The 57209-nt window shown below is 42.6% G+C and carries 62 protein-coding genes (2 of these 62 cut by a window edge); 44 read left to right on the top strand and 18 right to left on the bottom strand.

The window, feature by feature from the left end:
* Window positions 1-128 carry the 3' portion of a response regulator gene (locus tag MKX97_RS16165; protein ID WP_009498948.1) on the top strand. It extends 238 nt beyond the left edge of the window, so only the last 128 of its 366 coding nucleotides appear in the window; its start codon lies off the left edge, out of view; its stop codon occupies window positions 126-128.
* 201 nt (window positions 129-329) lie between these two features.
* On the opposite strand, the gene MKX97_RS16160 is transcribed toward MKX97_RS16165, so the two are convergent.
* The 3 genes from MKX97_RS16160 to MKX97_RS16150 form a co-directional block, all read right to left on the bottom strand.
* Window positions 330-3149: an ATP-binding protein gene (locus MKX97_RS16160; protein ID WP_342536490.1), complete on the bottom strand. Its 2820-nt coding sequence runs from the start codon at window positions 3147-3149 to the stop codon at window positions 330-332.
* A gap of 94 nt (window positions 3150-3243) precedes the next feature.
* A complete protein-coding gene (gene pstB / locus MKX97_RS16155) occupies window positions 3244-4017 on the bottom strand; it encodes a phosphate ABC transporter ATP-binding protein PstB (RefSeq protein WP_246602653.1) in 774 nt (257 codons plus the stop codon).
* Window positions 4018-4229: 212 nt separating this feature from the next.
* Window positions 4230-4670 carry a YtoQ family protein gene (locus MKX97_RS16150; protein ID WP_078818297.1) on the bottom strand — a complete coding sequence of 147 codons (441 nt, stop codon included), beginning with the start codon at window positions 4668-4670 and terminating at the stop codon, window positions 4230-4232.
* A 191-nt stretch (window positions 4671-4861) separates the two neighbouring features.
* Between MKX97_RS16150 and MKX97_RS16145 the strand changes: the two genes are divergently transcribed.
* A complete protein-coding gene (locus tag MKX97_RS16145) occupies window positions 4862-5056 on the top strand; it encodes a YwbE family protein (RefSeq protein ID WP_009498944.1) in 195 nt (64 codons plus the stop codon).
* A gap of 16 nt (window positions 5057-5072) precedes the next feature.
* On the top strand, window positions 5073-5501 hold the full coding sequence (locus MKX97_RS16140) for a DUF1801 domain-containing protein (RefSeq protein WP_342536489.1): 429 nt from the start codon (window positions 5073-5075) through the stop codon (window positions 5499-5501).
* A 38-nt stretch (window positions 5502-5539) separates the two neighbouring features.
* Here the strand turns inward: MKX97_RS16140 and MKX97_RS16135 are convergent, their stop codons facing one another.
* Window positions 5540-6502 (bottom strand): alpha/beta hydrolase, encoded by a 963-nt coding sequence (locus MKX97_RS16135; RefSeq protein WP_342536488.1) that lies wholly within the window; start codon window positions 6500-6502, stop codon window positions 5540-5542.
* 46 nt (window positions 6503-6548) lie between these two features.
* A complete protein-coding gene (locus MKX97_RS16130) occupies window positions 6549-6872 on the bottom strand; it encodes a YbjQ family protein (RefSeq protein WP_009498940.1) in 324 nt (107 codons plus the stop codon).
* 255 nt (window positions 6873-7127) lie between these two features.
* On the opposite strand from MKX97_RS16130, the gene putP reads away from it, so the two are divergent.
* Window positions 7128-8609: a sodium/proline symporter PutP gene (gene putP, locus MKX97_RS16125; protein WP_009498939.1), complete on the top strand. Its 1482-nt coding sequence runs from the start codon at window positions 7128-7130 to the stop codon at window positions 8607-8609.
* Between the two features lie 57 nt (window positions 8610-8666).
* Here the strand turns inward: putP and MKX97_RS16120 are convergent, their stop codons facing one another.
* Complete coding sequence (locus MKX97_RS16120) at window positions 8667-9662, bottom strand: acryloyl-CoA reductase (RefSeq protein ID WP_221836280.1); 996 nt, start codon at window positions 9660-9662, stop codon at window positions 8667-8669.
* Window positions 9663-9832: 170 nt separating this feature from the next.
* Between MKX97_RS16120 and MKX97_RS16115 the strand changes: the two genes are divergently transcribed.
* From MKX97_RS16115 to pstA, 5 genes are all read left to right on the top strand, one after another.
* Window positions 9833-10549: a MerR family transcriptional regulator gene (locus tag MKX97_RS16115; RefSeq protein WP_342536487.1), complete on the top strand. Its 717-nt coding sequence runs from the start codon at window positions 9833-9835 to the stop codon at window positions 10547-10549.
* A gap of 173 nt (window positions 10550-10722) precedes the next feature.
* Window positions 10723-11904: a MalY/PatB family protein gene (locus MKX97_RS16110; protein WP_342536485.1), complete on the top strand. Its 1182-nt coding sequence runs from the start codon at window positions 10723-10725 to the stop codon at window positions 11902-11904.
* Window positions 11905-12069: 165 nt separating this feature from the next.
* The gene (locus tag MKX97_RS16105) at window positions 12070-13053 is read left to right on the top strand and encodes a PstS family phosphate ABC transporter substrate-binding protein (RefSeq protein WP_342536484.1); all 984 of its coding nucleotides are present in this window, start codon (window positions 12070-12072) and stop codon (window positions 13051-13053) included.
* A gap of 62 nt (window positions 13054-13115) precedes the next feature.
* On the top strand, window positions 13116-14054 hold the full coding sequence (gene pstC / locus MKX97_RS16100; RefSeq protein WP_050804720.1) for a phosphate ABC transporter permease subunit PstC: 939 nt from the start codon (window positions 13116-13118) through the stop codon (window positions 14052-14054).
* 9 nt (window positions 14055-14063) lie between these two features.
* Entirely contained in the window at window positions 14064-14921 is an 858-nt protein-coding gene (gene pstA, locus MKX97_RS16095) for a phosphate ABC transporter permease PstA (RefSeq protein ID WP_078818369.1), read from the top strand.
* On the opposite strand, the gene MKX97_RS16090 is transcribed toward pstA, so the two are convergent.
* From MKX97_RS16090 to MKX97_RS16080, 3 genes are all read right to left on the bottom strand, one after another.
* Entirely contained in the window at window positions 14871-16064 is a 1194-nt protein-coding gene (locus tag MKX97_RS16090) for an SAM-dependent methyltransferase (protein ID WP_342536483.1), read from the bottom strand. The two genes, pstA and MKX97_RS16090, sit on opposite strands and share 51 nt — an antisense overlap.
* A 25-nt stretch (window positions 16065-16089) precedes the next feature.
* Complete coding sequence (nfsA, locus tag MKX97_RS16085; protein ID WP_342536482.1) at window positions 16090-16821, bottom strand: oxygen-insensitive NADPH nitroreductase; 732 nt, start codon at window positions 16819-16821, stop codon at window positions 16090-16092.
* 95 nt (window positions 16822-16916) lie between these two features.
* Window positions 16917-17387, bottom strand: a complete 471-nt coding sequence (locus tag MKX97_RS16080) for a nucleoside deaminase (RefSeq protein ID WP_342536481.1) — start codon at window positions 17385-17387, stop codon at window positions 16917-16919.
* A 178-nt stretch (window positions 17388-17565) separates the two neighbouring features.
* On the opposite strand from MKX97_RS16080, the gene MKX97_RS16075 reads away from it, so the two are divergent.
* The 12 genes from MKX97_RS16075 (at window position 17566) to MKX97_RS16020 (ending at window position 30452) form a co-directional block, all read left to right on the top strand.
* A complete protein-coding gene (locus MKX97_RS16075; protein ID WP_342536480.1) occupies window positions 17566-18243 on the top strand; it encodes a VOC family protein in 678 nt (225 codons plus the stop codon).
* Window positions 18244-18295: 52 nt separating this feature from the next.
* Window positions 18296-19564, top strand: coding sequence for a GTPase HflX (hflX, locus tag MKX97_RS16070; RefSeq protein WP_340760633.1), 1269 nt, complete (start codon window positions 18296-18298; stop codon window positions 19562-19564).
* 466 nt (window positions 19565-20030) lie between these two features.
* On the top strand, window positions 20031-20900 hold the full coding sequence (locus MKX97_RS16065) for a DUF6612 family protein (RefSeq protein WP_078818287.1): 870 nt from the start codon (window positions 20031-20033) through the stop codon (window positions 20898-20900).
* Window positions 20901-21136: 236 nt separating this feature from the next.
* Complete coding sequence (locus tag MKX97_RS16060; RefSeq protein ID WP_078818286.1) at window positions 21137-22087, top strand: ABC transporter permease; 951 nt, start codon at window positions 21137-21139, stop codon at window positions 22085-22087.
* Window positions 22080-23030 (top strand): iron chelate uptake ABC transporter family permease subunit, encoded by a 951-nt coding sequence (locus MKX97_RS16055; protein ID WP_342536478.1) that lies wholly within the window; start codon window positions 22080-22082, stop codon window positions 23028-23030. The genes MKX97_RS16060 and MKX97_RS16055 overlap by 8 nt, the downstream gene beginning before the upstream one ends.
* Window positions 23027-23788, top strand: coding sequence for an ATP-binding cassette domain-containing protein (locus tag MKX97_RS16050; protein ID WP_009498920.1), 762 nt, complete (start codon window positions 23027-23029; stop codon window positions 23786-23788). The genes MKX97_RS16055 and MKX97_RS16050 overlap by 4 nt, the downstream gene beginning before the upstream one ends.
* A gap of 21 nt (window positions 23789-23809) precedes the next feature.
* Window positions 23810-24769 (top strand): siderophore ABC transporter substrate-binding protein, encoded by a 960-nt coding sequence (locus MKX97_RS16045; protein ID WP_078818285.1) that lies wholly within the window; start codon window positions 23810-23812, stop codon window positions 24767-24769.
* Between the two features lie 285 nt (window positions 24770-25054).
* Window positions 25055-26197 (top strand): MFS transporter, encoded by a 1143-nt coding sequence (locus MKX97_RS16040; protein WP_081464546.1) that lies wholly within the window; start codon window positions 25055-25057, stop codon window positions 26195-26197.
* A 109-nt stretch (window positions 26198-26306) separates the two neighbouring features.
* Window positions 26307-26969, top strand: a complete 663-nt coding sequence (locus tag MKX97_RS16035) for a uracil-DNA glycosylase (protein WP_342536477.1) — start codon at window positions 26307-26309, stop codon at window positions 26967-26969.
* A gap of 19 nt (window positions 26970-26988) precedes the next feature.
* Window positions 26989-28725 carry an ABC transporter ATP-binding protein gene (locus tag MKX97_RS16030; protein WP_342536476.1) on the top strand — a complete coding sequence of 579 codons (1737 nt, stop codon included), beginning with the start codon at window positions 26989-26991 and terminating at the stop codon, window positions 28723-28725.
* Window positions 28726-28748: 23 nt separating this feature from the next.
* On the top strand, window positions 28749-29345 hold the full coding sequence (locus tag MKX97_RS16025) for a DNA-3-methyladenine glycosylase (RefSeq protein ID WP_342536475.1): 597 nt from the start codon (window positions 28749-28751) through the stop codon (window positions 29343-29345).
* Between the two features lie 57 nt (window positions 29346-29402).
* The gene (locus tag MKX97_RS16020) at window positions 29403-30452 is read left to right on the top strand and encodes a membrane protein (RefSeq protein WP_009498914.1); all 1050 of its coding nucleotides are present in this window, start codon (window positions 29403-29405) and stop codon (window positions 30450-30452) included.
* A gap of 77 nt (window positions 30453-30529) precedes the next feature.
* Here MKX97_RS16020 and hmpA read toward each other — a convergent pair whose 3' ends face one another.
* Window positions 30530-31753 (bottom strand): NO-inducible flavohemoprotein, encoded by a 1224-nt coding sequence (gene hmpA, locus MKX97_RS16015; protein ID WP_340760629.1) that lies wholly within the window; start codon window positions 31751-31753, stop codon window positions 30530-30532.
* A 243-nt stretch (window positions 31754-31996) separates the two neighbouring features.
* Between hmpA and MKX97_RS16010 the strand changes: the two genes are divergently transcribed.
* Together MKX97_RS16010 and MKX97_RS16005 are read left to right on the top strand one after the other, a co-directional pair.
* Entirely contained in the window at window positions 31997-32443 is a 447-nt protein-coding gene (locus tag MKX97_RS16010; protein WP_342536474.1) for an Rrf2 family transcriptional regulator, read from the top strand.
* A 52-nt stretch (window positions 32444-32495) separates the two neighbouring features.
* Window positions 32496-33422 carry a manganese-dependent inorganic pyrophosphatase gene (locus MKX97_RS16005; protein WP_078818277.1) on the top strand — a complete coding sequence of 309 codons (927 nt, stop codon included), beginning with the start codon at window positions 32496-32498 and terminating at the stop codon, window positions 33420-33422.
* A gap of 53 nt (window positions 33423-33475) precedes the next feature.
* Here the strand turns inward: MKX97_RS16005 and MKX97_RS16000 are convergent, their stop codons facing one another.
* Window positions 33476-34855: an FAD-dependent oxidoreductase gene (locus MKX97_RS16000; RefSeq protein ID WP_340760628.1), complete on the bottom strand. Its 1380-nt coding sequence runs from the start codon at window positions 34853-34855 to the stop codon at window positions 33476-33478.
* Between the two features lie 98 nt (window positions 34856-34953).
* On the opposite strand from MKX97_RS16000, the gene MKX97_RS15995 reads away from it, so the two are divergent.
* Window positions 34954-35661 carry a DsbA family oxidoreductase gene (locus MKX97_RS15995; protein WP_221836242.1) on the top strand — a complete coding sequence of 236 codons (708 nt, stop codon included), beginning with the start codon at window positions 34954-34956 and terminating at the stop codon, window positions 35659-35661.
* Window positions 35662-36030: 369 nt separating this feature from the next.
* Here the strand turns inward: MKX97_RS15995 and MKX97_RS15990 are convergent, their stop codons facing one another.
* Window positions 36031-36540 carry a YceI family protein gene (locus tag MKX97_RS15990; protein ID WP_342536472.1) on the bottom strand — a complete coding sequence of 170 codons (510 nt, stop codon included), beginning with the start codon at window positions 36538-36540 and terminating at the stop codon, window positions 36031-36033.
* Window positions 36541-36704: 164 nt separating this feature from the next.
* Here MKX97_RS15990 and murB point away from each other — a divergent pair, with 164 nt between their 5' ends.
* On the top strand, window positions 36705-37625 hold the full coding sequence (gene murB, locus MKX97_RS15985; RefSeq protein WP_342536471.1) for a UDP-N-acetylmuramate dehydrogenase: 921 nt from the start codon (window positions 36705-36707) through the stop codon (window positions 37623-37625).
* A 66-nt stretch (window positions 37626-37691) separates the two neighbouring features.
* Here the strand turns inward: murB and MKX97_RS15980 are convergent, their stop codons facing one another.
* Entirely contained in the window at window positions 37692-38366 is a 675-nt protein-coding gene (locus MKX97_RS15980) for a universal stress protein (RefSeq protein WP_078818275.1), read from the bottom strand.
* A gap of 260 nt (window positions 38367-38626) precedes the next feature.
* Here MKX97_RS15980 and MKX97_RS15975 point away from each other — a divergent pair, with 260 nt between their 5' ends.
* The 9 genes from MKX97_RS15975 to MKX97_RS15935 all read left to right on the top strand — a co-directional run bounded on the left by MKX97_RS15975 (window position 38627) and on the right by MKX97_RS15935 (window position 46000).
* A complete protein-coding gene (locus MKX97_RS15975) occupies window positions 38627-41041 on the top strand; it encodes a Na+/H+ antiporter subunit A (RefSeq protein WP_342536470.1) in 2415 nt (804 codons plus the stop codon).
* Window positions 41028-41453 carry a Na(+)/H(+) antiporter subunit B gene (locus MKX97_RS15970; protein WP_342537526.1) on the top strand — a complete coding sequence of 142 codons (426 nt, stop codon included), beginning with the start codon at window positions 41028-41030 and terminating at the stop codon, window positions 41451-41453. The genes MKX97_RS15975 and MKX97_RS15970 overlap by 14 nt, the downstream gene beginning before the upstream one ends.
* A complete protein-coding gene (locus tag MKX97_RS15965) occupies window positions 41453-41785 on the top strand; it encodes a Na(+)/H(+) antiporter subunit C (RefSeq protein WP_009498902.1) in 333 nt (110 codons plus the stop codon). The genes MKX97_RS15970 and MKX97_RS15965 overlap by 1 nt, the downstream gene beginning before the upstream one ends.
* Complete coding sequence (locus tag MKX97_RS15960; protein ID WP_342536468.1) at window positions 41778-43262, top strand: Na+/H+ antiporter subunit D; 1485 nt, start codon at window positions 41778-41780, stop codon at window positions 43260-43262. Before MKX97_RS15965 ends, MKX97_RS15960 begins: the two co-directional genes overlap by 8 nt.
* A gap of 16 nt (window positions 43263-43278) precedes the next feature.
* Entirely contained in the window at window positions 43279-43761 is a 483-nt protein-coding gene (locus MKX97_RS15955) for a Na+/H+ antiporter subunit E (RefSeq protein WP_342536467.1), read from the top strand.
* Window positions 43758-44042 carry a Na(+)/H(+) antiporter subunit F1 gene (locus tag MKX97_RS15950; protein ID WP_342536466.1) on the top strand — a complete coding sequence of 95 codons (285 nt, stop codon included), beginning with the start codon at window positions 43758-43760 and terminating at the stop codon, window positions 44040-44042. Before MKX97_RS15955 ends, MKX97_RS15950 begins: the two co-directional genes overlap by 4 nt.
* The gene (locus tag MKX97_RS15945; RefSeq protein WP_040759905.1) at window positions 44020-44394 is read left to right on the top strand and encodes a Na+/H+ antiporter subunit G; all 375 of its coding nucleotides are present in this window, start codon (window positions 44020-44022) and stop codon (window positions 44392-44394) included. The genes MKX97_RS15950 and MKX97_RS15945 overlap by 23 nt, the downstream gene beginning before the upstream one ends.
* 91 nt (window positions 44395-44485) lie before the next feature.
* A complete protein-coding gene (locus MKX97_RS15940) occupies window positions 44486-44848 on the top strand; it encodes a metalloregulator ArsR/SmtB family transcription factor (protein WP_245799531.1) in 363 nt (120 codons plus the stop codon).
* A gap of 54 nt (window positions 44849-44902) precedes the next feature.
* Window positions 44903-46000, top strand: a complete 1098-nt coding sequence (locus tag MKX97_RS15935; protein ID WP_342536465.1) for a GNAT family N-acetyltransferase — start codon at window positions 44903-44905, stop codon at window positions 45998-46000.
* 35 nt (window positions 46001-46035) lie between these two features.
* Here MKX97_RS15935 and MKX97_RS15930 read toward each other — a convergent pair whose 3' ends face one another.
* Entirely contained in the window at window positions 46036-46191 is a 156-nt protein-coding gene (locus MKX97_RS15930) for a lmo0937 family membrane protein (protein WP_139366021.1), read from the bottom strand.
* Between the two features lie 205 nt (window positions 46192-46396).
* Here MKX97_RS15930 and mntR point away from each other — a divergent pair, with 205 nt between their 5' ends.
* From mntR to MKX97_RS15905, 5 genes are all read left to right on the top strand, one after another.
* The gene (gene mntR, locus MKX97_RS15925; RefSeq protein ID WP_078818271.1) at window positions 46397-46804 is read left to right on the top strand and encodes a transcriptional regulator MntR; all 408 of its coding nucleotides are present in this window, start codon (window positions 46397-46399) and stop codon (window positions 46802-46804) included.
* A gap of 15 nt (window positions 46805-46819) precedes the next feature.
* Window positions 46820-47674, top strand: coding sequence for a S1-like domain-containing RNA-binding protein (locus MKX97_RS15920; RefSeq protein ID WP_078818270.1), 855 nt, complete (start codon window positions 46820-46822; stop codon window positions 47672-47674).
* A gap of 65 nt (window positions 47675-47739) precedes the next feature.
* Window positions 47740-48627, top strand: coding sequence for a DUF1002 domain-containing protein (locus MKX97_RS15915; protein ID WP_342536464.1), 888 nt, complete (start codon window positions 47740-47742; stop codon window positions 48625-48627).
* A gap of 56 nt (window positions 48628-48683) precedes the next feature.
* The gene (locus MKX97_RS15910; protein WP_009498891.1) at window positions 48684-49001 is read left to right on the top strand and encodes a GNAT family N-acetyltransferase; all 318 of its coding nucleotides are present in this window, start codon (window positions 48684-48686) and stop codon (window positions 48999-49001) included.
* Between the two features lie 159 nt (window positions 49002-49160).
* On the top strand, window positions 49161-49634 hold the full coding sequence (locus MKX97_RS15905) for a DUF4064 domain-containing protein (RefSeq protein WP_342536463.1): 474 nt from the start codon (window positions 49161-49163) through the stop codon (window positions 49632-49634).
* Window positions 49635-49675: 41 nt separating this feature from the next.
* On the opposite strand, the gene MKX97_RS15900 is transcribed toward MKX97_RS15905, so the two are convergent.
* The gene (locus tag MKX97_RS15900; protein ID WP_342536462.1) at window positions 49676-50173 is read right to left on the bottom strand and encodes a GNAT family N-acetyltransferase; all 498 of its coding nucleotides are present in this window, start codon (window positions 50171-50173) and stop codon (window positions 49676-49678) included.
* A 342-nt stretch (window positions 50174-50515) separates the two neighbouring features.
* On the opposite strand from MKX97_RS15900, the gene MKX97_RS15895 reads away from it, so the two are divergent.
* The 4 genes from MKX97_RS15895 (at window position 50516) to MKX97_RS15880 (ending at window position 53009) form a co-directional block, all read left to right on the top strand.
* Entirely contained in the window at window positions 50516-50911 is a 396-nt protein-coding gene (locus MKX97_RS15895; protein WP_245799530.1) for a hypothetical protein, read from the top strand.
* Between the two features lie 163 nt (window positions 50912-51074).
* The gene (locus MKX97_RS15890; protein WP_176132589.1) at window positions 51075-51857 is read left to right on the top strand and encodes an AraC family transcriptional regulator; all 783 of its coding nucleotides are present in this window, start codon (window positions 51075-51077) and stop codon (window positions 51855-51857) included.
* 57 nt (window positions 51858-51914) lie between these two features.
* On the top strand, window positions 51915-52697 hold the full coding sequence (gene yidC, locus MKX97_RS15885) for a membrane protein insertase YidC (RefSeq protein ID WP_078818263.1): 783 nt from the start codon (window positions 51915-51917) through the stop codon (window positions 52695-52697).
* Window positions 52698-52760: 63 nt separating this feature from the next.
* Window positions 52761-53009, top strand: coding sequence for a hypothetical protein (locus tag MKX97_RS15880; RefSeq protein ID WP_342536461.1), 249 nt, complete (start codon window positions 52761-52763; stop codon window positions 53007-53009).
* 112 nt (window positions 53010-53121) lie between these two features.
* On the opposite strand, the gene MKX97_RS15875 is transcribed toward MKX97_RS15880, so the two are convergent.
* The gene (locus tag MKX97_RS15875) at window positions 53122-54282 is read right to left on the bottom strand and encodes an MFS transporter (protein ID WP_342536460.1); all 1161 of its coding nucleotides are present in this window, start codon (window positions 54280-54282) and stop codon (window positions 53122-53124) included.
* A 161-nt stretch (window positions 54283-54443) separates the two neighbouring features.
* Between MKX97_RS15875 and MKX97_RS15870 the strand changes: the two genes are divergently transcribed.
* Entirely contained in the window at window positions 54444-55361 is a 918-nt protein-coding gene (locus MKX97_RS15870) for a M15 family metallopeptidase (RefSeq protein WP_342536459.1), read from the top strand.
* Window positions 55362-55408: 47 nt separating this feature from the next.
* Here MKX97_RS15870 and cls read toward each other — a convergent pair whose 3' ends face one another.
* On the bottom strand, window positions 55409-56860 hold the full coding sequence (cls, locus tag MKX97_RS15865) for a cardiolipin synthase (RefSeq protein ID WP_078818259.1): 1452 nt from the start codon (window positions 56858-56860) through the stop codon (window positions 55409-55411).
* A gap of 95 nt (window positions 56861-56955) precedes the next feature.
* A protein-coding gene (locus MKX97_RS15860; protein WP_342536458.1) for an MFS transporter crosses the window boundary here: on the bottom strand, window positions 56956-57209 show its end. The gene runs 925 nt beyond the window's last position; only the last 254 of its 1179 coding nucleotides appear in the window; its start codon lies off the right edge, out of view; the stop codon is at window positions 56956-56958.

Here is a 57209-nt window from a genome sequence, read left to right as displayed (position 1 = left end):
TGATCATGCTGACAGCAAAAGCGCAGCGGGAAGATCAGGAGGCAGCCATAGAAAGAGGGGCTGCGTATTTTGTCCCCAAGCCTTTTAGTCCGAATGAGCTGGTTGAATTACTGAACTCGATTTTCTGAATCAATATCATAAAAAAGGCTGTCGCTGGAAGATATTTTGTCTTTGAAGTGACAGCCTTTTTTTGCACGGTTGGAAAAGGGAGCAGCAGACCACCTTACCCCTTCCGCAACAATGCGTATACTTAGAATAAATAAAAAGCTTTCGTATACAAAACAAAAGCCATCCGAAAAGTCAAAATGACTTCTCGAACAGCTCATTTTTTACTCGCTGTCAGGGTATAAAATCCTGCCGTCTGCACGCTGGACAGTTTCCATGAGTGTCGAAGATAGATCCTGAAGTGAGTATGGCTTTGTTAGATAATGTTCAATCTTAAATTCTTTCATCAGCTGTGGCTCTTTTTCCAAAGACGAAGAGATGATGACTGGGATAGAAGCAGTTTCCTTCTGTTCTTTCATCTTTCTAATCAACTCCCAGCCATTTTCATTGCCGCTTAATTTTAAATCAACTACGACAGCGGCTGGCTGCATTCTTTGCATGCAACTAAACGCTTGGTCCACTGTTGAATGATGGATCACTGAAAATCCGTTGTTTGCCAATTCCTCTCCCAATAACAATGCAATATTGACGTCGTCTTCTACTACATTCACAAGTGGCTTGTCTAAATTGACAGGCCCCGTTGGCAATTGCTGTTTTAGGGGAAGAGTAATAAATACCGTCGTACCTACGTTCTCTTCTGATTCTATCCAGATTCGCCCGTTGTGGTCTTTTATGATTTCTTGGCAAATGGACAGACCAAGACCTGTACCACCTATTTTCCTGCTGTAACTATTATCGAATCGATAAAATTTCTCGAAAAGATGACTGATGTCTTCTTTAGGGATTCCGATACCTTGGTCTGTAATCGACAGGATGATTGAATCCTGTTGATTCCACAATGTCACATTTACATCACCGCCGTTTGGAGAAAATTTAACGGCATTACTAAGTATATTCGTGAAAACCTGAATCATTCGATCTCGATCGGCAGCAACCATAGAGGCACAAGTAATATCTTGGATCTTGATGTTGTGCAATGAGGATTGGATCTCTAAATTATCCACTGTTTGCCGCATAAGATCGACTAAAGATATTTCTTCTACCGTGTAAGCCAGTCGGCCTGATTCCATGCGTTGAAGATCCAGAAAATCATTGATCAGTGCAGTCAAGCGTGTAGCCTCATTATAAATAGTTTCTAAATAACGTTTTTTTCGTTTTTCGTCCATTTCCTTATTCAGCAACAACTCGGAAAAACCGAGAATACTAGACAATGGGGTGCGTAGTTCGTGACTAACTGTAGAGACCAGTTCGGTCTTCATTTGGTCCACTTCATGCTCGTGTGTCATATCCCGATGCACGAAGATGGTACCGACTTTATCTCCTTGAATGACGATCGGTACACTGTAGACGTTCATGACGCGTGATTCTGCGGATGGCAGCGAAACAATATAGGAATAATTTCTGAATTCCTGATTTTCCGGATCAAGCGCTTCATTCAAAAACTTTTTGTATTGTTCGGGCTCACTGATTCGCTGTAAGAAATATTCTGTCCATTTGTCTCTGGGCCATTTCTTATGCTCCATGCCCAGCAGTTCGAATAGGGCGGCATTGTACTGATCGTCTTCATCAGTGCTGGAAACAAACTGAATTCCTTCATTAATATTGTCTAGGATGTTCTGATTAAGCTGACGTTCATGGCTGATCAATTCGTATTGTTCAATCCGATCCACTGAGATCGCGATTCTTCTAAGCAATCCATAAAGGTCTGTTTGATCGTCTTCAGTGAAGGGTTTACCAATACGAGAAAGTATGGAGATAACGTTTAATTCGTTTTCAGAATTGTAGATACCCGCCACGAAATCATAAACGAACGTCGTATTTCCTGCAACGCCTTTCTCATAATCCGCCTCCCGTTTGATCACGAAGTAAGGCTCTTTTTCAAGTCGAAGCTTTATGTATTCCATCCGCTCTTGTTTGACCTCTTCAAAGAATTTTTCAGACATGCCTTTCAGTGAAGAGACATTACTTTTTGGGAACCAAAGGAAGCTGAGATCCGATTGATAGATTGTGTCGAGATAATCCGATGTTTGATCACAGACTTCTTGTTTATCCAATGAAAGCGATAGTAAATGACTGAGACCGTTATATCGTTCCAAGCGAACACGCGAAAAGCGTGCTTCAGACAGGGCATATTCCATTTTTGTCTGTCGATTGAACAGCTCATCCTGCTGAGAGATCAATTCTTCATTCTGAGCAAGTAGTTCCTGTTCGTTCGTCTGGATGCGCTGCATCATCTTATGAATAGCTTGAGATAAAGCACCTATTTCATCTTCTCTAGTAATGGGTTGGAAAAGTATTTTGCCTTCGGTTTCATATTGATCCGCTGCGTAGGTGATTTTTTCTACTGGGCGTACTACCCGATTTATTACATTCCAAACCATGTAGATTGGAATAAGCAAAAAAGCGAAACTGAGTAAGGTGATAAGTAAAAAGAAAACATTGGTTTGTTTTTTCGTTTGAGCATAAGACTGGGAAAGTTCTTCTTGCGCATTTAGATTATACTCATTAGCATATTCGATGAAGCGATTTACGGATAAATTTGATCCGTTTTTTGCAAGTTCACGCAACCCCTCGTAGTCGTTATCTGCAACAAGTTGGATGGCTTTTGGAAACGTCCCATTTTCATATTCTGTTAGAAAGTTATCGATTTCTCCAATCATCTTTTGTTCTTCTGCATTAAGAGAAAGTGATTTGTATTGACGTGAATAGGTATGGATATCCTGAAATGCCTGAAATGCACCATTCAGTTCACCTTCTATTTGGAATGAATAATACCCGCGGATACGAAAAAATAAGTCCTGGATAGAATTCGAAATAAGCTCTACCAATTGAGCCTTTTCAAAGGATTCTTGACGTGCCTCTTCCAAATCTGTCCAAGAACTTTTGACGTATTTATACATACTGCCCATGCCGATCACTGCGATTAACAATGATACGAGAAATACATTAATATATTGCTGGCGAATCCCTCTTTTACGCGACATTCGGCTGCCCCTTCCTGACTGCTTCTATACATCTATTCTACCATCTGAAGTAGTTTAAGGGCAGTTGGAATTTGCAGAAGAAATACGCAATTAATCAACCGAAGCGACCGTTGATATAATCGTCCGTCAATGAATCGGTTGGACGCTCAAAAATAATTGGAGTGGAGTTCATTTCAATCATTTCTCCATTTAAGAAAAACGCAGTCTGGTCAGAAATACGGGAAGCTTGTTGCATATTATGCGTCACAATGACAATCGTTACTTCCTGTTTGAGTTGAGTGATGAGTTCCTCGACTTTATGAGTAGAGATCGGATCCAAGGCAGAAGTTGGTTCATCCATCAGCAACACCTCAGGGGAAACAGCTAACGCGCGGGCTATGCACAGACGTTGCTGCTGCCCACCCGATAGACTCATTGCAGGCTTTTGCAGTCGGTCTTTCACTTCATCCCATAATGCTGCTTTACGCAAGCTATCTTCTACAACATGTTCTATTACATCCTTTTGACGGATCCCTTGAATTTTCAGACCGAATGCAACGTTTTCGAAAATAGATTTAGGAAAAGGATTTGGCTTTTGGAAAATCATACCGACCTTCGTGCGCAATAGCTCAACGGGCAGTGCAGGAGAGAAAATGGTTTCCTCCATGAATGTCAATGTGCCGGAAATATGGACTTCTGCTTGCAGTTCCACCATCCGATTTAGCGTCTTGAGAAAAGAGGATTTACCGCATCCGGAAGGACCGATAATCGCCGTCACTTCTTTTTCATGAATCGTCATATCCAAATTTTTAAGTGCATGTGACGTTCCATACCAAAGATTTAATTTATCTGCTTGATACACCGGCTTATTCCAGTTTGCATTATTCATCACGCGAAGTTTCGGTTCTTCAATCCGCTCTTTTAGTACCATCTGTCGAAAACCTCCATTTGTTCGTTAACTTTACTGTACAGGAGATGTGTTGAGTGAGTGTGAAGGGTGTGTTAAGAGTTTGTAAAGATGCGATGAGTGAGGAGGTGCTTATAAAAACTTATTAAAAATAAATGAACAGGGAAGCAACCAGTCGTGGTTGCTTCCCTGTTTTATTCAAAAATATACTGCAAAGCGCGGACGGCTTGTTCGACAGATTCAACCGTTAGATGAGCTTTGCGTGATAGTTCTTTTAATGGGTGATGATGGTTTTTCTGACGAATTAAAATGAGTGGTTTGCCGTATGCAACGGCTGCACTCGCATCCATTGCGGTATTCCACTGCTTGTACTGCTCACCGAATAAAGCAATAACGATGTCTGATTTCTTCATTAAGATTTCGGTACGTAAGTTGTTGAAGCTTGAAGCAGCGGCATCTTTAAAAATTGGATCGGGCTGTTCCCCTAAAATTTCTTCCCCGACGTTATCCGAGCGGTCATGAACTTCCATCGGACCGACGAAATCGACCGGCAGCTGCAGTTTTTCTGCCTGCTGCTTGACCTCATCTCGCCATGACGTGTGAATCTCCCCAGCTAGGTATACTGTTAATCGCATACTTATCCCCTCCTAGTTTGATAGACTTTATTGTATCATGCATTTTACCTTCCTTCATTAGAAGTACTTGAAAGTGAGGCGTGTGAAGGTCCTTCATTACTGTTAAATTTTCTAGCTCATGTAAGAGACCAATACGAGTATAAGGGGAATTGGTTATGGTACACTGAATAAAAAGAGGAGCGGTTTAATTTATGAATGGACAAAATCGAGCGGACATCAAGCCAGGGCTGCAGGTAGCAGTCATCTTGAAAAAGGATCAGCGAAGCGGTGTGAAAACGGAGGGGGTCGTTAAGGATATATTGACTAATTCAAGCTTTCACCCGCATGGGATTAAAGTGCGGTTAGAGGATGGACAAGTCGGCCGAGTGGCAGAAATTTTGGGATGAACGGGGCTGAATTCTCATGTATGAGTTGAAGACGAAGGAAACGGACGATAGTGTAATTGAATTTATTGAGAGAGTGGAGAATCTGAAAAAGCGAGAGGATGCGTACCGCTTGCTTGATATATTTACTGAAACCACGGGTCATGAAGCGAAGATGTGGGGACCTAGCATTATCGGGTTCGGCTCCTATCATTATGTATATAAAACGGGCCATGAAGGGGAAGCACCACTCGTGGGGTTTTCTCCGCGTAAAGCCAAGATCAGCCTATACTTTGCAACAGGTGATCCTGAACGGGAACAGTTACTAGAGAGTTTCGGCAAGCATACGAGCGGCAAGGCCTGCGTCTATATTAATAAAGTGCTGGATATCGATGTGGAAGTGCTGAAAGATCTGATTCGGCAATCTGTTACGTTTTTACAGGAGCTTTGTCCGAAAGAACAGAGATGAGAAAAAGAGAGGCAATTGAACCTCTCTTTTTTATATTCCTACCGGTTGTTCATCATCTCGATAAAACGTGTGGAATCCTCAGCTATTTGTATAGATTCAATGTTATGAACGTAGTGAGAGCAGTTTAATTCTATCAATTTACTATTGCTTTGATCGGCAACAAAATCTTTTTGAAAACCGACCCAATTACTCTTATCCAAGCCAGTACCTTGCCCATTCGATACAAACAACAGCATCGGAATTTCAACAGGCAAACTTTCTTGTACACGCTTCGCATTGTCTTTAATTTCAATGACTTCATTGAGCATATTTTGAGTGGCGGTCCTTCGGTAGAAGGTCACCTCATATAGTTCTTTCTCATCTTCCGTCAATGTCCCGTACCTCATCGCGTCACTTTGAGATAATGCAGGAAACCATCTTGTTGCACCGATATCCGCAACCAGCTTACCTAATCGAACTAGGGGCATATTGATTTTCATCTGTTCGTACACGCCGGGGACGGCCATATCTAAACCAATGATGGCTTTTACTTCATCCGGATAGATCTGTGCCCAATGCAATGCTTCAATTCCTGACATAGAATGGGGCAATAAAATGAAAGGCCCCTCCGCTCCAGCCTGAAATAGAGCTTCTCTCGTCTCAGACAGAATCGTATCTATATCACGTTGCGAATCCGTTATTTCACTGAATCCATAACCGGCTCTTTCCACAACTGCAATTTGATGTGTATCGCTTAATAATGAATACAGTGACTTGAAATCCAACGTCGGCGAACTCGTACCGCTGCCCGATAAAAATACCAAGGTTTCTTTCCCGGTACCTTCCGTATACACATGTATTTTATGATCGTTCACTTCTATCAACACGCCAGTTGGAATAAATTTCTCGTTCTCTTTTTTGAGTTTTGCTTGGTGATTCACATGACTGATACCAATGAGTACTAAAAAACTAGCAATCAAAGTTAAAGCAGTGATCATCATAAATTTACCAACTTTCCTCAACGTGTCGCCTCCAATAAATTATCCAGAGCGGCAAACTATTTGATGGTTATTCCCCGTCGCGATACGTAACAGCAGTTCCGGTCGCAATACACATCATCATACCTTCACGCACCATTTCAAAATCTAAATCCACGCCAATCACTGCATTCGCTCCCATACGACGAGCCTTTTCAGACATCTCCTCAATAGCAGTTTCACGCGCTTCTGTCAGTTTGCCTTCGTAGGCAGAGCTGCGTCCGCCCACGATATCTGTGACAGATGCAAAAATATCACGTACAATATTCGCTCCCATAATCGTCTCTCCTGATACAATCCCATGATATGTTTGTATTGTTCTTCCTTGTAAAGTATTTGTTGTCGTGTGTAACATACAATCTCCTCCTTTTGTTTGTATTTATACGTTATGAAAGTGAAGAAGGTTTCAAAATAGTTTGAACGGAGAAGATTAACTGTGAAACTACAATTAACAAGATTGTATCGACAAAGAATTTGTCGTACGAAATCATTTCCCGGGGAATATTGTCGGGAATAATTGTTTCAATATACGCACATTGGAATTACGGTTCAAAGTATCTTGTGGATAAGGTAAAATAGGTTTGTTGGTTAGAAAAAGGAGGGAGATTGTATGACGGAACAAACGTATCAGCTTATTTCGATTATTTTGTACATGGCAGCGATGTTATTTATCGGTTGGTACGCGTTCAAACGGACATCCAATCTGACGGATTATATGCTAGGCGGACGTTCACTTGGTCCCGCAGTCACGGCGTTAAGTGCTGGTGCTTCCGATATGTCGGGGTGGCTGTTGATGGGTCTTCCGGGTGCGATTTACTTAAGCGGTCTTGGTGAGGCGTGGCTTGCCATTGGATTGACGATAGGAGCCTATTTAAACTGGCTTTTGGTGGCACCGCGTTTGCGTGTGTACACACAAGTTTCAAATAACTCAATTACGATTCCAAGTTTCTTGGAGAATCGATTGAAAGATACCTCTCGCTTGCTGCGCGTTGCTTCAGGTATTATCATTTTAGTATTTTTCACCTTCTATGTCTCTTCAGGAATGGTGGCAGGGGGAAAGTTCTTTCACAGTTCATTCGGTTTAGAGTATCATACAGGGTTGTTGATCGTATCCGCAGTTGTCATAGCCTATACGTTATTCGGCGGATTTTTGGCAGTAAGCTACACTGATTTCGTGCAAGGGCTGATTATGTTTTTAGCGCTTATCCTAGTGCCTTCAGTAGGAGTTTTCATCACAGGGGGCTTTACGGAAACAGTGGAAAGTATACGCCAAGTAGACCCGGCACTGTTTAGTTTAGTGTCCGGTGTAAGTGTATTGGGAGTTATATCCTCGCTCGCATGGGGGCTTGGTTATTTTGGTCAGCCGCATATTATTGTGCGTTTCATGGCGATAAAGTCAGTTAAAGAGACGAAAAGTGCTAGACGTATTGGAATTAGCTGGATGCTGTTGAGTTTGATTGGCGCCATCGCGACCGCGTTGGTAGGAGTAGCGTATTTTCAGCAAAATGATGCTGTGCTGGCGGATCGCGAAACGGTATTCATTGTCCTAGGTCAAATCTTTTTCCATCCTCTTATCGCAGGAATTATGCTGGCTGCGGTATTGGCCGCGGTCATGAGTACAATTTCATCCCAATTGATCGTTACATCTTCCGCGTTGGTAGAGGATTTGTACAAAGCAGTCTTCAAGTCGGATGCGTCAGATCGGCAGTATGTCTTTTTAGGGCGTGCAGCGGTTCTATTCGTTTCATTCGTCGCGTTAGTTCTTGCATGGCCAAATAAAGAGTCAGTTTTAAAACTAGTTTCGTTTGCTTGGGCAGGTTTCGGAGGGGCATTTGGACCGGTGATCCTCTTATCTCTTTATTGGAGAAAAATTACGGCTCAAGGTGCGTTGAGCGGTATGGTGACTGGAGCAATTACAGTCGGTGTGTGGGGCAGTTTTAAAGTCCTTTCTGATACACTTTATGAAATCGTTCCAGGATTTATCGTTTGTCTGATCGTGACGTATATCGTCAGTTTGGCAACATACCGAAAGAATGCTGACATTGAGCGTGAATACAATGAAACGATTTATTTATTGAAGAAAGAACGGTGACATACAAAACTGAGCCATCCGGTACACATTTAAGTGTGAGGATGGCTCTTTTTGAACTTACAACAATTTCACAATCATCCGACCTCGTGCTTCGCCTTGCAATAAAACCGGCAGTGCATCAGGCAACTCGTCCAATGAAATCTCCTTTTGCACAAGCTGTTCCAAGTCCGGCAGCTTCAAATCTGTTGCTAAACGGTCCCATACTTTTTTACGTGTATCCATTGGGCAATAGACAGAATCGATGCCGAGCAGATTGACCGCGCGTAAGATGAATGGGAACACGGCCGTTGGAACTTTCGTACCTGCTGTCAAACCGCTCACCGCTACTGATCCGCCATACTCAATTTGGCTCAATAATGAAGCTAGTGGCTCACCGCCGACCGGATCGACCGCTGCAGCCCATTTCTGTTTGCCGAGTGCACGAATTTTTCCGTCATAGACTTCTTCGCGCGAAACAATCGATTTAGCACCGATTGACTTTAAGTACGCATGCTCTTCTTGTTTGCCGGTGCTTGCTTCCACGTCATAGCCAAGCTTTGATAAAAATGAAATTGCAAAGCTGCCGACTCCGCCAGTCGCCCCTGTAACCAGAACTTTTCCTTTATCAGACGATACATGATTTTCTTCGAGACGCTGAACAGACAAGGCCGCCGTAAAGCCTGCTGTCCCGATAATCATTGCTTCTTTTAATGAAAGTCCTTCTGGAAGTGGAACGACCCAATCCGCTTGGACTCTCGCATATTCGCTGTACCCTCCGAATTGCGACACACCGATTTCGTAACTCGTTGCAATGACTTCATCGCCCTCTTTGAATCGTTCATCCGTTGAAGACACTACAACCCCTGCTAAATCAATACCAGGCACCATCGGATAGTTTTGCACGATGTTTCCGTTAGGTATTGAAGCGAGGCTGTCTTTATAATTGATGCCCGAGTAATGGACGCGAATCAGCACGTCACCTTCAGGCAGATCGTCCAATGAAAGTTGTTGGACCTGTACTGAAAATTGTCCTTCCTGCTTGTCTACTACAAGTGCGTTAAATGATTGGGACATGAAATTTCTCCTTCCACTATGTAAAGTCATCTCTCTAGCATTATACTAACTTACTTATCTGAATCATTCAAAGTGGAAGACTTATTCACTACATATTATAGTTTTAAATAACTGGTTGACTCTCACGTTACGTTAGGATTTATAGTAGGAATAGAAAGGAGGCGGAACAGATGAAAGTGAAGGAAGTAGCTGAACTGACAGGTGTCAGCATCCGGACACTGCATCATTACGATGATATTGGATTGCTCAGACCTGATCACGTAACGGAAGCAGGATATCGTTTGTATTCTAATGAAAATCTAGCCGATTTGCAGCAAATTCTGTTCTTTCGTGAACTAGGATTTTCATTGAAGCGAATTAAAGAGTTACTGTTAAGCCCAGAATTTGAACGTGTGGCGGCGTTGGAATTGCAGCGTGATATGTTGCTCGATAAAAAGTCGCAACTAGAGATCATGCTAGCTACGATCGATCGAACGATTCAATCAGAGAGAGGGGAAACTAAAATGACGAATGAAGAGAAGTTTAAGGGGTTTGATTTCCGTACGAACCCATATGAAGAGGAAGCGAAGGCGAGATGGGGAGAGAAGGCGGTAGGTCAGACAAAGCATAACTTTAATGAAGAAATGCAGGAAAAGATGAATCGAATATATTTCAAACTTGCCGAACTGCGCCACTTGGAGCCAGGTTCTAATGAAGCACAAGAAGCCATTGAGAAATGGTTTATGTTATTAAACCAGATGGGCAGTTATTCATTGGCTGCTTTTAAAGGACTGGGGGAAATGTACGTGGCGGATGAACGTTTCACACAAAACATCGATCAGTTTGGCGAAGGGCTCGCGGTGTTCATGCGAGATGCGATGAGTATATATTCGGATCGGAAGGTATAAAACATGAAATAAGTGACGAAGACCAAATGGTTTTCGTCACTTATTGATTATCTTCTTTGATTTGGAAATGCCGAAAAAAATCCTAGCGCCTAGAGAGGAAGCGAAACGGTACGTATGGTACAATCTGAGTAGACTGATAGGTGTGAAAATTTAAGCGACTGGGAGGATTATATATGAAAAAGGAAGAGTTTTTGGAGCGGTATGCAATTGAACGAAAAGGGACAAATTCATTGAAGTGGGATAAGTTAGAGGAGCGATTTGGTAACGCCGATTTGCTGGCTGCTTGGGTGGCGGATATGGAATTTAAAGTACCTGAGCAAGTTGTAGAAGCTCTTAAAGAAAAAGTGGACCATGGCGTGTTCGGTTATACATATGCACCCGATTCTTACTACGAAGCCTTCATTGGCTGGGAGCGCGAACGTCATGGTTACGAAGTGAAAAAAGAATGGATGCGTTTTTCAACAGGTGTGGTGACGGCACTCTACTGGTTTGTGAATGCCTTTACGAAACCTGAAGATGCAGTCATTATTTTATCGCCAGTTTATTACCCGTTCAGCAATGCGGTGAAGGACACTGGACGAAAACTTGTGAGTAGTGAGCTCATTAATACTGGTGGCAAGTACACTATCGACTTTGAAGACTTTGAAAAGCAAATCATCGATAATGATGTGAAGTTGTTCATTCATTGTACGCCGCATAACCCGGTTGGACGTGTATGGACTGCGGAGGAAGCAGAAAAATTGTTGTCGATTTGTGATAAACATAACGTCCTAATCGTCTCTGATGAAATCCATCATGATATGACATTTGATGATCACACGCATCTTCCATCTGCAATTGTAGCGGACGGTAAGTTCTCGGAACGCATCGTTACGGTAACGGCAGCATCCAAGACATTTAATTTGGCGGGGCTTTTGACTTCACAAATTATTATAGAGAATGAAGAGTTGCGCGAACAGTTCGATCGATTTGTAAAGTCAGTCAATCAGACGGAAGTGAATCTACTTGGTATGACGGCTTCTGAAGCGGCATTCCGACACGGAGCGGATTGGCTGGAAGGTTTACGTGCAGTCGTGAAATCGAATGAACGTTATGCAGTGGAACAATTTGCAGAGCATGCGCCGGAATTGGTTATCAGTCCGCTGGAAGGAACGTATCTATTATGGATTGACTTGCGTCCTTATATCAATCCAGAAGGCGTTAAAGAATTTGTACAGGATACATGTAAGTTAGCAATCGATTATGGTGAATGGTTCGGTGAAAAATCCAGAGGCTTTATTCGCCTGAATTTAGGGACAGAGCCGCGACATATCAAACAAGCTGTCGATAGTATCATTGAACACTTACCAAAATAAGAGAAAAAGCAAGGAATGGATGGAGATTTTTCGATCCTGTTCCTTGCTTTTTCTTTTTTTTTCGCTAATTAACACAACCTTTACATACGATCCACACTGGCTTTACATTCGCCTAGTATAGTCGTAATTGTAGAAACGATTAAACGAATGGAAAGGGCGATCAGCATGCAGAAGAAAAAGGCAGTATGGTGGGTAGGAATGTTATTTGCGGCTATATTCATGGCGGCGTGCGGCAACGCAGACGCAAACGAATCGAATCAAGATGAGGAGCAGGCAAGCAAACCAGAAAAGCTAGAAGGAAGTGTGGTCATTGATGGATCAGGGACGGTTTATCCATTGATGGCAAAAATCGCCGAAGAATATATGATCAATGAACAAGAAGACGTCTCAGTGGAAGTCAGTCGTGCAGGAACAGGTGCAGGCTTCAAAAAGTTCCTTACAGAAAACGGTACAGACTTTAACGATGCATCTCGCCCAATAAAAGATGAAGAGAAAGAAGAAGCAGAGAAACTTGGCATGGAAGTAAAAGAATTGAAAGTAGCGCTAGATGGATTGACGTTTGTCATCAACAAGGAGAATGACTGGGCAACTGAAATGACGCCAGAACAATTAATCAGCATTTTCGTAGCGGATAGCGGTGTAACGAAATGGTCGGATATCAATCCAGAGTGGCCAGCAGAAGAGATCAAGCCAATGGGACCTAATGAAAACCATGGAACATACGAATTCTTCTATGAAAAAGTGTTGGAAGAACAAGATATGAGCGACCATATCAATTTACAGCAAGAGTACTCTACATTAGTGAATCTAGTGTCTGAAGATAAAAACGGAATTGCATTCTTCGGTTACGGTTACTATGTAAACAACGAAGATCAACTGCAAGCAGTCAGTGTAGACTTTGGAAAGGGTGCAGTGGAACCGGCCATGAATACCATCGCGGAAGATGGGGCATACGCACCATTCACTCGTCCTGTATTCACATATTTGAATGTGGATCACGCAAAGGAAAAACCTCAAGTTTTGGATTTCACGCATTATTTAATAGAAAATATGAATAAATTCGCAGCAGAAACTGGATTTGCTCCAATCCCTGAGAATGAAGCAATCGAGAACTTAGAATACTTACGAACGTTACAAGAGTCTAAATAAGATGGACGATGCGGGAGGAGATATCCTATCTCACTCCCGTATTACATATAGGGAGTGAAGAAATGCTTACTAGGCAAGAAAACTCAAAAGACATCCACTTCCGACAGATAGCAGAACGGCATCAACGTCGGAAGGCACGCGAACGATTGATCCCGATTGGCCTGTTTTTGCTGACATTTCTATCGATCGTCACAACGATTGGTATTGTCATCGTTTTATTATCCGAGACAATTAGCTTTTTTCAACGAGTTTCCATATTAGAGTTTTTCACAGGGACGGTCTTAAAACCATTAAGTCAAACTCCCCAATTCGGCGTTTTGCCACTCCTGACAGGGACCATTCTTTCTACATTAATTGCGATGGCAGTGGCGATTCCATTTGGTTTAATGACTGCGATCTATTTGAGTGAGTACGCTTCTGCGAGGTGGAGAAAGTTTTTGAAGCCTGCCCTAGAACTACTTGCGGGAATTCCGACAATTGTCTATGGTTTTTTTGCCTTCACTTTCGTAACGCCAATCTTGCGTGACTGGATTCCGAGTCTCCAAGCAACCAACTTATTAAGTCCGGGGATTGTCATGGGAATTATGATTATCCCAATGGTTGCATCTTTATCAGAAGATGCCATGCGTTCTGTGCCAAACTCTTTACGCGACGGTGCATTTGGCTTAGGTGCCACCAAGCTCGAAGTAACTCGTAAAGTCGTCATTCCAGCAGCACTCTCGGGCATTATCGCCTCCATTGTATTGGGAATTTCACGAGCAATTGGAGAAACAATGATTGTCACGATTGCGAGCGGTAGTTCGAAAAACTTTACACTGGATGTTACGGAGTCTATGCAAACCATGACCGCCTATATTGTTGAGGTGACGGGTGGCGATGCTTCTGCAGGCACGACAATCTACTATAGTTTGTATGCTGTTGCCATGACGTTATTCGTGTTCACGCTTGTAATGAATATGTTGGCACGTTATATTTCCAAGAAGTTTAAGGAGGAGTACTAAGTGGTGAGTATGAGAAGTTTTCGAGGTCGAATGATCAGCAATCAACTCGCGAAATTTGTTTTTCTGTCGGCTTCCTTATTCGGACTGCTGGTGCTCTTCGTGCTGTTGTATCGTGTGATCGAACAAGGAATTGGATGGTTGAACGCGGATTTCCTTACTGGCCGCCTTTCTACACAGCCTGAAAAGGCAGGGATCAAAGGCGCGATTTTAGGGACATTATGGCTCATGGCAGTAGTTATTCCAATTACGACAATAGTAGGGGTTGGAACGGCCATTTATTTGGAGATGTACGCGAAAAAGGGGAAGATGCGTGAGCTGATCCAAACGAATATCGCGAACTTAGCAGGGGTTCCTTCTATTGTCTATGGAATTTTAGGGATGACAATATTTGTTCGGGCGCTCGATTTCGGAAATATTGTGCTGGCTGGGGGATTGACGATGTCATTGCTAGTCTTGCCAATTGTAATCGTGTCCAGTCAGGAAGCATTGCGTGCGATTCCCGCTTTCCTTGGAGAAGCATCTTATGGATTAGGCGCTACGAAATGGCAAACCATTCGTTCCGTTTTGTTACCAGTCGCGTTGCCTAGTATCTTGACAGGATCCATTCTGGCTTTGTCTCGTGCGATAGGCGAAACCGCACCGCTAGTAGTCATCGGGATACCAGCGTTGCTAATGCCGATCCCGATGAGTATCTTTGATAAGTTCACGGTGTTGCCGATGCAAATCTATTATTGGACGATGGATTCATCATTGCTTGCCGAATACGCTAACTTGGCAGCTGCGACTATTCTTGTACTGCTGACGGCCTTATTTTTATTAAATGCCTCTGCTATTGTCATTCGGAATAAATTTGAGCAACGATTCTAATTCTTTTTCTAAAAATGGTTTTGCTTGCAGCATGTTACGGAATGCAACGTAGCGATCAATCTGAGCTTGATCAGGTCGCAGACCATCACGGTAGGCTCGGATTAAAATGTTTTTTGGAGTATGCTCCATATCGATAAATTCTACAAGTTGTGCTTCATAACCGACCAATGAAAGCAATTGTGCACGGATCGAATCCGTAGCTAAAGCGGCGAACCGTTCCTTCACCAAGCCGTGCTGCAGCATAACATCCAGTGCAGGTGCTTCCAATTGGGAAAACAACTCATGCTGGCAGCAAGGAACGGACAGGATAACGGATGCTCCCCATGTGACCGCCTTGGCGAGCGCCATATCCGTCGCCACATCACATGCGTGAAGTGTCACGACCATATCGACTGCAGTGTCCCCTTCATATTCATTGATATCGCCAACCAAGAATTCCAATTGATCGTACTGTAAATCGCGTGCAATCTCCTGACATTCCTCTATTACTTCCTTTTTCAAATCCAATCCTGTGACACGGATATCCAAACCTTTTTCGATTCGCAGATAATGATAGAGCGCAAACGTCAAATATGATTTTCCGGAGCCGAAGTCCAAAATGCGGATCGTTCGGTCTTTGGGCAAATAGGAAAGTGTATCATCAATCAACTCAACGAAACGATTGATCTGCCGAAACTTGTCATGCTTCTGATTCTTTACTTTCCCTTCTGGTGTTTGGACGCCGAGCCGGACGAGGAACGGGTAAGGAGTGCCTTCTGTCAGCGCATAATGCTTTTTGCGGTTATGCGCATAGTCAACGGTCTTCTCTGTATCGAGAAAGATTCGTTTGATAGACACCTTCATCTTCTTCGAAAGTTGAATCTGTATCGTCTCATCCGTTAATTCAATATGGAATTGTTTATAATGCTCCAGAGCATGCCGCAAAGGCTGTTTGATCTCCCCTAGGGCAACATTCTCATGCTTAAGGATGCGCTCATGCTGATATTCAAATTGTATATAAAATTCACCTTTTAGTTCGAGAGGCTTCAGCTTAATTCGTTTAATTTCATTCGACTTCAAACGCGGACGACTAATGGTAGCTCGAATGAACGTTCCATCCGTCATCCGTCTCTGCAGTAGTTCCAGTACTTCATCTACTGACATTCATTTACACTCCTGTCTTTCTCGGTTATTTAAATAGGAAGCCTTGTTTCTCCAAAAACGTTTTGATATCCAGACGGCGGGGCTTTTCTAGGAAGTCCGCCATTTGTTCTGTCCACGTCGATTCCTTTTGATTGGAGTCGCGAGTTGCGTAATATTCTTTAATAATTTCATCGTATGCCGGCAAAATAGTAGCGTATTTCTCCTCATTATAGCTGTTTTCATGTAACACAGCTTCTACAGGAAGACGCGGCTTAACTCCATTTGCTTCATTCGGCACACCGATCGACATGCCGAATAAAGGGACGACACCTTTTGGCAATTCAAGTACTTCCGAAATCTCTTCGATTGCATTCCGAACGCCACCGATATAGCAGATGCCATAGCCTTTTGATTCGGCCGCAATCGCGACATTTTGTGCGAATAAGCCTACATCAATTGCGCCAACCAAGACATTTTCAGCGACGGAAAAGTCGATTTCCCTGTCGTGCAAGCGAGCGGCATGCGACAAACGATTATAGTCCATGCAAAAAACGAGGACTGCACCCGCTGTATAAAACTGACGTCGGTTTTTAGATAACTCCGCTAATTGTCCGCGCTTTTCGGTATCTGTTACATAGATGACAGAGCAAGCCTGTACAAAGTGTGAACTGGCCGCATGCTGACCTGCCCGGACTAATTCTGTTACAGTTTCCTTTGTGATCGGTTCATCCTTATATCGACGAACTGAAGCATGAGACGTTAATAATTCGATTACCATAGGATCCCTCCGCATTTTTTCTGCAGGAGATTTTTTTCCTCCTGCATTTCTTCCTTCATCCTACACTATTTGGAGACTTCAGGAAACTCTCAGACTTACTTGGATTGCCGCTTTTTCCATTCAATAAATGGCTTTGTCGAATTATCTGTTTTTTGCTGAATGAATGGAATAGAACGCTTTTCTGGTGGTAGCTGTTGATCGGGGAAGAAGTCTTGGACAGGGTTCGTGAATCCTACTTCCATATATGCGTCCTGTTTACTACAGGCGTAGATGATTTCACCAACAGCTGACCAGTATGACGCGCCGAGACACATTGGGCACGGTTCCCCACTTGCATATAATACGCAGTCAGATAGATCAAGAGTTTGTAATTTTGTGCATGCCTCCCTAATAGCCAGTAACTCTGCATGGGCGGATGGATCACATGTAGACTCTACGAGATTCGTACCAGATCCGATAATTTCACCGTCTTTTACTACGATTGCTGCAAAAGGACCTCCGCCATTCACAACATTATCTGTAGCCATTTCCACTGTATGCTCTAACCACTTTTTATGATTCATCATTATTTCCTCCTGTCGAATAGTTAAATTTCCCGGGAAATAGTGTCGGGTCTTCTGACTTCATCATACAAAACTTTGCAGACATAGACAAAATAATCAAACAGACTGTAGGGTGAAAAAACGTTTTTAGATGTGGAGGTTTGTTATGATAAGGAAACAATGGCGTCAGGAGTGATATTCAATGAAATTGGATCATGTGGTTTATTTTACCAATGAAAACTTGAAGAATGTAGTTGAAGAGCAAAACCGAAAAGGATACGGCGCTGTGATGGGTGGGCGTCATGAGAAATGGGGAACGGCCAATGCCTTGCTCTATACAAATAACGCGTACATCGAATGGCTGACAATTGAAGATAGAGAAAAGGCGGAGAAAGCAGCTGTCGATCAACCGCTTGTTGCGCAGTTCCTACATGACAAGCAATACGGAGACGGCTGGGCAACGGTTTGCTTTTCTGTCGATCGGATGGAAATATGGAAAGAAGAGCTAGATAATAAAGGTTTTCAGACGACTGATATCCTTTCTGCATCGAGAAGAACTGAAGAAGGACAGTTCCTGCGTTGGAAAATGTTGTTTATAGAACAGACTCCGACGAGTGAATTACCCTATCCATTTTTCATTGAATGGGCAGAACCGGAGAAGCAGGGAGCACGTCGTTCTTCACATAAAGAGAAACAGATTACAGAATGTATCATTCATGTTGAAGACCCATTAAGAGAAACAGGGGAATGGGCCGTCTTACTATCACAAAAAGTCGGGGATAAGAATGATATCCGAGTAGGCGATGTTCTGTTTCGTTTTGAGGAAAAACAAGGTACGCCTGAGCGCCTGGCAGCTGTCCGTTTGTTACATAACGATTAGTTAGCAGGACGAAGGGTAAACTATGTAAAAAGATGTTGGGGAGGATACAGGAATGGATGTATTAGTGGAAGAGGCAGTAATCGTCGGAGTACATGAACAAAAAGATCTGCATTTCGAGTATGCGATGGAAGAGCTGCGCAACTTGGCAGAAGCAATTGACGTAAAGGTAATCGGTGAAGTGACTCAAAATTTAGAACGAAGAAACCCATCTCATTATTTAGGTAAGGGAAAGATCGATGAGATTCGTCAAGTGTACGAAGAGACTGGCGCAAATTTATTGATCTTCAATGATGAATTGTCTCCATCGCAATTACGTAATCTAGAAAAAGAGCTGGAGTGCAAAATCATTGATCGAACGATGCTCATCTTGGACATCTTTGCGCGGCGAGCGAGAAATCGGGAAGCGCAAATGCAAGTAGAATTAGCCCAGCTACAGTATACTTTGCCACGCCTAGTCGGTTTGCGTGCTTCATTGAGCAGACAAGGTGGCGGCACAGGCGGCGGTTTGCAAAACAAAGGAGCGGGAGAAACGAAATTAGAGCTCGATCGCCGGAAAATTGAAGATCAGATTGCCAAGCTGCGTCGCGAATTAGAGCATGTGAAAGATCAACGTGAAACCCAACGGAAACAACGAGTACGCAGCGGCATTCCCGTGGTTTCGATTGTCGGCTACACGAATGCCGGCAAGTCGACGTTGATGAATCGTCTGTTACAATACACGGATGCAGACCAGTCAAAGGAAGTCAGCGAAAAAGACATGTTATTCGCGACGCTAGAGACAGCGGTGAGAAAAATCAAACTGCCCGACAAGAAGGAATTCATCCTCACTGATACCGTTGGATTTGTATCAAAGCTACCTCACCATCTTGTCCAAGCATTCCGTTCTACATTAGAGGAAGCGAAAAATGCAGATTTACTTTTGCATGTCGTGGATGTTTCAGATGAAGAGCATGGCCATATGATGGACGTGACGAATGAAACGTTGGAAGACATTGGTGTGGAGAGCATTCCAACTGTAAATGTTTACAATAAAGCTGACTTGGCAGGGATTACATATCCGCGTACACAGGAACAAAGTATATGGATGTCTGCCGGGAAAAATGAAGGAATACCGGAGTTGTTAAAGTTAATTGAGCAAAATTTATTCAGACAATATATAACGTGCAAATTGTTGATTCCGTATGATCGCGGAGAAATTGTCTCACATTTGAATGAGACGGCAGCAATCAAAGAGACTGATTACGAAGAAGAAGGAACGTTGATTACGGTAGAAATGCCGGAAAGTGAATGTGAACGATTAGCGAAGTTCATAGTGGATTGATGGAAACTGAAAGAACGTGCCAAAAGTGCCCAGAACCGAGCGAAGCATACGTTGGACCGCGCCATGCGATAGTGAAACCGAACCAAACAACAATACGACCGAACCAAAAATCCGCTCAGCCGCTCCATTAACCTCTCGCACCGCACTATTTACGATAAGACACAAGGATTTCTCGAGAGAGCAAAAAAGGGCTGCATGCGCAATGCATGCAGCCTAAATCCTTTTATCTTTATAAGAAGAGAAAGGGGGTGGGATGATTCTAGTTTGCCCGCTCTCACTTTTTCTAAACCTTTTCTAAGAAATAGAGTATAAATACCTAATGCGCTCGTTTTAATTGCCCATGAGTGTTTTGGTTAGATTTGGTATAAACGGTTCGTTTCATTAAAAATCAGCATTTTTTTGAACCTTTTTTATTTTCCTACCGTACAACTAAGTGAAGTCATTATATAAGAGGAGAGATGGACAAATGAAAAAGTGGATAATGATCTTAGCTGCCAGTGTGTTGGCATTAGTGTTAAGCGCTTGTGGGCAAACGGCTACACCAAAAGAAGATTCAGAAACCGGCAAGGAAGATAAAGTTATAGAGAAAAGTGACCTCACTGTCGAAGAAGTAATGGAGAAGGCAAATGCTGCAAGTGAAACACTGCAAAGTATGCATGCCGATATGGAAATTACACAAAACATGCAAATGGGTGAAGAAGAGCAAGTCGTAAATTCTACAATTGACATGGATATGATTCTTGAACCACTTGCAATGCGTCAAACGATGAATATGGAAATGGCTGGCGAAGAAATGGCAATGGATCTGTATATGACGCAGGATGGGTTCTTCATGAAAGATCCTGAGTCAGGAGATTGGATGAAGCTTCCGAACGAGATGTATGAAGAAGTAGCAGGCCAAGTAGCAGGTTCAGCAAATACACAAGTAGATTACTCACTCTATGAGCAGTTTGCCGACGATTTCAAATTTGAGCAAACAGATGATGAATATGTACTTCATTTGAAGGGATCGGGCGAAAAATTCAGCGGGCTGATGAAAGATTTGATGAAAGAAAATATGCCGGCAGGAATGGACGAAGCCCAGTTGGATATGATTTCTCAGATGGAGATTGAGAGTATCGACCTTGAATTCACAATTGATAAGAAAACCTTCTACACGAAGAATCTTGACATGGACATGGTGTTGACAATGGAAGAACAGGGCCAACAAGTGAAAGTAGCGCAAAAAATAAAAGGTGATATTTCGAAAATCAATGAAATCGATGAAATCAAAGTGCCGAAAGAAGTCATTGACGGTGCGGTAGATATTAACGAAGCAATGGAACAACAACAATAAGCAAAACGAAAAGCTGTCTTCTATTATAGAAGGCAGCTTTTTCATGTATCGATCACGGTGTATTGCATGGTGCTGGCTACAATTCAATTCCTCCGGCTCAATGACACAATCTGTTGATAATGATTTTCAATTAGGTATTGACATCATAATCAAAATTGTTTAATGTAAGTAGTGAGCGAATGATAATCATTTTCATTTAAGTGAGAAAGCTCAAATATTCGATATCGGAGTTCTTCATGAAGAAACGTTATTTAATTACAGCCGTAATTCTATTGTCATTTCTTTCGCTGTTCGTGGGAGCCATTCGAATTTCACCAGCGGATTTATTGGATTTACGCTCAGAAGAAACAGAAATTTTTTTAATTAGTCGAGTGCCACGGTTAGTAGCTATTTTGCTGGCTGGAGCGGGGATGAGTATTGCCGGGCTGATTATGCAGCAGTTAAGCCGTAATAAGTTCGTCTCACCTACGACAGCAGGAACACTGGATGCGACACGACTTGGAATACTAGTGTCCATGCTGATGTTTACAAATGCAACATTATTTGAAAAGATGGCAGTTTCCTTTGCCTTCGCGCTACTAGGTACATTTTTATTTATGCAAATATTGGACCGTATTAAATTTAAAGATGCCATTTTCATTCCGCTTGTCGGTTTGATGTTTGGGAACATCCTCTCTTCTATCACTACATTCTTTGCATTCAAGGCAAACGTAATCCAGAATATGTCGGCTTGGTTGCAAGGTGACTTTTCAATGATCATGAAGGGACGCTATGAGCTTTTGTATATTAGCATACCTGTCTTAATCATTACATATTTATATGCGAATCGTTTTACGGTGGCTGGAATGGGTGAGGATTTTTCTAAAAACTTAGGGTTGGCGTATAAACGAATCGTCAATATCGGCTTGATTTTAGTTGCACTTATTACGACAACAGTTGTGTTGACGGTCGGTATGATACCGTTTCTCGGATTGATCATCCCGAATATCGTATCGATTTTCAAAGGTGACCATCTGCAGAAAACTTTACCGCATACTGCATTGCTTGGGGCAATCTTTCTTCTCGTTTGCGACATTTTAGGAAGAGTCATCATTTTCCCATACGAGATTTCGATCAGCTTAATGGTCGGTGTCATCGGAAGCGGAATTTTCCTCTACCTGTTGTTTAGGGGGAAAGCGTATGCGTAATTCAACGAAACTATTGATTTTGACTGCATTTGCACTATTGTTTTGTGGATTGTATTTATTTCAAGGTTTGAACGGCAGCTATGACTATGCACTTCCTCGAAGGGCAATCAAAGTCGTTGCGATGATTCTGACAGGCGTTGCGGTCGCGTATTCTACAGTCATTTTCCAGACGATTACGCATAACCGGATTTTGACGCCAAGTATTATGGGGCTAGACTCTCTTTATGTCTTATTGCAGACCGTTCTTGTATTCTTTTTTGGATCTACCCATTTTGTGCTGATTAATCAGCAGTTCAACTTTATGCTGTCAGTTGGGGCTATGGTCTTGTTTGCCTTAGCACTTTATCACTTTCTATTCGGTAAGGGAAATCGTCCTATTTACTTCTTATTGTTAGTGGGCATCATCGTCGGTACATTCTTTGGAAGTATTTCGACATTCCTGCAAGTTATGATTGATCCGAATGAATTCATGCGAGTGCAAGATAAAATGTTTGCGAGTTTCAACAATATTAACGGCGATCTAGTTTGGTGGGCATTTGGAATATTGATACTTACGCTAATTATTGGTTGGCGCTATATCAATGAATTAGATGTTCTGTCATTAGGTCGTGATACTGCCATTAACTTAGGTGTATCCTATCAGTCGGTAGTCAAGCTGATGCTGATTTTGTCGGCTGTCTTAATTGCCGTATCGACTGCGTTGGTCGGTCCTATTACTTTCTTTGGACTCATTGTGGCCAATCTATCGTATCAATTCTTCAACACATTCAAACACTCTGTCTTAATTGCAGGAGCATCTGTTATGAGTGTGATAGCACTGGTCGGTGGGCAATGGATCGTGGAGCGTGTCTTCTCTTTCTCAACTACATTGAGCGTGATCATTAACTTTGTCGGTGGCGTGTACTTTATCTATTTACTATTAAAGGAGAGTCGATCCTCATGATTCAGGTTCGTGAGCTAACTAAGTTTTATGGAAGAAAAGCAGTCGTCGAAAAGGTCAATGTGAATATACACCGTGGTAAAATCACGTCATTCATTGGACCGAACGGGGCTGGTAAATCTACTCTTCTGTCGATGGTAAGCCGATTAATGGATGCAGATACCGGTGAAGTACTGCTCGATAAAAGTAAAGTGAAAGATATGAAGTCTAATGATTTTGCTAAACGTGTAGCCATTTTGAAGCAATCGAACTTCATGAATGTCAAGTTGACCATCCGCGAACTCGTCGGATTCGGCCGTTTCCCGCACTGTAAGGGCCGTCTTCACGAAGAGGATGAACGGATGGTAGATCAGGCATTGGAGTATATGGGCTTGATGGATATGCAGGAAGCGTATTTAGATGAATTGTCAGGCGGCCAGCGTCAGCGTGCTTTCATTGCCATGACAATCGCTCAAGATACGGATTATATTTTATTGGATGAACCACTCAATAACTTAGATATGAAACATTCCGTACAAATCATGAAGATTTTACGTCAGCTGGTTGATGATCTTGGAAAAACTGTCGTAATTGTACTGCATGATATCAACTTTGCTTCAGTCTATTCCGATCGGATCGTGGCATTAAAAGAAGGCAGGATCGTCAAGGACGGTCCGACGAACGATATTATCAATTCGGAGTCATTACGGGAAATCTATGATATGGATATTCCGATACAACAAATGAAAAATTGCCGTATTTGCGTCTATTTTAACTCTTAAAAAAGTGAGGAACTTAAACCAATGAAAAAACTTACATTATCCCTGTTTGCATTAGTTTTAATGCTTGCACTAGCTGCTTGTGGCAGCACGAAAGAAGAAGATAAGCCGGCTGACAACGCAGCTCCTGAAGATAAGCCAGCTGAAGAGAGCAAAGAAGTAACAATCAAACACGAACTTGGTGAAACAACTCTTGAAAAGAACCCTGAAAAAGTAGTAGTTTTTGACTTCGGAACATTGGATACACTAGACGAACTGGGAGTGGAAGTAGCAGGCTTACCACAAACAAACGTACCTGGATATCTTTCTAAATATGAAGATGAGAAGTATGAAAACTTAGGAAGCTTAAAAGAGCCGGATTTCGAAGCAATTCATGCATTAAAGCCGGATGTCATCTTCATTTCTGGACGTCAATCGGACTTGTATGATCAGTTTACAGAAATCGCACCGACAATATTCACGGGTGTAGATACATCACGTTATATGGATTCATTTAAAGAAAACATGGAAACTATTGCAACGATCTTCGATAAAGAAGATGAAATGAAAACTGAGTTGAACGATGTGGACGCAAGTATTGAAGGAATCAAAGCAAAAACAGCAGAATTAGATAGCAACGCATTGATCATCCTTGGAACAGAAGGTAAAGTAAGTGCTTATGGTCCTAGCTCACGTTTTGGAATCATCCACGATGTGTTCGGTTTTAAACCAGCAGATGAAGGTATCGAAGTATCTACACATGGACAAAATATCACGTTTGAATATATCTTGGAAACAAACCCTGATATCCTATTCATCATCGACCGTGATGCAGCTATCGGCGATGGAAGTGCAAAAGATTCCATTGAAAACGACCTAGTGAAGAAAACAAACGCATTCAAAAACGATAAAATGATTTACCTAAACGGTGAATATTGGTACTTATCTGGCGGCGGGCTACAATCATTTAAAGAAATGATCAAAGAAGTCGAATCTGCACTATAAAGAGAAATGCCACCCCGAAGGACTTAGTCCTTCGGGGTTTTTCTATGGAGTGGTGTAATGGATTTTGCGTGCGATGAACATAAAAGGCTGAATTGCGCTCATAAATTACCCACTTTAGCTCATACTTCTTTCTTAAGTAAAACTACGCTAGTCAAATTACCTCATAAAGTGCTATAATTACATATGTAAAGACACCTAAAGATTGTACAATAGAAAGGTAGAGCACTAGTGAAAACGAAGGAAATCTCACGTAATAAATTGCTTGGCATCGCGGGTACCGGGTGGATGTTTGATGCAATGGATGTCGGCATCCTGTCATTTATCATTGCAGCGCTCGCTGTTGATTGGCAGCTGACGTCTTCAGAGATGGGTTGGATCGGAAGTATCAATTCAATCGGTATGGCTGTTGGAGCGTTTGGTTTTGGATTGCTTGCGGATCGTATTGGGAGAAAACAGGTGTTCATGATCACGCTCATCTTATTTTCAGTCGCTAGCGGATTATCCGCCTTAACCACCTCTTTATGGGCGTTTCTGATTCTGCGTTTTTTAGTGGGAGCAGGATTAGGCGGTGAGCTTCCTGTTGCGTCTACGTTAGTATCGGAAAGTGTTTCAGCGAAAGAGCGCGGGCGTGTTGTCGTATTGCTTGAAAGTTTCTGGGCGGCAGGTTGGCTGATTGCAGCGCTGATCGCGTACTTTGTCATCCCGAGTTATGGTTGGCGGATTGCATTGATCATAACAGCATTACCGGCATTTTATGCAATTTATTTACGACGGAATTTGCCGGATTCAAAGAGATTTATAAAAGAAGGAAGAACAGAACAGTCTACTGGACAAAAACTGAAGCTATTGTTGGCTCCGGCATATAGAAAGCGCACCGTTATGCTTTGGATCGTTTGGTTTGCTGTTGTCTTTTCCTATTACGGAATGTTCCTATGGCTACCGAGCGTCATGGTATTAAAAGGTTTTAGTTTAATCAAAAGCTTTGGATATGTTTTGCTTATGACACTGGCCCAGCTTCCTGGCTACTTCAGCGCTGCCTGGCTGATCGAACGAGCTGGACGAAAGTTTGTCTTGGCCACATATTTATTCGGCACGGCACTTAGCGCGCTGGCTTTTGGTAATGCGGATACGCTAACGACATTAATGATTGCAGGCGCATTTTTATCGTTCTTTAATTTAGGCGCGTGGGGAGCATTGTATGCTTATTCACCTGAGCAATATCCAACCGCAATACGGGCAACGGGATCAGGCGTTGCAGCAGCTGTTGGCCGAGTTGGCGGTATTTTCGGTCCGTTGCTTGTCGGTTCATTGCTGACGGCAGGCTATGGGTTCGGTATCATATTCGGTATCTTCTGTGCCGCCATCCTGGTGGGGGTATTATCTGTTGTATTACTCGGAACAGAAACAAAACAAACGGAGTTAGCATAGTATAGGTTAAGTCGTTTCCATTTAACATAAATGGGGGCGGCTTTTTCAATGGTAAATATTTTTGATTCTGCCTAAGAACCTCTATAATTGTGACAAGGGAGTTGATAGGATGTTTCGTATTCCGGATGATATAGCACAGACTGCACTTGAACGCAGTGAAGGTTTTCAGGTGGAAGGGTTTGTACGAGGTGAAGGTCCTGAATCACCGACCCTCTTGCTGGTCGGAGAAGCGCCTGGAGAACATGAGGCCGTACATGGCGTGCCATTCATCGGCAGAGCAGGTGACGAACTGATGAAATCTCTTGCCTCGGTAGGACTTTCGCGAGAAGATGTTTATATGACAAGTTCATTCCGCAGTAGACCTTATAAATGGGGAACGAAGAAAGAACGTGACGGTAGCTTGACGAAACGTAAATACAATCGTCCGCCAACACAAAAGGAACAACTTGCCCATGCACCGATATTGGATTATGAAGTGGCGAATCTTAAGCCGAAGCTCATCGTTACGCTTGGTAATATTGGTTTACAACGATTGCTCGGAAAGCATGCCAAAATAACAACACTTCACGGTCAGCTATTGACACAGCCTGTTCAGTATCTAAAATCATTGAATGATACGCGCTATAGCTGGACAGACCATTCGTATACCATTCTACCGACATTTCACCCGGCATCCATCTTTTATCGTCCGTCCCTGCGAACTGATTTAGAAGAGGATTGGTTGCGCATTGGGGAATATATCCAAGGGCTAAATTACAACGCATTGGAATAAGATAGAAAAGAGGCGAGTGATGAACAATCAAGCAAAAGCAACCGGATCATTGAAAAATTTCATAAGTTTAATCAAGACATTACATTGGCCTGTTGCAGTTACAGCCATTGCCTTGCTTTTATCACTTATCGAGACAGTAGCAGGGTTGGTCGTTCCCTTGATCACCAAAGATTTGGTGGATTCTTTCACGAGCGAACTGATGAACTGGAAAACAGGCGTATTCTTGCTGGGTTTATTCGTTGTCCAAGCAATTGCTGGTGGCTTTTCCTACTATATGCTTGCTTATATTGGAGAAACGGTAGTGGCAGATCTACGCAATCAATTATGGCAGAAGGTTCTGCGTTTGCCGATCCCATATTTCGATCAGAATGAAACCGGGGAGACGATGAGCCGGATTACACAAGATACAACTGTGCTCAAATCGTTAGTGTCTGAACATCTAGTATCTTTCATTTCCGGCATGATTTCCATTATCGGAGCCATTGTCATTTTGTTGGTGCTGGATTGGAAAATGACCATCATTATGCTGATTAGTGTGCCAGTCAGTATGGTCATATTAATCCCATTAGGACGGTTGATGCATAAAGTAGCGAAGGCGACACAAGCTGAAATGGCGAAGTTTTCGGGGCACTTAGGTCGTGTGCTCGGTGATATCCGGTTAGTAAAGGCGTATCGGGCAGAGCCGACAGAAGGAGGGAAAGGGAAGACGGCAATTCAATCGTTATTCCGGTATGGGTTAAAGGAAGCGAAGATTCAAGCCGTCATCTCACCCATCATGATGCTGACGATGATGGGGATCTTAGTAGTGATCCTTGGTTACGGCGGAGCACAAGTTGCAAGAGGTGCTTTGTCTGCAGGAACGTTAGTAGCCATTATTTTCTTACTGTTTCAAATCATCATGCCGTTTGCCCAAATGGCACAGTTCTTTACCTCGTTTCAAAAAGCAGTAGGAGCGACAGAGCGCATCCAGGGAATTCTACAAATGAAGTCTGAGCCGGCAATGGGCAAATTTTCACCGCAATCAGAAGGGGCACTAACGTTTTCAGATGTGCACTTTTCTTATGATCCGGATAAACACGTAGTGAATGGTATTTCATTTACGGCGGGTAGAGGGACGGTCACTGCATTCGTAGGCCCAAGCGGTGGCGGGAAAACAACAATCTTTTCATTAGTCGAACGCTTCTATCTACCGAATTCAGGAGAAATCTTACTTGGCGCGGTGCCTATAAAGGACATACCACTAGCAGAGTGGCGTGGACGAATTGGTTATGTTTCACAAGAAAGTCCATTATTGAGCGGCACTATTCTAGATAATATTGCTTATGGTTTAGAGCGGCGACCCTCTATTGATAAGATTATCGAAGCAGCAAAGGCGGCCAATGCCTACACGTTTATCGAAGAGATGCCGGATCAATTCGAGACATTGGTCGGGGAACGCGGTATGAAACTGTCAGGAGGCCAGCGCCAACGGATTGCCATAGCCCGTGCATTATTGCATAACCCGGAAATCTTGTTATTGGATGAAGCTACTTCCAACTTAGACAGCGGGTCCGAAACTCATGTGCAGGAGGCATTACAGCATTTGATGAATGGCCGAACTACATTGATTATTGCGCACCGTTTGGCGACGGTTTTGCATGCCGATCAACTGTTGTTTTTAGAGAACGGCAAGATTACGGGGCGAGGACGGCATGAAGAATTATTGGAATCACATGACCTCTATCGTGAGTTCGCAGCGGGTCAAGGTTTGGCCTGATATGTGGAAAGGAGAAGATTACAATGTATGAACCGATCGATCCGTCTTTTTTTGAAGCTCCTGTCTTAGAACTTGCACGCAACTTAGTCGGAAAGCATATTGTTAATGAGCGTTCGGATGGCTTGCTGGTTGTTAGAATCGTAGAGACTGAAGCGTACCACGGACCCGAAGATCGTGCGGCTCATAGCTTCGGTAATCGTCGAACAAAGCGTACAGAAATTATGTTTGGAGAAGCGGGATCGGTGTATACATACCAGATGCACACCCACGTGCTGATGAATGTCGTGGGTGCAAAGGTAGGGATTCCGCATGCCGTTTTGCTGAGAGCAGGCGAGCCTGTAGAAGGTTTGGTTCATATGCAAGAAAACCGTGGGAGTCACATTAAGAAAATGACCGATCTGACAAATGGTCCGGGTAAGCTCTCAAAAGCACTTGGGGTCACGATGGACTACTACGGTCATCATTGGGCACAGAAACCGCTTTATATTTCAGAAGGATTTCCGCAAAATGAAGTGGAAGCTGGTCCGCGCGTAGGTATTGGAAACTCAGGTGAGGCTGTCCATTATCCTTGGCGGTTTTATGAAAAAGACAACCCTTTTGTTTCGAAATACAGGAAATGAAGTGGGGGTAAAGATCATCTCGCGGCCTTGTCGTGACAGAGAAGAATAGGGGAAATTATGAGAGACATATTAAAGATGGGAAGTGCCTTCATCGGCATAATTGTCGGGGCTGGTTTTGCTTCCGGGAATGAAATTATGACGTATTTTACGAGTTTTGGATTCTGGGGGATCCTGGGTGCTATCGTCTGTACTGTATTATTTGCTTATTTGGGGATGGTATTGACGCGTCTTGGCAGTCGGATGCAGACGAATTCTCACAAGGATGTCATTTATAAAATTAGCGGGCGTTACTTAGGCGTCGTGGTGGATGGCATTATTATCTTTACACTGTTCGGCGTTGGAGTGGTTATGCTGGCTGGCGCCGGAGCTAATTTACATCAGCAATTTGGGTTGCCTTCTTATGTCGGCAGTTTGCTGATGATTGTGCTCGTATTTTTAACAATCTTATTGAATGTCGACAAAGTGGTTGCGGTGATTGGCAGTATTACACCATTTCTGATCATCACAGTTGTTGGCGTATCGATCTATAGTGTATGGACTATGGATACAACATTTGCGGTTCTGGATCCTGTAGCTAAAGCGGTGCCGACGACATTACCAAATTGGTTTGTTTCGGCAATCAACTATGTGTCGTTCAATATTGCAGTGGGCGCATCTATGTCCATTGTGATGGGAGGCGCGGAAAAAAATGAGAAGACAGCTGCTTGGGGCGGTTTTGTTGGGGGCCTTGGTCTCGGTATCTTGATTTTATTGAGTCACTTGGCAATATTCTCGAAGGTAGATGACGTGGCGGGAACAGAATTGCCAATGCTTGCGATTATCAATTCTATTTCGCCTATATTCGCGATATTCATGGCGCTTGTGTTGTACGGCATGATTTTCAATACGGCGGTCAGTATGTTCTATGCATTTGGTGCGAGATTCATTGAAACTGGTACGAAGACGTTTAAAGTTTTCGTAGCTGGTTCATTAGTAATCGGCTATGGGCTGAGCTTCTTCGGTTTTACGAACTTGGTCAGCAATTTTTATCCGCTTGTCGGCTATTTAGGACTGTTTTTAGTGGCAGCACTGATTTTTGCTTCAATCCGTATGCCTAAGAAATTATAAAGCGAAACACAGTTAGAAATGAACTAAAAGCCAAAGAAAGACCCCGCGAATTAAATTCGCGGGGTTTGTTAGTATGGTCAAACAGTTGCTAAATCAAGTTGTACAGCAGGTCCGAAGAATTCGAAGTGTACTTTTTCTTCTGGTACGCCGATTGCATAAAGCTGTTGGATAACGAATTCCATGAAACCAGTAGGTCCACAGACATAGACATCGCTGCCTTCGATGACATTTTCCTGCAAGAATTCGCGTGTGAACATGCCGTCTCCCTCTTCTGAATAAAGGGCTTTGTAGCTGGAGTTCGGTAATTTTGCGTTCAACTGCTCTAATTTAGTAGCAAATGCTTGTTGGCTGCGTGTACGGGCGGAGTGCAAGAATGCGACTTCACGTTCAGGAGACACGTCTGCAATTGTTTGATACATTGCTTTCATTGGTGTGATTCCTACACCGCCGCTGATCAATGTTACAGGTGTTGTCTTTGTCGGCTCTAGATAGAAGTCTCCTGCAGGTACGCTTACCTCGATGATATCGCCAACGGCTGCTTCGTTATGCAAGTAGCAAGAAACAACGCCATTCGGTTGCAGTGAATCTTCACGTTTGACGGAAATGCGGAATGTCTCATCATTGGATTTTTGCGACAAGCTATATTGACGATTAACGACATTTTTCACACCTGGGATTGAAGTGCGAATTGTAATATATTGTCCTGGCAAGTAGTACGGTAACTTTTTGCCGTCAACTGGTTTTAAATAAAAGGAAGTGATAACATCACTTTCTTCTACTTTATCGACAATCTCGAAATCCTTGAATTCTCTCCAGCCGCCATCGGCAGATTCGTTGTCATCATACATTTTTGCTTCCAATCCGATGAATGCATCTGCAATCACTCCGTAAGCTGCTGCCCATGCGTCGATGATTTCAGGAGTTGCTGCATCACCTAGTACTTCTTTGATTGCACCTAATAAATACTCCCCTACAATTGGATAATGCTCAGGCAAGATCCCTAAAGATACATGCTTGTGTGCGATTTGCACGACTGCTGGAAGAATTGCTCCTAGGTCGTCAATGTGTTGAGCCGCTGCGTACACTGTATTAGCGAGTGCCGTTTGCTGACGTCCCTGTGATTGGTTTGCATGATTGAAAATGTCGAGTAACTCTGGGTGTGCTTCAAACATATTTCTGTAGAAAACTGTTGTAATCGTTTTACCGTGTTGCTCCAGTACTGGTACTGTTGATTTAATAATATCGATTGTTTTTTGATCTAACATGGTAATGCACAACCTTTCCGTATTTGATAAACCCATCATAAAACACTTTTTGCTTAAAAGCTATATATAAAATACATGTTTAAATAGAATACAAAAAATGGACACAGTTCATTCAATAAACCGCCATACACTAAAAAAGCTATCTTTTTATGATAGCCGGTTCTGACAAGTTTAAACCCTAAATGGATCAACGTTGTTATTCATCTGACTCGCGGCGGTAAATAAGGAATTTTTGAATGAAAATGCTATAATGGAAAAAGAACAGAAAGTGGTGATATTATGCGTTTAACTATGTACACTGATTATTCGCTGCGTGTTCTGATTTTTCTAGCGTCCAAGCAACATGATGAACTTTCCACTGTGCAGGAAATATCGGATGCTTATCAAATCTCTAAAAATCACCTCACAAAAATTGTCCATGAATTAGGAAAGCTGCAGCTGATTGAAACGATTCGTGGTCGCGGAGGAGGAATTCGCCTTTGTACAGACCCTAATGATATCAATGTCGGAGAACTTGTCCGTAAAACCGAGGATGATTTTCATTTGGTTGAATGCTTTGATCCAAATAAAAATATGTGTGTTCTATCATCGGCCTGTCATCTGAAAGGTGTATTGTATGAAGCATTACAAGCCTATTTTGCTGTGCTGGACCGTTATACAATAGCAGACTTCGTTCATAATAAAGATGAAATTCATGCTTTATTATTTCCCACTACTCAAAGATAAATAGTGTGGTAAAATAAAATTAGTAAACAGAGTGAATTAGGAGGATTTAACAATGTCAAAAGTGTTAGTCATCGGGCATAAAAACCCAGATACAGATTCAATAGCATCTGCTATTTCATATGCGTACTTGAAGCAGCAATTGGGAGTAGATGCAGAAGCAGTGCGTTTAGGAAATATTTCAAAAGAAACTGCGTATGCTCTTGAAACATTTGGTTTTGAAGCCCCTCGTTTAATCGAAAAGGCATCGCCTGAAGTATCGCAAGTTATCTTGGTCGATCATAATGAAAAGCAGCAGAGTGTAGACGATTTGGACGAAGTACAAGTGTTGGAAGTCATTGACCATCACCGAATCGCAAACTTCCAGACAAATGATCCGCTATATTATCGGGCTGAGCCGGTTGGTTGTACGGCAACAATTTTGAACAAATTATTCAAGGAACATGGAGTCAAGATACCGAAAGAAATCGCAGGACTCATGCTATCGGCAATTGTTTCTGATTCATTGTTATTCAAATCACCAACTTTTACAGAGCAAGATCAGGCAGCGGCTAATGAATTGGCTGCCATTGCCGAGATCAATGCTGCTGAGTATGGTCTAGCCATGCTAAAAGCCGGTGCAGATTTGAGTGCGACGCCTATTCAAGAATTAGTTAGCTTGGATGCAAAAGAATTTTCATTCGGCGATATCAAAATGGAGATTGCTCAAGTGAATGCAGTCGACCTTCAAGATATTCTTGGGCGTCAAGCAGAGTTGGAAAAATTGCTTCTTCAAGTGATTGAGCAAAAGAACTTGGATTTATTCTTGTTTGTCGTAACGGATATCATTAACAGTGATTCTGTCATCATTGCATTAGGTAAAGAAGCAGAACGTGCAGGCTCCGCGTTTAATGTATCGTTCGATAATAACTCCGCATTGCTAAAAGGCATCGTGTCACGCAAAAAACAGATTGTACCAGTATTAACTGAAGCGTTATCCTAATGAAAAGACTGTCTAGAAATCGGAAATTCATCCGGTTTCCATGACAGTCTTTTTTAACTTAAATCAAGAGGCTGAGTGGCAGGACCTTCGAGTACTGAACCATCTGCACGGAAACGAGAGCCGTGACAAGGGCAATCCCATGTTTGGTCGCCTTTATTCCAGCGAGTACGGCAACCCATATGTGTGCAAATAGGCGAGTCCGTGCGTGCGATATGACCGCCTGCAAATTCCTTCACTGTGCGCCCTGTCAATAAAAGAGCCCTGCTAAATAATGCGCCAAAATCTGTGCGTCGAGGAGAGTATAGTTCGCTGGCAGGATTGTGTCGCCCGACAATTGCGTCCGAGATGATTTGAGCGCTGGCCATGGAGTTGGAGAGCCCCCATTTTCGATAGCCAGTACTAATAAAGACATCAGGCGATGCATCTGAAATAGCTCCGGCGTAGGGCACTAGATCTGGCGTAGACGGATCTTGCGCAGACCATTTGTAAATGATGTCCGAATGTTGCAAGTTCGTTTTTAGGTCCTCTGTAATGCGGTCATAATGGATCTGCGTTTCTTTTTCTGCCCCAGCATGATGAGATTCTGCGGCCAGTAATAAATACGATTGACCGTCAATGGTTGTTGTGCGTATTGAGCGTTTCGGATTATCAACGGCGATATATTGATGGGCGAAAGGGGTGGTTGTTTTTGCCGCTGCTATATAAGAACGATCGACGTCTAATTTGAGAATTTGCATACCTTCAAGTGCCTCAATCGGATAATGCGAACAGATGATCAGCTGACGGTAACGAATTTCTGTGGAAGAAGAAAGCTTAACGAAATGGCGGTCTGTATCGAGTGCCGCAACTTGTGCATGTTCAAATAATCGAGCACCAGCCTTGGTTGCAAGCTGTGCTAACTTTTGTCCAAAACGAACTGGATGTATTTGAGCTTCGTTCTCGATGATTAATGTGTTTGTAGTCTGAAAAGGTAAATCGGTTGTCTTGCCAGCTAATGTGAACGGAATTCCTATTTCCTCATAGGCTTTTTTCTCTCTCATTAATTGTTCTGTACCTTTTGCAGTTTGTGAGTAAAGTGCGGAATGTGCAGTTTGCAGTTCATTTGCATCTGCAATGGAACGAGCGAATTGCAGAGCACTTTCGTTCGCATTGAAATAAAGCTTTGCGCTTTCCAAGTCAAATTGCTCAATCAAATCGGCATATACCAAGTCATGTTGCGCAGTTAGTTTACCAGTTGAGTTCCCGGTCGCTCCGTGTAAAATGCTGTTTTTCTCCAATAAAATGACATCTTTACCTTGTGACGCTAAGAAATAGGCATTTGCAATCCCACTTAAACCTCCGCCGATGATCAAAACCTCGCATGATAGATTATCCTCTACCACAGGATATTCTTCGTTTGGATATGCGGTTGCCAGCCATAGTGACTCATTCATTTTTACACCAGTCCTTTTATATTCAAATAGTTCAAGCATTTATATTGTACCCAAATTTTATTGAATCTAAAATTGATAGTAGAAAGGTGGCGGAATAAATGAAAATTGAAGTATGGTCCGATTATGTTTGTCCGTTTTGCTATATCGGAAAGAGACGTTTGGAGCAGGCACTGAAGCAAGCAGGGCTAGAGGAGAAAGCAGAGGTGCAGTACAAGGCCTATCAGCTGGATCCGAATACACCTGTAGCATCTGACCAATCGCAACTTGAAGGGTTGGCAAACAAGTATAACATCAGCAGGACTGAAGCAGAAAATATGATGAAAAATGTTGAAGAGCAAGCAAAAACGGTGGGGCTTCATTATCAAGTGGAAAAAATGAAGACTTCCAATACGCAGGATGCACATCGTCTAGCGAAATTTGCTGGACAGCATGGGGCGGAAGAGCAAGTGACCGAGCGTTTGTTGCATGGTCACTTTGTGGAAGGTGAACGTATCGACACAGAGGAAGTACTCGTATCGATCGCACAAGAAGCGGGTCTCGATGCAGAGCTGACGAAAGCAATGCTCCACAGTAATGATTTTGCAGATGAAGTGCAAGCTGATATCGAAGAAGCACGTCAGATTGGCGTACAGGGTGTACCGTTCTTTGTCATCAATCGGAAGTATGCAATTTCCGGTGCTCAGCCGATCGAAGCATTTGTGGAGGCGCTCGAAAAGATTGCAGAAGAGGAAGGAATCAAACCAACTCTGCAGATGCTAGGAAAAGATAGCGGGGGGCAGTGTGATGATGACTCGTGTGATGTGTAAATAAGGATAGAAAAGCAGCAGTCGGAATGCTCGTATGGCATTTCGGCTGTTGCTTCTTTAAATGTACGAGATTATTGAGTTACCTTACCAGATGAGATGATCTGGAGATATTTCACATTGTTATTATCGAGATTTCCATTTTAAGTGAAGCAAAAGTTATACGAATACAGCTGGTCAAGTTTTCGTCGAGTAAGTGCGGCAGGGGGGTATCCGTGAGGATTTGCGCTCTAGACGGTACGCTTTCCCGGAGTCGACCGTCTTCCGCTTCAATCCCTAAATTGCGTAGACTGGGCAATTTGATCTTCGTTTAAATTCAGTAAAAAGCAAATGCTTCTGACTGAGCACTGGTATTCATCTGTTCAGGCATTTTCATTTTTTCTTTACGGCAATGGTCAGCTGAATATCAATTGTATCGCCGACCATGACACCGCCTGCTTCGATAGCCCTATTCCATGTCAGGCCAAATTCTTTCCTCTTAATCTTGCCTTCAGCTAGATAGCGGGCATCAAATGTTTCAGGCGCTAAAGGTGTAACACAAAACAATAGCTTTTTCGTAGTCTGTTTAATGGTCAAATCTCCAGTCATTCTATACATATTATCCTTCTCTAGATAAATAGATCGAGAGAGAAACGACATATATGGAAAGGATTGTGCGTCAAAAAAGTCTTGTGAGCATAAATGCACATCGCGCTCCTTATTGTCTGTCTGAATAGAACGAACAGCCACTTTAAACTGGACAGAACTCTTCGCCAAATCCAGTGCATTTCCTTCGATTTCCCCTGAAAACTCTTCAAACTTGCCCTTCACGCTCGATACCATCATATGGGGAACGGAAAATTCGACAGTGGATGCTGTGGAATCAACTTTCCATTTATTCACTTTCTCTCCTCCTTGTGGGTCTTTAGTTATGTAAACTGTAAAGGAAAAGCCTATAAAAGTCAAAATGAAAAACCTTGTCAAAAAGACCGATTGGAAGCATACTAATAGAGTGATAAGAATGTTTCCTTGTTTGGAGACAGGTAAAGTGAAAGGACTGGATGTGAATGTCAAAACATCGCTGGTTTGAAGACCTTCAAATGAAAATAAAGAACGGTTGGGTATTGCTTGATGAACCGCTAAACAAATACACGAAAACGCGTCTAGGTGGAAAAGCAGATGTTGTCGTAGCACCTGGAACTATAGAAGAAGTGCAAGCAGTTGTAACCTACGCATATGAACGAAACATTCCGATTTTATTATTGGGTAACGGATCGAATATGGTTGTACGGGATGGCGGTGTTCGTGGGATTGTCCTGTACATGGCCAATCTTAATGAAATTCAGATTAAGGAAAGTACGCTAATTGCGGAAGCGGGGGCACATATCATCGATGCATCCAAGGCAGCGGCAAAAGCTTGCATGACTGGTTTGGAGTTTGCTTGTGGGATTCCAGGATCGATCGGCGGAGCAATGGCAATGAATGCCGGGGCATACGGCGGTGAGATCAAGGATATTATTACACAAGCTACATTGATGGATGATACGGGGAAGATCTTCATTCTATCCAAAGAAGAGCTGGAACTTGGTTATCGAAAAAGCATTATTACAACGAAAGGCTACTATGTACTATCTGCTGAATTCCAATTGACGCCTGGCGTACAATGTGATATCGATGCGGCTGTGGCAGACCTTACGTTTCAGCGCGAATCTAAGCAGCCTCTTGAATATCCTTCGGCGGGCAGTGTTTTCAAGCGACCGCCAGGCTATTTTGCAGGAAAATTGATTCAAGATAGTGGGCTGCAAGGCAAAGGATTTGGCGGAGCAGAAGTTTCTACGAAACATGCCGGGTTTATCGTTAATAAAAAAGACGCAACTGCAACAGATTATATCCAGACGATTGAAATGGTGAGAGCAGAAGTCAAAAAGAAATTTGGAATCGATCTGGAGATGGAAGTAAAAATAGTAGGAGAAGAGCTCTCTGAATGATAAGAAGCAGCATCCCGAAAGTCGGGATGCTGCTTTTTTTAAAAATGATATGCACAGATGTCAGTATTAATCATAGACTTTGCATTGAATCTTGCTCGTTTCCAGCACTTGGTCCTCTTCAATTTGAACTTGGCAAATTTTATTGTTTTGCATGAATTTAAAAATGCCGTTATTAAAATCTGTTCCAATTTCTTTGAAGAAGATACCTTCGTATTGTGCACGTTTGGAGAGTGTGAAATTAATGCGATAACCATCACCGTCTTGAACAAGGTAGGCACGCACGCCTTTTTCAAAAGACCCTTCCTCCTCATGTTTGATCGCCCGATCTACAGAGACTACATGGAAGTCAACGAATGGGATCTCTCTTAGCAGTACGTTCATGAAGGAGCCTTTCGTAATTTCTTCCCAACGGCTTTGCGCTGTTTGCCCGATGATGATTTGTGTGATGCCGTATTGGTGTGCGACTTCTTTAATGACCTTGGCTGCGGGTCGCGTTTCATCGTCTCGGATAATGAACGCTTCCACGTCTAGCTCTTCAGCAAGTTCTTGCCAGCGTTCGATGTACTCCGATTTCTCCGCATCAAAGTCATCCAGTGGTGCAGGATCGACGGTTAAGATGTACAGCGGACAATCCATGATTGCTGCGATTTTATATCCTCTTTTAATGAGACGTTCACCATTTGGACCGTAGTACACACAAACGAGAATACTCTCGTCCATACGGCTTTTCATTTTGCCCATAATGACTCTTCACCTCTTCATATTCGATAAAATAATTAGTTTACCACTGTATACATCCTATCTATTTGGTTGCATACTTCAGCAACCATACAACATTTCAACTGCGCTTTCTATGCGAATTCCTGTAAAGTAGTGTATACTTTTGAGTAGGCAATATACTCTTTGCTTAGAGTCCCATTATGCATAACGTATGGGGTTCAGTCAAGAGGAGTTGGGTGGTTAGTCGATGTTTACGTTAGAATTTTTTAGGAGGTGTAAGGTTGATTACCGTCTTGCTGGCAATTTTTATTCCATTTATCGCAGCATGTTTGGTGCCATTCGTACATAAATTTTTAACCGGTAGGAAAATCGGTTGGTTTGTAATCATTGTTCCCTTGCTTTTATTCGTACTTCTTCTTCGTTTAGTTCCCTCGCTTTCACATGGCGCAACTTATACATATTCCCTTCCTTGGATACCTTCGGCGGATGTCTATTTTTCGACGTATTTAGATGGGCTAAGTATGATTTTTGCCTTGTTGATTACAGGGATTGGTAGTCTAGTCGTTTTCTATTCAATATTTTATCTTTCTGAACGAGAAGCGATTGGCCGCTTTTATACATATTTACTACTGTTCATGGGTGCGATGCTCGGGGTAGTTTTGTCTGATAATCTGATCGTTCTGTATGTTTTTTGGGAATTAACAAGTATTTCCTCTTTCTTGCTGATTGCATTCTGGTTCCACCGTAAGCAATCAAGATATGGTGCTAAAAAGTCGATGTTGATCACCGTGACTGGCGGTATTTTCATGCTGGCAGGGTTTTTAATGCTATACACGATGACCGGAACATTTAGTTTACGTGAATTGATCGGAATGCGCGATATCATCGCTGCAGATTCTCTTTTCATTCCTGCCATGCTGCTCGTATTGCTGGGTGCGTTTACAAAGTCCGCGCAGTTTCCTTTCCATATTTGGCTGCCTGATGCCATGGAGGCACCAACTCCGGTCAGTGCGTATTTGCATTCTGCCACGATGGTGAAAGCCGGTATTTATCTCGTTGCTCGCTTTACACCTGTATTTGCGGGTCATGCGGTGTGGTTCTATATCGTTTCATGTGTGGGTCTGTTGACGATGCTATGGGGGTCTGTCAATGCTGTGAAACAGACCGATTTGAAGGCGTTATTGGCCTTTTCAACGGTAAGTCAGCTCGGTATGATCATGAGCCTGCTCGGCGTTGGCTCACTTGCATTTGCTTCTTCAGAAAGCTCGCACGTGGCGCTATTTACAGCGGCTACATTTGCTGCATTATTTCATTTGGTCAATCACTCGACCTTTAAGGGATCGCTGTTTATGGTTGTCGGAATTTTAGACCATCAGCTTGGGACGCGTAATATTAGACGGTTGGGTGGTTTGGCGACAATTATGCCGATCACGTTTACGATTGCGTTGATCGGGAGTTTTTCCATGGCAGGATTGCCTCCTTTCAATGGTTTCTTAAGTAAAGAGCTATTTTTTGAGGCCATGCTGTCACTGAAAAATGCCAACTTATTGACGATGGATTCACTTGCTCTGCTCTTTCCCATCGTTGCATGGGTCGGCAGTGTCTTTACGTTCATCTATTGCATGGTTATTGTGTTTCAGTCCTTTTTGGGAAAGGTGCCAGAACCGTTCTCCGGCCAGCGCCCTGCTCATGAAGCGCCCATCCAAATGTTGGTGGCGCCAATTGTGCTAGGCAGTTTGGTACTTTTGATTTTCTTCTTTCCGAATATTTTGGGGACGTATATTTTGGGACCTGCCATGCTTGCGGTGTATCCGCATCTTGGGAATATGGAAGGCTTGGTTCCTGAGATCCATGTTTGGCATGGATGGAAGGCTCCGGTCTTTATGACGCTTGGTGTAATCATAGTGGGAACCTTGCTCTATCGTTATTTACGTTACTGGAAAGGCGTCTATCGATTAGGAGTTCTGCAATGGACGTTGGATCGTTTCTATAATGGGACACTCTTACGGATGGAACGAGTGGCGACACGTGTTACGAGAGGCTATATGACGGGTTCTGTGCGTGATTATGTCGCATATATCATGCTGATTTTCATTGCGTTTATCGGAATCGGATTAGCTGGTTTCCAGCAATTTGTCTTTGATTTTTCAAACGATGCACCTATAGAAATGAATGAAGGCGTCATCGTTTTTGTGATGATGTGTTCGAGCGTGGCGGTTTTGTTTGCGCGCTCCCGAATTACAGCCATAATTCTAAACGGTGTGCTTGGGTATTCCATAGCGATTTTATTTGTCGTATTCCGCGCACCTGATTTGGCTTTGACACAAATTATTGTGGAGACAGTTACGACTGTGTTGTTCTTACTGTGCTTTTACTTTTTACCTGAGTGGAGAGCGGAACATAGAGCGGTATCCATGAGATGGCGCAATGGGCTGATTGCAGCGGCTTCGGGAGTCATTGTCACTGTAGTGGCTTTGTTGGTCCAAGGTCATTCGTTGTATCCAACTATCTCGATTTATTATGAAACAGCTTCGCGCATTGCGGGAGGGCTGAACGTAGTTAATACCATCCTCGGTGATTTCCGGGCGTTTGATACGATGCTGGAAGTGTTGGTGCTGTTTATCGCCGGACTTGGTGTGTTCTCGTTAGTGAAGCTGCGGCGCAAGAAGGGAGTGGATCGTCCTGAAGAAAAATGATGTGATCCTGCAGACCGTAACGAAAATTGTATTCTTCATTATTTTAACATTTGGCGTGGAGCTGTTTATATCTGGCCACAACAATCCAGGTGGCGGCTTCATCGGCGGTTTGGTGCTCTCTTCTGCGTTCGTCTTGCTTTATCTTGTATATGATATTGAGACGGTTCACCGAGGCACGCCATTCGATTTTAAGCGGGTGGCTGCGTTAGGTGTTTTATTGGCAGTAGGGACAGGCGTTTTATCTTTATTGTTTGGTGTTCCTTTTTTATCGCAGTCGACAAGAGTATTCGATCTACCGGTTTTCGGAGAGACGGAACTTGGAACTATGACGATTTTCGAAGCGGGCGTCGCACTGACGGTACTTGGAGTGGTAGTAACGATTATTTTGGGAATCAGTGAGGATGTGGAGTAATGGAAACATTAATTACCCTTCTGGTTGGTGTGTTGGTGATGGTCGGTGTTTATTTGCTTCTATCGAAAGAAATGTTGCGAGTTATTTTAGGTACGGCAATTCTTTCTCATGCCATTCATTTATTATTACTAACGATGGGCGGTTTGAAGAAAGGGGATGTGCCGTTGCTTCATGAAACAGCAGCAGAATATACGGATGCTTTGCCGCAAGCTTTGATTTTAACGGCGATTGTCATTAGCTTCGCTGTGACGGCATTTTTATTAGTGCTGGCATACCGCGTCTATCAGGAATCTGGTCGAGGACCTGAATTGCGAGGGCACCAAGATGAATAATTTACTAGTGTTGCCTATGATTCTGCCTGTATTGATGGGTGTAATCCTAGTGCTTTTCAGGCCGTATATTAGGGTTCAGCGTGTGCTGAGCCTATTGACGATGGTGCTGTCAGCCGGCGTTGCGGCTTATTGTTTGGAATATATCCGCCGTACAGGTATTATGCGATTGGATTTTGGGGATTGGTTACCGCCACATGGCATATTATTTGTAGGTGATTCATTTGCGATGTTACTTGTTTTGGTAGCTTGTGTTGTATCGAGCATAATATTGCTCTATGCATTCGTGACGACAGGTATAGAAACGGAAAAGATGTTTTTTTATCCATTCTTTCTATTTTTAGTCGCGGGTGTTAACGGATCTTTTCTGACGGGTGATTTGTTTAATCTATTTGTCTGTTTTGAAGTCATGCTGCTGGCATCATATGTTCTTCTTACCTTAGGCGGACGCAAGATGCAACTGAAGGAAGGTATTACTTATGTGCTGATCAATGTGCTGGCATCTTGGTTCTTCTTGCTGGGCATTGCATATCTGTATGGCACGGTCGGTACTTTGAATATGGCGCATATCGCGGTTCGTGTCGCGGAAGCTGGTCAAGGACCATTGCTTACTTTGATCAGTATCGTGTTCTTAATAGTATTCAGTTTGAAAGCTGGACTGCTCCTATACTTCTGGCTCCCCGGGTCGTATGCTGCACCTCCTACAGCAGTCGCTGCATTGTTTGGTGCTCTGCTTACGAAGGTTGGGATTTATGCGTTATATCGGATGTTTACGCTAATTTTCATTCACGATCCATTAGTCTTTAAAATGATCGGCGTATTAGCGGTTGTCACGATGATCGGTGGTTGTTTGGGTGCCATTGCCTACGGGGATATTCGACAAATTGTTTCTTATAATGTCATCATTTCAGTTGGCTTTGTATTAACAGGACTTGCAATTTCGACGACTACGGCATTTCAGGGTGCCAGTTATTATTTGGTTCACGATATGGCTAGTAAAGCATTGTTATTTTTACTGGCGGGTACCGTGGTACATTTGACCGGTCGCTCAAAGTTCGATGAAATTAGCGGGTTGATCCGGAATTATCCGCTGGTGGGCTGGCTATTTTTCCTGACGATGTTAGCAGTTGCAGGAATTCCGCCGTTAAGTGGTTTTATTGGAAAGGTGTATATCGGTTTAGGGGCGATTGAAACAGGTTCCTATCTGTTGTTGGCAGTCGCGTTCATATCCGGTATTGGAGTTCTGTATTCTTTGCTTCGCATTTTCCTAAATAGCTTTTGGGGAGAAACGACGATCAGTGAAGATGACCAAGTGTCGTTTAAGAAGGCGCTCGGACTGCCGCTTGTGTTGCTTGCAATGTTAGTGGTTGGTATGGGAATCGGAGCGGAATTGCTTTCACCATATATTCAAGATGCAGCTAATACATTGGCGAATCCAGAACAATATATTCGGGCAGTTCTCGATAATGATTTGAAGTAGAGAGGGGGAGAGCGGCATGCCAGTCCAGCTATTGCTGAATTTATTCATCGCATTTTTATGGATGACTCTGATAGATGAAGATGAGTTGAAATTCACAACGTTTTTTATGGGGTTTTTAGTCGGAATCGGCATCATCTTTTTTATGAGCCGTTTTTTCGGCATGCATTTTTATTTACGCAGAGTGTACGCAGCTTGTAAGCTCCTGCTCATCTTCATTCGGGAATTGACTCAGTCCAGTGTGGTTGTCATTTCTCAGATTATGCGACCAACATTGCGGATTAAACCGGGGATTTTTAAGTATGAAACGATTTTGACGAGTGATGTAGAAGTAACGATGCTGTCGATGTTGCTCACGTTGACGCCAGGTTCCGTCGTAATGGAGGTTTCACACTCTGGAAATGAATTGTACATTCACGCGATGGACGTAGAAGAATCTCGCGAAGGTCTCATCAAGCAATTGAAGAACTTTGAGAAGGCGATTATGGAGGTGACACGATGATTACAGGCATGCTGACAATATCTGTCACTTTATTCGCGCTGACTATTTCAGTGGCGGTCATTCGGATTATTTTAGGTCCGTCGTTGCCGGACCGGGTCGTGGCGCTAGATGTGATTGGCGTGAACTTGATTGCGACGATTGCTGTCGTGTCAGTCATGATGAATACGAAAGCATTCTTGGAAGCTATTTTGATTCTCGGTATTCTTTCGTTCATCGGGACGATCGCATTTTCTAAATTCATTGAGAGGGGGAAAATCGTTGAGCGTAAGCGAGATGGGTGAATTTGCAGGTGCATTGTTGATTTTGACCGGAGCTGTCGCGAGTATCCTCAGTGTTTTTGGCTTGATCCGGCTGCCGGATGTCTATACCCGATCGCATGCCGCGACCAAGAGCTCAACACTCGCAGTGCTTTTGACTCTGTCGGGTGCTTTTGTATACTTCCTTGCCGCTGAAAATTTCATTAGTGTGCGGTTATTGCTGGGAATAGCTTTTGTTTTTTTGACAGCACCAGTCGCTGGACATGTGATCATTCGGGCGGCATATCGTTCCAAAGTTAAATTGGCAGACATATCAACTGAAGATGAACTGTATGAGAAGATCCATGGAGTGAATGAGGATAAAACCAATGGATAGGATGATCAAACTCCTATCTGAGTAAATTGATTTTACTTAGTATGTTCTATATAATGACCATAATCTACAGTCTATGGAATGGGGTGGAAATGTGGCGAATACAGATTCATGTGACGTGACGATCGTACACGAGGATGTTGTGCGGAAAATTCAAAACGAGCTTCCGGATGTAGGGGAAATGGTACAAATATTCAAAGCGTTAGCCGATGAAACGCGGCTGAGGATTGCATATTCCCTGACATTGGAATCTGAAATGTGTGTTTGTGATGTAGCAGCTGTTATTCAATCTTCGTCGGCTACAGCTTCCCATCACTTGCGGTATTTGCGTGAACATTCATTGGCGAAATCGGAAAGACGCGGAAAAATGGTATACTATGCTTTAGCAGATAAGCATGTTGCTGACTTGGTGAAGATTGCGTATGAACATGCAATTGAGGAACAACACACGATGTAATTGAACTGTGCAGTGAGATGCTTGCTAAAGAGCGAGCATGATGGAGGAATTTTGATGCGCTTACAAGAATGGACGATAGAGGAACAAGATTTACTAATTCAGTTTATGACAACGAACTCCTGGCCATATCATGATATTAGCGAGCCCGGGCGTGAGTTATTGGAAAAGTCGATAGAAGAAGGCGGCTATGCATCCGATGACGTGAAGACGTTCTGGATAGAGAATAATGAAGATGAAAAAGTAGGTATTGTCAAAGTCTATGATTTACAAGAAGATGTTCCGTTGTTTGACTTGCGAATTGCGGATCGTTTCAGAGGTTATGGATATGGTTCGCGTGCGCTGAAGAAGCTGACGCAGTACGTGTTCGAGCTGCCTGAACAGAAAAATCGTATAGTAGGGCATACCCGCCACGATAATGCGGCGATGCGTAAGGCCTTTGAGCGTGCGGGTTTCGTCAAAGAAGCTCATTTGCGGAAAGCTTGGTTTTTCCCTAAAGAGAATACCTATTATGACGCAGTGTCTTATGGGATGACCCGGGAAGATTATATAGCAGGCACAACGACCCCTGTGCATTGGGAAGATCGTGACTTTTACGAAAAAAGCATTCCGGATTTCAAAGAACAGTTCGAGTCATCACGCTTACTGATTCGGGCGCCAGAGTTGAATGACGCAATGGATGTATGGGGTGCTGTTTCACGTTCAATACCGACTTTGCGGCGCTGGACAAAATGGGCACAACACGATCTTACAATTGAGAGAACAGAGGAGCATGTTCGTCAAACGGTTGCTGAATTTATTAGCAGAAAGAACTTATGTTTCAACTTGTTTTTAAAAGATACAGGCGAATTTATCGGCTGTGCAGGATTACATCAAATTGATTGGCGGATTCGTAAGTTTGAATTGGAGTACTGGCTGAATACGAAATTTGAGGGGCGAGGTTATATGACGGAAGCGGTCAAAGAAATTGTAGCTTTTGCCTTTGATGAATTGCAAGCAGAGCGGGTGGAATTTCATTGTGATGAGAAGCACAGTAAGGGACTCGCAGTAGCAATGCGTGCAGGTTTCGAACTGGAAGGAATTCTACGTAAAAATGCTCCCTCCGCGAATGGAAAAGACTTGCAAAATACATGTTTGTACGCAAGAATTACCTGAACGCAGAGCGAGCATTAATTGAGATTTACTATTCACTATACCGATCGTCTTCCGGTGAGTAACTGAAGAATGAAGATGATTCCTGCCACTACAAGAAGAAGGTGAATAAATCCGCCGCCGATCTTTGCAACTAATCCGATTACCCATAATGCTATTAAGACTACAATAACAAGCCATAGTAAACGAGCCATTTTACATCACCTCTTTTCTTTGTTGTGTAGTTAATTTACCCAACCCACTAATTCCTAAACTTCTAAGACGAATATCAATTGCGCCGAGGCATAATTGTGTTCAGAAATTTATTGAGCTCACTCGAAAAGCTCCCTTAAAAATCTGTGACATCCGCTGGAGGCATGAAGTTAAAGTGTCTTTGCATTTAAACTAGGAGGCGATGTCTTGGCTACACCAAGTATGGAAGATTACATTGAACAAATTTATTTACAATTGGAGGCAAGGGGGGAAGCGCGTGTGTCAGATGTGGCAGAGGCGCTTTCCGTGCTTCCATCGTCTGTGACGAAAATGGCGCAGCGACTAGATCGGGAAGGGTATGTGCATTATGAACGGTATCGTGGTCTTGCCCTGACTGAGCGAGGATTGCGTTTTGGGAAAAAGCTTGTGCGTCGTCATGAACTACTCGAACAGTTCCTTCGAATCATCGGGGTGGAAGAAGAGAACATCTACGGGGATGTCGAAGGAATTGAACATCATCTCAGCTGGAATGCAATGGATCGCATCACGGATTTAGTGGAGACATTGGAACAAGATCCTGAGTTTATAAAAAAATTAAAAAGAAGAGCACTTTAGAAAGGACGGTCATTCATGACGCAATTACAATCAGGCACGCTTGCAAAACTTGAAATCCTTCGAAAGGAAGGATCTCGATGGGTGCTGGATGCAGACGGGGAAGAAATTTATTTGAATCTTTCGGAAGCACCGGACTTAGAGGAAGGCATGCAAGTAGAAGTTTTTCTCTATATCAACCGAAGAGGTGAATTAACGGCAACTGCACAGCTACCGACTGTCACAGTCGATACATTTGGCTGGGCGAAAGTCATTCGACTTGAAAGAGAAGAAGGTGCCTACGTGGACATCGGTTCATCTTTTGAAGTACTAGTTAACCGTGCTGATTTTCCGCAGTTAAAGAAGCTATGGCCGCAACCAGGCGATCAATTATACATGACATTACGTACCGATCCGGGTGGAAATTTATTTGGTCGCTTAGTTACCGAGGAACGTGTGCAGGAGCATTTTACAATTGCTGATGAAGATTTATACAATCAGAATTTAAAAGCGAGAGCCTATCGCCTACTGCCTGTGGGATCTTTCTTCTTAACGGAAGATTTGTACCGCATTTTCGTTCATGAAACAGAGCGTCAGCAAGAACCTCGATTAGGTGAAGAAGTGGACCTTCGAATCATCGGGGTACGCGATGACGGGACCTTGAATGGTTCATTATTGCCGAGGAAGCAGGATCGCCTGCAAACAGATAGCGAACAAATTATGTCCTACTTGGAAGAGGCAGGCGGCAAGATGCCATTTACCGATAAATCGTCTCCTGATGAGATTGATGAGATGTTCCAAATGAGTAAAGGTTCATTTAAACGCGCGCTTGGAAAATTGATGAAAGAAGGACGAGTCGTGCAACAGGACGGCTGGACTACATTGAAGTCTTAAGACAGACGCAACTTTTTGAATTGCCTCATCGTATCTATATGTATAGAACAAGGAGGAGAAATTGTATGAAAAAAGGATTGTCATTGTTATTATCAATCATATTAATGGTTGGCGTCATCATGCCGTCAGCTGTTTTTGCAGATGACGTGATCAATGAAAAATTAGGTGTGCCGATTGTCGTCTATGGTGCAAATTTATCCGAAAGCGAAAAGGCTAGCGTCAAAAAGGATTTGAATGTGGCGGGGGAAGCTGAAGTTGAGGAATTGACGGTAGACGGTAATGACTTAATTAAATATATACCAGGCGGCGACCGCAACGCGCGTATGTATTCTTCTGCGAAGATCACTAGGCAGGAAGAAGGCGAAGGTCTCGTCATTAATATCGTGACGCCAGATAACATCACACAAGTGACTGCCGACATGTATGCTACCGCAATGCTAACAGCAGGTATTGAGGACGCAGTCGTTGAAGTGGCGTCTCCGAAAAAAGTGTCAGGCCATTCCGCGCTTGTCGGTATTTATAAGGCGTACGAAGTGACCGGGGAAGTATTGGACACGGAACGTACGGATACAGCAAATGATGAATTGAATCTTGCGACAAAGCTGTCTGAAAAAGCAGGCGTTGATAAAGATGAAGTGGCTCAATTGCTGACCGATATTAAAAAGCAAATTGCCGAGCAAAAGCCTGCAACGAAAGAAGATGTCGAGAAAATTGTCAATGAACAGCTGAAGAAGCTTAATATCCAATTAAGTGATGCTGACCGTCAGTTATTGATTGATCTCATGGATCGAATTTCAAAGCTAGATATCGATTTTTCAAAGCTAAATGAACAGCTAACCGACATGGCGTCTAAAGTCAAAGACAAACTGGGAGATATCGATCCGAGTTTCTGGGAGAAAGTAAAAGAGTTCTTCAGAAATATGGCAGATTCGCTCAAATCATTGTTTAGTTAAGTTACAATAGTGGTAGGTTAAAGAGTATGAGATGAAACTACAAAGGAGAGATTTGCATGACTGGAAATAAAGATATGAATTTGCCTGAAAAGTTGGATTTGGATCTTGTGGAATTAGGCGGACATAAATACGCTTATCAGCATAAAGACAATGGTAAAGTGACAGCTGAGATCGAATGGACAGAAGAAAACGGCATCATGACAATGACACATACCTTTGTAGATGATTCATTACGCGGTCAAGGTATCGCTAAAAAGCTACTCGACCAAGCAGCGGTAAATGCACGCGACAAAGGATTGAAGATGAAAGCGGTTTGTTCTTACGTAGTGAATGCATTTGACCGTAGTGAGGACTACAACGACGTTAAGGCTTAAGTTTTGCAATCGCTTGGAATGAAATTAACAGTGCGTAAAAAATGTTGCTATGTCATTTAACTTTTCAGTAGATGACCCACATCGCTTTTTTGAAACTTTTTCATTTCCCTAGCGTATAAATGGAAGGGAAGTAAACTTGAAGAAGAGGATGATGTGGAGATGATTAACAGAACGGCTGAAAGAGTGCTTTCTATTATAGCGGCTATTTTGACAACTATTGGGTTGGCAGGATCTGTGTTAGTGGGAGTATTTTTCAAAATGGGGTTTTCTCAACCAGAAATACAAGAGGAAATTCGTCTAGGTATGGCTAGTGATGGAACATTGACACCTTCTGAAGTCGATATGTTAATGGGGTTCGTTGAGTCATTTTCTATATTCATTTGGATTCTGGTCATTGCAGCTTTCATCAGTCTCGTGCTGAACATTATAGGGACCGTAAAGATTTGGAACAATGCCAATCCGAAAGCGGCTGGAGTTTTATTTATCATAGCGGGATTATTTGGCGGTATCATTTCTCTGCCATCGATTCTACTCTATATTGCTGGAATCCTTTGTTTCACGAAAAAGGATCCACTGGCACCTGAACTGTCACACGACGCATCTACAGCCAGTCAGACGAATTGGATGAGCTGAGGAAAACCATAAAAAACCCTTTTCTTTAAAGAAAAGGGTTTTTACATATAGACAGGCTGCCTAACCGGCAACGAATAGTGGATAGTCTCAACAGGAATCCCTTCAAATAGCTCAGGAAAAGACTCCACGTGAAGAAACCCGTGATCTACGTAGAAGTGTTGAAGTTCATTTGCACGTTCATCCACATATACATCGATTCGCTGTGCGGAATGTAATAAATCTAACGCAGCATTGAGTAATAATTCTTCATAGCCACTCTCGAGGTGTGATGGGAGTACATGAAGAGCTGTCACTTCACACTCTCCATCTTCATCGATCGGAGTATGGCTTAAGTATCCTACAGGAAGCCCTTGCAGGTCTGTTGCGATTAAGATAGTCGTCTTTTCTAGTTGTTTTCGTAACATTAACTCGGAATAGGAGCGGTTAATAAATTCCTCAAGGACTTCACTGGGAATATCATCTTGGAACGTATGTCGCCACGAAGTGAGGGCGATATATTGAACATCTCGAATATCTTCTAATGTCATTTGTCTGATCATAGTGGTCTCACTCCTGTCATTCTTTCCATATAGTATATCAAATTAGTCGTCTCAAAACTACGATGTCATGAAAATGAAATATACTATTCTGGCAACTTAGTTAGCGCACATGAGTTCCTTTCGAGTAGAAGTTTTAATATAATGAGATTGTAGCAGCCAAACATCGTGCAGTCGACATCGGGGTCTAGCATTCACGATTGAAAAGCTTGGTAACCACCAGTCGCAGAAATTTCAATGCTAAGTAACTAACTGTCCTGCGGTACGTTTGAAAATATGTTGCTCGGGTATATTAAGGATTAAGTAGACAAGCACTACAATTAATTAAGACGGAGGATGGTATACATGGCGGGTAAAAAATCGAATGGATTATTATTAGCAACCTTAGCAGCAGGTGCATATGCATATTTCAGTAAAAAAGAAAATCGTGACAAAGCAATGGAGACTGTTGGTACATTAAAGGAAAAAATGGATTCGTTCATGAATAACAATAAGCTGGTAGATCAGACCGATGAAAAGGTCGGACATTCCGATCCAGAAGACTTTGGTGACAACAATATGGTATCAGAAGGTGCGCAAACTAGTGTTCACTATTACAACCAGGAAGTTCAAGATCCAGACAAGAAATCCTCGGAAAAAGACGGCCTTTACAAGAAGAATAAAAACACCTCAGACAATGAGCCACTCTACAACAAAGACAAGTCCACGAATGAAGCAGCGAAAGAGACCAAATCTAATTAATCATATTCATGCTAAAAGCGTCCCTTTCGAAGGGGCGCTTTGATCTATATATATCAGTAAATCTAGAAACTGTAGATAAATTTGGAGAATAAGGTAAAATGATTTACATATAATATCTCGTCATGAACTATCTGAGATAGAGAGAATGAGTGGAGTGATACTCATGACTAACAAAAGAATAGTAGCCTCAAGTCTCGAATTAATCAATGCAGCGGAAAAAGAAAACAGCACCCAAGAAGCAAAAACATTCTTTCGCCTAGAAGAGGAATTGCTACAACAGATTTTTGCTCTAGAAAGAGATAAGGCCCGCGATACACTCAAAGAGATCCAACAAATCTTAGCGTTGTACACCCCTGGGTTTTCAATTAAAGTCATTCAATATCATTTCATCGTACTCTCAGCGATTGTAACTCGACAATTGCAAGTGAGGGCTATTTTAAATGAAGAAAATGCTTTTACATTCAGTGGCACTTGTATTGAATTAATAGAACAAAACCTGACGGTGGATAATGCGAAAGAAATTGGAGACGAGTTAATCGAATTCTTTTGCTATGTGCTGAAAGAAAAAGAAAAACCTTCGCTCTTACATGAAACAGTAAATGAGGTAATTCAGTACATCGACGAAAACGTAGAGAAACAACTTGTTGTTGAAGAGATCGCCAAACGATTTAGTGTAAGCACGAGCCATCTTTCTCGTATATTCCGTGAGTACACATCCGTCACATTAGTGGAATTTATTACGATTCGTAAGATAGAAGAAGTACAGTATTATTTACGCTTTACCGACCAAAAGATTGCTGAAATCGCAGAAAGATTTCATTTTTGCAATCAAAGTTATTTTACCCGTGTTTTTAAAAAGTACACGGGAGTAACCCCGCGGCGTTTCCGTAAAGATTTAGACGGAAATTACTTTCAATTTACAATAAAAAAAGATGATTCGCTGTAAATCTTACGCTGTTTGCTGTATAATTTTCTATAGTTTGAGATAGCGTAGGTGAAATCATTGAAAAAAAGAATAGGGCTCGTAAGTTTACTGGCTATTACTGCTGTGTTTTTGAGCGGTTGTTCTGGAGTAGAAAATAAAACAGGTCTTTTCTACAGCACATTTGTCCGGCCGATGGAGTGGCTGCTTCATTATCTTGGTGAAATGTTTGATGGGAATTACGGTATTGCGATTATCATTATAACCGTAGCAATCCGTTTGATTTTAATGCCGTTAATGCTGAAGAACTATAAATCTCAGCAAGATATGAAAGTTAAAATGGATGCATTACGACCTGAAATGGAAGATATCCAGAAGCGCATGAAAGAGTCCAAAGAGAAAAATGATAAAGAAGAGCAAATGAAGTTGCAGCAGGAAATGATGGGCTTATACTCTAAACACGGAGTGAACCCATTGAATATGGGTTGTCTGCCGCTTATTATTCAGATGCCGATCATCATGGGTTTATACTTTGCAATACTTTATGCACCACCTGAAGTGAAAAATCATGAGTTCTTATGGTTTAAACTTGGAGAACCGGATATCATTATGATGCTTGTTGCAGGTGCAGTGTATTTTGTACAAGCACGCGTATCGTTATGGACGATGCCGGAGCAGCAGCAGAAACAAATGAAGTTATTCATATACATGTCGCCCATCATGATTATGTTCATTTCTTATACTGTCATGGCGGCACTTCCGTTATATTGGGCAGTCGGTGGATTGCTTCTAATATTCCAGACGTATCTAGGACGTAAGTTTTATTATAAACATACCGATACTCCAGTCGCTGAAGAAAAATAAGGTACATGAAAAGCTGGCGTATACCAGCTTTTTTTGATGCCGAAAGTGGAAAGGGAGAGTCGTATGAAATCGAAATGGATCATGGGTTTGGCGATTGCGGTTTCTGCTGCCGTCTCACTTTATTTTATTATCCGATTAAATTTAGAGTTCGCTATCTTGTCCATGCTGATCATGTTTACATTAACCAATGCATCACGCGCGGTCATGTATAAAAACCAGGGATTAGCACGTGAGTCCAAATGGATGTTGTGGATGTCGATGTTCTTCGCGGTTGCCTCAATAGGAACTCTGATCTATATATGGATGTTATGACAGCTGCTAAACAAGAAATAAAACCGCATTCATCTCAATTCCTAAAGGCGATGGAAGTCTTCTGCTGAATAAAAATAAGAGGAAAGGCGCTCTCAAGAAGTGACCTTTCCTCTTAGCTGTTTTCGACTATAAATCTTCCTTTGAAACGTAGAGTTAAGAAGAAAGCGGCAACAGAGCAGACCGCCATGCTTAAGAATGCCAGTCGAGGCGTATGATCATACAGATAACCTGCGGGAAATGTCAAAATTGCAACGCTGAGACTCATGGCAACTGCTGCATAAACACCTTGTGCAGAGGCGATTAAATTGTGAGGCAAGCTTTTTGATATATATTGAATGAACCCAAAATGCGCCAAGCCGAATGAAACAGAATGCAGTACTTGTGTAGCAACGAATACACTTGTCATAGGAAATAGGAAGATCAAGAACCATCGCACTGTGGAGCCGATAGCTGCAACCAAAAATATTGTAGAGGTTTTGGTTTCCGAAAACAGACGATCTGCTTGGCTAAAAAACAAAATTTCAAACAGAACAGCAATATTGAGGATCACCCCAATATAAAATCCGTTGATGCCTAAGTCATTCAGAAAAATGAATCCGTAATTATAGTAGGATGCGTGTGCTCCCTGAAATAAGATTGCGATGAATAGAACAATGAGAAAAGGTTTGTTTGCAAAAAGAATTTGTAATTGGCCTTTCTGTTCATTCGAAGCAGAAGTTGGCAGCGCCTGCAAGGCATCTGGTGCGTTTTGATAGAAGAACCATAGGGCTGTGCCTAATCCGATAATCATCATGTATAAGATGGTGTGTTCACCCCAAACAGCCGTCACAATACCTATTAGTAAAAGGGCGACGGTATAGCCAATCGAACCGAAAGAGCGGCTTTTTCCATAATGGATTTGCTCTGATTGCATGAGTAAAGAAGCTCCGCTTTCAACGCCGGGTAAAATGACCGGATAAACTGCACTAAATAAGACGGTCAGTCCAAACAGAATGAAAAATGGACTTTCAGGTAAGTAAGCTAGTGCAATCAGAAAAGAAAGCAGTGTAGTCCAACGTATTACGCGTAGAAGAGACATGTGTCGCATGGCATATGGAAATAGAAAAAAGGTCGAGAATGAGCGTGCAATCATGCCTGCTCCCATAATAATACTCGCTTGCGTAACGGAAAGCCCTTTCGTAGATGTTAGCCAGCCAGTCCAATAGGGCAAGAAAACACCCCATGTAAAGAAAAAAGCAAAGAAACTCATCGAGAGCCAGCGCTGATTATTCAATTTTATTACCTCGCAATTAGTCTCATGATAGATTTCTTTAAATGGTAGCATAGACAGACTAAAAAGAAAAATGATGATACACTATATAAAAAGAGTATAGGATGAATAGTAATTGATTTGTTTGATAGGCGACTCAGAGAAAGAAAGCAGGGTAAAGTAGGATGAAAAAAAGAGGAAGATTTTCCACTCAAAAACGTAAACGAACAACTAAATGGACGAATATGATAGTAGGGCTGATATTTATTCTCTTAATAGGGAGTGTTGTTTGGATCGGAGCGAATGGATGGAATATAGAACGGGCGGTTAAGAGCTTGCAAGGGAATACTGAACAGCCTAGTGAGTTTGAGGAAATCGAGCCCAAACTAGATAACGATGCAACAACGGAAAGTGAAATAGAAAAAGCTAACGAACTTGAGGAAACGCCTCTTAGAGAGGTCAAAGAGGCGCCAAACGCAGCAGAAGACCCCAAAGAAGGAGAATCAAAGGATCAATCGGAACAGGCACAGAAGAAGCCTTCTAATCCAATAGGGTATATAGAAGGACAGGAATTGCCTGCTGAACCTAAATATATTAAGGGAGTTTTAATTGCCAGTAAGCAATATCCGTTACCGAAGGATTTCGCACCTGGTGAAAGTAAGGAAGCGAGAGCTGCTTTTGATGAAATGGCAGCCGCCGCCGCAACCTCAGGTATCAATTTACAGGCATTCAGTACATACCGTTCTTATGACTATCAAGTTACTTTGTATAATCGGTACGTAGAAAGGGATGGGCGGGAGGCAGCTGACCGCTATAGTGCACGACCGGGTTATTCCGAGCACCAGACAGGGTTGGCGTTCGATATCGGTGAAGTCAACCATGAAAAACATTGGGCATCCACTTCATTTGGCGATACGGAAGCCGCGAAATGGTTGGGTGCAAATGCTAATCAGTATGGCTTTATCCTTCGCTATCCTGAAGGAAAAGAAGAGATCACTGGATATATGCATGAATCTTGGCATTATAGGTATGTTGGCAAGGAAAAAGCGGAGCAAATATTTAAGCGGAATATAACACTGGAAGAGTATTTAGGAGTTCACTAATGAAATAGCCGGCAAAGGATGAACATATCCTTTGCCGGCTATTTTTCTCATAATATAGGGGATAGCAAACGTGAAACAGATTCCTTCACTTTGATGAATCGTGGTCGGTTATAGTAATCCTCAAATGTTAGCTCCGTACAGAGTTGGATGTCCTGCTCGAAGATTTCTGCCAGTTCATGTGATTTTTCGCGATCGTAGATGAAAGCATTCACTTCGAAATTCAGCCGGAAGCTGCGCACATCAATATTTGCCGTGCCGACGGTGGATACTTGATCATCCACGACGATCATTTTGGAATGAATGAAGCCATTTTCGTAAATATAGACTTTTGCTCCTGCCTTGAGTAAAATGCCGATATTTGAGTATGTTGCCCAGTAAACAAACATGTGATCCGGTTTATTGGGGATCATAATTCTAACGTCCACGCCAGATAAACAAGCGATGCGCAATGCATCGAGTACACTTGTATCCGGAATGAAATAAGGTGTTTGGATGTAAATATACTCTTTAGCAAGGAATATCATTTTTAAGTAGCCATCTTTAATATCTTCCCATTGCGAATCTGGTCCGCTGGAAACGATTTGTACGCCGACTGTACCTTTGCGTGGTATTGCTGGGAAGAATCTCTCGTCATACTGAATATGAGTTTTGGCAGATGCTTGATTCCAATCTAAGATGAAGCGTGTCTGTAGTGGATGAACTGCACTGCCTTCCATCCGCAGGTGTGTGTCACGCCAGTAACCGAATTTTTTACTCAGTCCTAAATATTCATCACCTACGTTAAATCCACCAATATAGCCGACACGACCGTCAATGATGACAAGCTTTCGGTGATTCCGATAGTTCAATCGGGGGTTGATGAGCGGGAGAATGGCAGGAAAGAATGCAGCTACTTCGCCGCCGCTCTCTGTCAGCTCATGCAAATGATTCACGTGTAAGTCTCGTGAACCGATATCGTCAAACAGCATCCTAACTTTCACGCCTGCTTTAGCTTTACGTATTAAGACATCGACAATTCTTTGTCCAATCCCATCTAAACGGAAAATATAATATTGAATGTGAATATGATCTTTAGCATGTTCTAAGTCATCCAGCAGTGATTCAAACTTTTCATTGCCATCCGTAAAGATGTGCACATCGTTATCTTGTGTAAGAACAGAATGATTATTACGAAGATGGAGATAGATCATATCATGGTATTGCTCAGTGTCTGCCTTCAAAAATTCAAAGGATTCATCCTCTATCGCTTCAAGTTGATAATCGATGAGCCTTTCAATCCCAATCTTACTCCTGCCTTCCCAGCGGAATAAATGTTTTTCACGTAGTTGGCGGCCGAGTAGCAAATAAATGATGAATCCGACGATAGGCACGAAAAATAGGACGAGAAGCCAAGCCCATGTACTGGTTGGATCTCTGCGCTCTAAAAAGATCAAAGCAATTGCTAAAAATATGTTAATGATCAAAGTGCCTGTGATAATCAAACTAATCACTTGCGTCATATTCTTCCTCCCGTAGATTTATATACTATTTCTATAGTATAACGGAGTTAGTAGGAAAAGAAAGGATTACTAGAGAGTACGTCCTGCCTAGCCTTTCAAGAAACGGCTGTTTCCGTTACGTTTTTCAAAGAACGAGTAGATTTTCGGAAAATCCACACGAGCCCAATCGAAAGGATTGCTAATATGGCGGAAATAAAGTACATATTCCCTGCCTCCATCGTGAAAATCCAAGTGAATAACAATGGGCCGATGATCCGTCCCATATTATCCATGGAATAGGACAGACCGGCAGCCGTTCCATACATACCTCCTGCTTCCTTGGTTGTCAGTGAGACAAGAACAGTCCGCA

This window comes from Sporosarcina sp. FSL K6-3508, from assembly GCF_038615825.1.
Taxonomy (GTDB): Bacteria; Bacillota; Bacilli; order Bacillales_A; family Planococcaceae; genus Sporosarcina; species Sporosarcina newyorkensis.
The sequence above is the reverse complement of the archived record's forward strand: the minus strand, read 5'-3'. Positions and strand labels throughout refer to the sequence as shown.

Coding starts and splice junctions, on each gene's coding strand:
- MKX97_RS16160 (WP_342536490.1), bottom strand. CDS start 3,149: ATGTCGCGTAAAAGAGGGATTCGCCAGCAATATATTAATGTATTTCTC.
- pstB (WP_246602653.1), bottom strand. CDS start 4,017: ATGAATAATGCAAACTGGAATAAGCCGGTGTATCAAGCAGATAAATTA.
- MKX97_RS16150 (WP_078818297.1), bottom strand. CDS start 4,670: ATGCGATTAACAGTATACCTAGCTGGGGAGATTCACACGTCATGGCGA.
- MKX97_RS16145 (WP_009498944.1), top strand. CDS start 4,862: ATGAATGGACAAAATCGAGCGGACATCAAGCCAGGGCTGCAGGTAGCA.
- MKX97_RS16140 (WP_342536489.1), top strand. CDS start 5,073: ATGTATGAGTTGAAGACGAAGGAAACGGACGATAGTGTAATTGAATTT.
- MKX97_RS16130 (WP_009498940.1), bottom strand. CDS start 6,872: ATGTTACACACGACAACAAATACTTTACAAGGAAGAACAATACAAACA.
- putP (WP_009498939.1), top strand. CDS start 7,128: ATGACGGAACAAACGTATCAGCTTATTTCGATTATTTTGTACATGGCA.
- MKX97_RS16120 (WP_221836280.1), bottom strand. CDS start 9,662: ATGTCCCAATCATTTAACGCACTTGTAGTAGACAAGCAGGAAGGACAA.
- MKX97_RS16115 (WP_342536487.1), top strand. CDS start 9,833: ATGAAAGTGAAGGAAGTAGCTGAACTGACAGGTGTCAGCATCCGGACA.
- MKX97_RS16110 (WP_342536485.1), top strand. CDS start 10,723: ATGAAAAAGGAAGAGTTTTTGGAGCGGTATGCAATTGAACGAAAAGGG.
- MKX97_RS16105 (WP_342536484.1), top strand. CDS start 12,070: ATGCAGAAGAAAAAGGCAGTATGGTGGGTAGGAATGTTATTTGCGGCT.
- pstC (WP_050804720.1), top strand. CDS start 13,116: ATGCTTACTAGGCAAGAAAACTCAAAAGACATCCACTTCCGACAGATA.
- pstA (WP_078818369.1), top strand. CDS start 14,064: ATGAGAAGTTTTCGAGGTCGAATGATCAGCAATCAACTCGCGAAATTT.
- MKX97_RS16090 (WP_342536483.1), bottom strand. CDS start 16,064: ATGTCAGTAGATGAAGTACTGGAACTACTGCAGAGACGGATGACGGAT.
- nfsA (WP_342536482.1), bottom strand. CDS start 16,821: ATGGTAATCGAATTATTAACGTCTCATGCTTCAGTTCGTCGATATAAG.
- MKX97_RS16080 (WP_342536481.1), bottom strand. CDS start 17,387: ATGATGAATCATAAAAAGTGGTTAGAGCATACAGTGGAAATGGCTACA.
- MKX97_RS16075 (WP_342536480.1), top strand. CDS start 17,566: ATGAAATTGGATCATGTGGTTTATTTTACCAATGAAAACTTGAAGAAT.
- hflX (WP_340760633.1), top strand. CDS start 18,296: ATGGATGTATTAGTGGAAGAGGCAGTAATCGTCGGAGTACATGAACAA.
- MKX97_RS16065 (WP_078818287.1), top strand. CDS start 20,031: ATGAAAAAGTGGATAATGATCTTAGCTGCCAGTGTGTTGGCATTAGTG.
- MKX97_RS16060 (WP_078818286.1), top strand. CDS start 21,137: ATGAAGAAACGTTATTTAATTACAGCCGTAATTCTATTGTCATTTCTT.
- MKX97_RS16055 (WP_342536478.1), top strand. CDS start 22,080: ATGCGTAATTCAACGAAACTATTGATTTTGACTGCATTTGCACTATTG.
- MKX97_RS16050 (WP_009498920.1), top strand. CDS start 23,027: ATGATTCAGGTTCGTGAGCTAACTAAGTTTTATGGAAGAAAAGCAGTC.
- MKX97_RS16045 (WP_078818285.1), top strand. CDS start 23,810: ATGAAAAAACTTACATTATCCCTGTTTGCATTAGTTTTAATGCTTGCA.
- MKX97_RS16040 (WP_081464546.1), top strand. CDS start 25,055: ATGTTTGATGCAATGGATGTCGGCATCCTGTCATTTATCATTGCAGCG.
- MKX97_RS16035 (WP_342536477.1), top strand. CDS start 26,307: ATGTTTCGTATTCCGGATGATATAGCACAGACTGCACTTGAACGCAGT.
- MKX97_RS16030 (WP_342536476.1), top strand. CDS start 26,989: ATGAACAATCAAGCAAAAGCAACCGGATCATTGAAAAATTTCATAAGT.
- MKX97_RS16025 (WP_342536475.1), top strand. CDS start 28,749: ATGTATGAACCGATCGATCCGTCTTTTTTTGAAGCTCCTGTCTTAGAA.
- MKX97_RS16020 (WP_009498914.1), top strand. CDS start 29,403: ATGAGAGACATATTAAAGATGGGAAGTGCCTTCATCGGCATAATTGTC.
- hmpA (WP_340760629.1), bottom strand. CDS start 31,753: ATGGGTTTATCAAATACGGAAAGGTTGTGCATTACCATGTTAGATCAA.
- MKX97_RS16010 (WP_342536474.1), top strand. CDS start 31,997: ATGCGTTTAACTATGTACACTGATTATTCGCTGCGTGTTCTGATTTTT.
- MKX97_RS16005 (WP_078818277.1), top strand. CDS start 32,496: ATGTCAAAAGTGTTAGTCATCGGGCATAAAAACCCAGATACAGATTCA.
- MKX97_RS16000 (WP_340760628.1), bottom strand. CDS start 34,855: ATGAATGAGTCACTATGGCTGGCAACCGCATATCCAAACGAAGAATAT.
- MKX97_RS15995 (WP_221836242.1), top strand. CDS start 34,954: ATGAAAATTGAAGTATGGTCCGATTATGTTTGTCCGTTTTGCTATATC.
- murB (WP_342536471.1), top strand. CDS start 36,705: ATGTCAAAACATCGCTGGTTTGAAGACCTTCAAATGAAAATAAAGAAC.
- MKX97_RS15980 (WP_078818275.1), bottom strand. CDS start 38,366: ATGGGCAAAATGAAAAGCCGTATGGACGAGAGTATTCTCGTTTGTGTG.
- MKX97_RS15965 (WP_009498902.1), top strand. CDS start 41,453: ATGGAAACATTAATTACCCTTCTGGTTGGTGTGTTGGTGATGGTCGGT.
- MKX97_RS15960 (WP_342536468.1), top strand. CDS start 41,778: ATGAATAATTTACTAGTGTTGCCTATGATTCTGCCTGTATTGATGGGT.
- MKX97_RS15955 (WP_342536467.1), top strand. CDS start 43,279: ATGCCAGTCCAGCTATTGCTGAATTTATTCATCGCATTTTTATGGATG.
- MKX97_RS15950 (WP_342536466.1), top strand. CDS start 43,758: ATGATTACAGGCATGCTGACAATATCTGTCACTTTATTCGCGCTGACT.
- MKX97_RS15935 (WP_342536465.1), top strand. CDS start 44,903: ATGCGCTTACAAGAATGGACGATAGAGGAACAAGATTTACTAATTCAG.
- MKX97_RS15930 (WP_139366021.1), bottom strand. CDS start 46,191: ATGGCTCGTTTACTATGGCTTGTTATTGTAGTCTTAATAGCATTATGG.
- MKX97_RS15920 (WP_078818270.1), top strand. CDS start 46,820: ATGACGCAATTACAATCAGGCACGCTTGCAAAACTTGAAATCCTTCGA.
- MKX97_RS15915 (WP_342536464.1), top strand. CDS start 47,740: ATGAAAAAAGGATTGTCATTGTTATTATCAATCATATTAATGGTTGGC.
- MKX97_RS15910 (WP_009498891.1), top strand. CDS start 48,684: ATGACTGGAAATAAAGATATGAATTTGCCTGAAAAGTTGGATTTGGAT.
- MKX97_RS15905 (WP_342536463.1), top strand. CDS start 49,161: ATGATTAACAGAACGGCTGAAAGAGTGCTTTCTATTATAGCGGCTATT.
- MKX97_RS15900 (WP_342536462.1), bottom strand. CDS start 50,173: ATGATCAGACAAATGACATTAGAAGATATTCGAGATGTTCAATATATC.
- MKX97_RS15895 (WP_245799530.1), top strand. CDS start 50,516: ATGGCGGGTAAAAAATCGAATGGATTATTATTAGCAACCTTAGCAGCA.
- MKX97_RS15890 (WP_176132589.1), top strand. CDS start 51,075: ATGACTAACAAAAGAATAGTAGCCTCAAGTCTCGAATTAATCAATGCA.
- MKX97_RS15880 (WP_342536461.1), top strand. CDS start 52,761: ATGAAATCGAAATGGATCATGGGTTTGGCGATTGCGGTTTCTGCTGCC.
- MKX97_RS15870 (WP_342536459.1), top strand. CDS start 54,444: ATGAAAAAAAGAGGAAGATTTTCCACTCAAAAACGTAAACGAACAACT.
- cls (WP_078818259.1), bottom strand. CDS start 56,860: ATGACGCAAGTGATTAGTTTGATTATCACAGGCACTTTGATCATTAAC.